51 protein-coding genes and 1 tRNA gene are annotated in these 50238 nt (G+C 74.0%); 32 read left to right on the forward strand and 20 right to left on the reverse strand.

What is annotated here, in order from left to right; all coding sequences use genetic code 11:
- Positions 1-877: HAMP domain-containing protein (locus tag ABD823_RS25165; RefSeq protein WP_344863667.1), on the reverse strand; the 877-nt coding region annotated here is incomplete at its 3' end.
- Between the two features lie 121 nt (positions 878-998).
- Between ABD823_RS25165 and ABD823_RS25170 the strand changes: the two genes are divergently transcribed.
- Entirely contained in the window at positions 999-2540 is a 1542-nt protein-coding gene (locus tag ABD823_RS25170) for a PP2C family protein-serine/threonine phosphatase (RefSeq protein ID WP_344863669.1), read from the forward strand.
- A 70-nt stretch (positions 2541-2610) separates the two neighbouring features.
- Here the strand turns inward: ABD823_RS25170 and ABD823_RS25175 are convergent, their stop codons facing one another.
- The gene (locus tag ABD823_RS25175) at positions 2611-4377 is read right to left on the reverse strand and encodes a S9 family peptidase (RefSeq protein ID WP_344863671.1); all 1767 of its coding nucleotides are present in this window, start codon (positions 4375-4377) and stop codon (positions 2611-2613) included.
- A gap of 164 nt (positions 4378-4541) precedes the next feature.
- Entirely contained in the window at positions 4542-5498 is a 957-nt protein-coding gene (locus tag ABD823_RS25180) for a putative RNA methyltransferase (protein ID WP_344863673.1), read from the reverse strand.
- A 180-nt stretch (positions 5499-5678) separates the two neighbouring features.
- Here ABD823_RS25180 and ABD823_RS25185 point away from each other — a divergent pair, with 180 nt between their 5' ends.
- The gene (locus ABD823_RS25185; RefSeq protein WP_344863675.1) at positions 5679-6137 is read left to right on the forward strand and encodes a hypothetical protein; all 459 of its coding nucleotides are present in this window, start codon (positions 5679-5681) and stop codon (positions 6135-6137) included.
- A 248-nt stretch (positions 6138-6385) separates the two neighbouring features.
- Complete coding sequence (locus tag ABD823_RS25190) at positions 6386-7129, forward strand: MBL fold metallo-hydrolase (protein ID WP_344863677.1); 744 nt, start codon at positions 6386-6388, stop codon at positions 7127-7129.
- A 101-nt stretch (positions 7130-7230) separates the two neighbouring features.
- Here the strand turns inward: ABD823_RS25190 and ABD823_RS25195 are convergent, their stop codons facing one another.
- Positions 7231-8448, reverse strand: a complete 1218-nt coding sequence (locus ABD823_RS25195) for an MFS transporter (protein WP_344863679.1) — start codon at positions 8446-8448, stop codon at positions 7231-7233.
- A 324-nt stretch (positions 8449-8772) separates the two neighbouring features.
- On the opposite strand from ABD823_RS25195, the gene ABD823_RS25200 reads away from it, so the two are divergent.
- Positions 8773-9543, forward strand: a complete 771-nt coding sequence (locus ABD823_RS25200; RefSeq protein WP_344863681.1) for a DUF4287 domain-containing protein — start codon at positions 8773-8775, stop codon at positions 9541-9543.
- A 114-nt stretch (positions 9544-9657) separates the two neighbouring features.
- Here ABD823_RS25200 and ABD823_RS25205 read toward each other — a convergent pair whose 3' ends face one another.
- The gene (locus tag ABD823_RS25205) at positions 9658-10224 is read right to left on the reverse strand and encodes a helix-turn-helix domain-containing protein (RefSeq protein WP_344863683.1); all 567 of its coding nucleotides are present in this window, start codon (positions 10222-10224) and stop codon (positions 9658-9660) included.
- Between the two features lie 141 nt (positions 10225-10365).
- Here ABD823_RS25205 and ABD823_RS25210 point away from each other — a divergent pair, with 141 nt between their 5' ends.
- Positions 10366-11700 (forward strand): benzoate/H(+) symporter BenE family transporter, encoded by a 1335-nt coding sequence (locus tag ABD823_RS25210; RefSeq protein ID WP_344863685.1) that lies wholly within the window; start codon positions 10366-10368, stop codon positions 11698-11700.
- Here the strand turns inward: ABD823_RS25210 and ABD823_RS25215 are convergent.
- The gene (locus ABD823_RS25215) at positions 11687-13987 is read right to left on the reverse strand and encodes an MMPL family transporter (RefSeq protein WP_344863687.1); all 2301 of its coding nucleotides are present in this window, start codon (positions 13985-13987) and stop codon (positions 11687-11689) included. The genes ABD823_RS25210 and ABD823_RS25215 overlap by 14 nt on opposite strands.
- A gap of 340 nt (positions 13988-14327) precedes the next feature.
- Positions 14328-14807, reverse strand: a complete 480-nt coding sequence (locus ABD823_RS25220) for a hypothetical protein (RefSeq protein WP_344863689.1) — start codon at positions 14805-14807, stop codon at positions 14328-14330.
- A 121-nt stretch (positions 14808-14928) separates the two neighbouring features.
- Here ABD823_RS25220 and ABD823_RS25225 point away from each other — a divergent pair, with 121 nt between their 5' ends.
- The 3 genes from ABD823_RS25225 (at position 14929) to ABD823_RS25235 (ending at position 17811) form a co-directional block, all read left to right on the forward strand.
- Positions 14929-15972 carry an NAD(P)-binding domain-containing protein gene (locus ABD823_RS25225; protein WP_425566657.1) on the forward strand — a complete coding sequence of 348 codons (1044 nt, stop codon included), beginning with the start codon at positions 14929-14931 and terminating at the stop codon, positions 15970-15972.
- Between the two features lie 40 nt (positions 15973-16012).
- Entirely contained in the window at positions 16013-16981 is a 969-nt protein-coding gene (locus tag ABD823_RS25230; protein WP_344863691.1) for a magnesium transporter CorA family protein, read from the forward strand.
- A 95-nt stretch (positions 16982-17076) separates the two neighbouring features.
- Positions 17077-17811: an HNH endonuclease family protein gene (locus ABD823_RS25235; protein WP_344863693.1), complete on the forward strand. Its 735-nt coding sequence runs from the start codon at positions 17077-17079 to the stop codon at positions 17809-17811.
- 70 nt (positions 17812-17881) lie between these two features.
- Here ABD823_RS25235 and ABD823_RS25240 read toward each other — a convergent pair whose 3' ends face one another.
- Entirely contained in the window at positions 17882-18775 is an 894-nt protein-coding gene (locus tag ABD823_RS25240; RefSeq protein ID WP_344863695.1) for a DUF4429 domain-containing protein, read from the reverse strand.
- 111 nt (positions 18776-18886) lie between these two features.
- Between ABD823_RS25240 and ABD823_RS25245 the strand changes: the two genes are divergently transcribed.
- The 7 genes from ABD823_RS25245 to ABD823_RS25275 all read left to right on the forward strand — a co-directional run bounded on the left by ABD823_RS25245 (position 18887) and on the right by ABD823_RS25275 (position 24635).
- Positions 18887-19693 carry a hypothetical protein gene (locus ABD823_RS25245; RefSeq protein ID WP_344863697.1) on the forward strand — a complete coding sequence of 269 codons (807 nt, stop codon included), beginning with the start codon at positions 18887-18889 and terminating at the stop codon, positions 19691-19693.
- Positions 19694-19822: 129 nt separating this feature from the next.
- Complete coding sequence (locus tag ABD823_RS25250) at positions 19823-21031, forward strand: PucR family transcriptional regulator (protein WP_344863699.1); 1209 nt, start codon at positions 19823-19825, stop codon at positions 21029-21031.
- 127 nt (positions 21032-21158) lie between these two features.
- Positions 21159-22028 carry an RNA polymerase sigma factor SigJ gene (sigJ, locus tag ABD823_RS25255; protein WP_344863701.1) on the forward strand — a complete coding sequence of 290 codons (870 nt, stop codon included), beginning with the start codon at positions 21159-21161 and terminating at the stop codon, positions 22026-22028.
- Positions 22025-22483, forward strand: coding sequence for a carboxymuconolactone decarboxylase family protein (locus ABD823_RS25260; RefSeq protein WP_344863703.1), 459 nt, complete (start codon positions 22025-22027; stop codon positions 22481-22483). The genes sigJ and ABD823_RS25260 overlap by 4 nt, the downstream gene beginning before the upstream one ends.
- A 174-nt stretch (positions 22484-22657) precedes the next feature.
- A complete protein-coding gene (locus ABD823_RS25265) occupies positions 22658-23365 on the forward strand; it encodes a VOC family protein (protein WP_344863705.1) in 708 nt (235 codons plus the stop codon).
- Positions 23366-23591: 226 nt separating this feature from the next.
- Positions 23592-23999: a DUF2267 domain-containing protein gene (locus ABD823_RS25270; protein WP_344863706.1), complete on the forward strand. Its 408-nt coding sequence runs from the start codon at positions 23592-23594 to the stop codon at positions 23997-23999.
- A gap of 51 nt (positions 24000-24050) precedes the next feature.
- Positions 24051-24635 (forward strand): DUF6789 family protein, encoded by a 585-nt coding sequence (locus tag ABD823_RS25275; RefSeq protein WP_344863707.1) that lies wholly within the window; start codon positions 24051-24053, stop codon positions 24633-24635.
- On the opposite strand, the gene ABD823_RS25280 is transcribed toward ABD823_RS25275, so the two are convergent.
- Entirely contained in the window at positions 24619-25212 is a 594-nt protein-coding gene (locus ABD823_RS25280) for a class I SAM-dependent methyltransferase (protein ID WP_344863709.1), read from the reverse strand. The two genes, ABD823_RS25275 and ABD823_RS25280, sit on opposite strands and share 17 nt — an antisense overlap.
- Positions 25213-25269: 57 nt before the next feature.
- On the opposite strand from ABD823_RS25280, the gene ABD823_RS25285 reads away from it, so the two are divergent.
- From ABD823_RS25285 to ABD823_RS25315, 7 genes are all read left to right on the forward strand, one after another.
- On the forward strand, positions 25270-25734 hold the full coding sequence (locus ABD823_RS25285) for a MarR family winged helix-turn-helix transcriptional regulator (protein ID WP_344863711.1): 465 nt from the start codon (positions 25270-25272) through the stop codon (positions 25732-25734).
- A gap of 120 nt (positions 25735-25854) precedes the next feature.
- Positions 25855-26286, forward strand: a complete 432-nt coding sequence (locus ABD823_RS25290) for a hypothetical protein (protein WP_344863712.1) — start codon at positions 25855-25857, stop codon at positions 26284-26286.
- Positions 26283-27821: a multicopper oxidase family protein gene (locus tag ABD823_RS25295; protein WP_344863714.1), complete on the forward strand. Its 1539-nt coding sequence runs from the start codon at positions 26283-26285 to the stop codon at positions 27819-27821. The genes ABD823_RS25290 and ABD823_RS25295 overlap by 4 nt, the downstream gene beginning before the upstream one ends.
- 121 nt (positions 27822-27942) lie before the next feature.
- Complete coding sequence (locus ABD823_RS25300) at positions 27943-29268, forward strand: MBL fold metallo-hydrolase (RefSeq protein WP_344863716.1); 1326 nt, start codon at positions 27943-27945, stop codon at positions 29266-29268.
- A 186-nt stretch (positions 29269-29454) separates the two neighbouring features.
- Positions 29455-30981 carry a BTAD domain-containing putative transcriptional regulator gene (locus ABD823_RS25305; protein WP_344863717.1) on the forward strand — a complete coding sequence of 509 codons (1527 nt, stop codon included), beginning with the start codon at positions 29455-29457 and terminating at the stop codon, positions 30979-30981.
- 187 nt (positions 30982-31168) lie between these two features.
- On the forward strand, positions 31169-31618 hold the full coding sequence (locus ABD823_RS25310; RefSeq protein ID WP_344863719.1) for a hypothetical protein: 450 nt from the start codon (positions 31169-31171) through the stop codon (positions 31616-31618).
- A 90-nt stretch (positions 31619-31708) separates the two neighbouring features.
- The gene (locus ABD823_RS25315) at positions 31709-32233 is read left to right on the forward strand and encodes a hypothetical protein (protein ID WP_344863721.1); all 525 of its coding nucleotides are present in this window, start codon (positions 31709-31711) and stop codon (positions 32231-32233) included.
- Positions 32234-32445: 212 nt separating this feature from the next.
- Here ABD823_RS25315 and ABD823_RS25320 read toward each other — a convergent pair.
- Both ABD823_RS25320 and ABD823_RS25325 read right to left on the reverse strand, forming a co-directional pair.
- Positions 32446-32519: transfer RNA gene (locus ABD823_RS25320), tRNA-Pro, on the reverse strand.
- 32 nt (positions 32520-32551) lie between these two features.
- Positions 32552-33475, reverse strand: a complete 924-nt coding sequence (locus ABD823_RS25325) for a metallophosphoesterase (protein ID WP_344863723.1) — start codon at positions 33473-33475, stop codon at positions 32552-32554.
- A 91-nt stretch (positions 33476-33566) separates the two neighbouring features.
- Between ABD823_RS25325 and ABD823_RS25330 the strand changes: the two genes are divergently transcribed.
- Positions 33567-34022 (forward strand): GatB/YqeY domain-containing protein, encoded by a 456-nt coding sequence (locus ABD823_RS25330; RefSeq protein WP_344863724.1) that lies wholly within the window; start codon positions 33567-33569, stop codon positions 34020-34022.
- Positions 34023-34120: 98 nt separating this feature from the next.
- Here ABD823_RS25330 and ABD823_RS25335 read toward each other — a convergent pair whose 3' ends face one another.
- Entirely contained in the window at positions 34121-36271 is a 2151-nt protein-coding gene (locus ABD823_RS25335; protein WP_344863758.1) for a transglycosylase domain-containing protein, read from the reverse strand.
- A 344-nt stretch (positions 36272-36615) separates the two neighbouring features.
- Between ABD823_RS25335 and ABD823_RS25340 the strand changes: the two genes are divergently transcribed.
- On the forward strand, positions 36616-36912 hold the full coding sequence (locus tag ABD823_RS25340; RefSeq protein ID WP_344863725.1) for a WhiB family transcriptional regulator: 297 nt from the start codon (positions 36616-36618) through the stop codon (positions 36910-36912).
- A gap of 169 nt (positions 36913-37081) precedes the next feature.
- Here the strand turns inward: ABD823_RS25340 and bagB are convergent, their stop codons facing one another.
- Both bagB and bagA read right to left on the reverse strand, forming a co-directional pair.
- On the reverse strand, positions 37082-38245 hold the full coding sequence (gene bagB / locus ABD823_RS25345; RefSeq protein WP_344863726.1) for an ATPase BagB: 1164 nt from the start codon (positions 38243-38245) through the stop codon (positions 37082-37084).
- Positions 38242-39246: an ATPase BagA gene (gene bagA, locus ABD823_RS25350; protein WP_344863727.1), complete on the reverse strand. Its 1005-nt coding sequence runs from the start codon at positions 39244-39246 to the stop codon at positions 38242-38244. Before bagA ends, bagB begins: the two co-directional genes overlap by 4 nt.
- 201 nt (positions 39247-39447) lie before the next feature.
- On the opposite strand from bagA, the gene sp36 reads away from it, so the two are divergent.
- The 4 genes from sp36 (at position 39448) to ABD823_RS25370 (ending at position 41906) form a co-directional block, all read left to right on the forward strand.
- On the forward strand, positions 39448-39603 hold the full coding sequence (gene sp36 / locus ABD823_RS25355) for a Sp36 family protein (protein ID WP_141703503.1): 156 nt from the start codon (positions 39448-39450) through the stop codon (positions 39601-39603).
- Positions 39604-39606: 3 nt separating this feature from the next.
- Positions 39607-40065 carry a RidA family protein gene (locus ABD823_RS25360; RefSeq protein ID WP_344863730.1) on the forward strand — a complete coding sequence of 153 codons (459 nt, stop codon included), beginning with the start codon at positions 39607-39609 and terminating at the stop codon, positions 40063-40065.
- Between the two features lie 72 nt (positions 40066-40137).
- A complete protein-coding gene (locus ABD823_RS25365) occupies positions 40138-40965 on the forward strand; it encodes an NUDIX hydrolase (RefSeq protein WP_344863732.1) in 828 nt (275 codons plus the stop codon).
- Between the two features lie 149 nt (positions 40966-41114).
- Positions 41115-41906: an MBL fold metallo-hydrolase gene (locus ABD823_RS25370; RefSeq protein ID WP_344863734.1), complete on the forward strand. Its 792-nt coding sequence runs from the start codon at positions 41115-41117 to the stop codon at positions 41904-41906.
- Between the two features lie 98 nt (positions 41907-42004).
- Here the strand turns inward: ABD823_RS25370 and ABD823_RS25375 are convergent, their stop codons facing one another.
- On the reverse strand, positions 42005-42616 hold the full coding sequence (locus tag ABD823_RS25375; protein WP_344863736.1) for a TetR/AcrR family transcriptional regulator: 612 nt from the start codon (positions 42614-42616) through the stop codon (positions 42005-42007).
- Positions 42617-42726: 110 nt separating this feature from the next.
- Between ABD823_RS25375 and ABD823_RS25380 the strand changes: the two genes are divergently transcribed.
- A complete protein-coding gene (locus tag ABD823_RS25380) occupies positions 42727-43542 on the forward strand; it encodes an SDR family NAD(P)-dependent oxidoreductase (RefSeq protein WP_344863738.1) in 816 nt (271 codons plus the stop codon).
- A gap of 186 nt (positions 43543-43728) precedes the next feature.
- Here ABD823_RS25380 and ABD823_RS25385 read toward each other — a convergent pair whose 3' ends face one another.
- Positions 43729-44409, reverse strand: a complete 681-nt coding sequence (locus ABD823_RS25385; RefSeq protein WP_344863740.1) for a Crp/Fnr family transcriptional regulator — start codon at positions 44407-44409, stop codon at positions 43729-43731.
- 294 nt (positions 44410-44703) lie between these two features.
- Here ABD823_RS25385 and nth point away from each other — a divergent pair, with 294 nt between their 5' ends.
- Together nth and ABD823_RS25395 are read left to right on the forward strand one after the other, a co-directional pair.
- Positions 44704-45360 carry an endonuclease III gene (gene nth / locus ABD823_RS25390; RefSeq protein WP_344863742.1) on the forward strand — a complete coding sequence of 219 codons (657 nt, stop codon included), beginning with the start codon at positions 44704-44706 and terminating at the stop codon, positions 45358-45360.
- 71 nt (positions 45361-45431) lie between these two features.
- The gene (locus ABD823_RS25395; RefSeq protein WP_344863744.1) at positions 45432-46076 is read left to right on the forward strand and encodes an NUDIX hydrolase; all 645 of its coding nucleotides are present in this window, start codon (positions 45432-45434) and stop codon (positions 46074-46076) included.
- Between the two features lie 31 nt (positions 46077-46107).
- On the opposite strand, the gene ABD823_RS25400 is transcribed toward ABD823_RS25395, so the two are convergent.
- Positions 46108-46623 carry a HEAT repeat domain-containing protein gene (locus ABD823_RS25400; protein WP_344863746.1) on the reverse strand — a complete coding sequence of 172 codons (516 nt, stop codon included), beginning with the start codon at positions 46621-46623 and terminating at the stop codon, positions 46108-46110.
- A gap of 74 nt (positions 46624-46697) precedes the next feature.
- On the opposite strand from ABD823_RS25400, the gene ABD823_RS25405 reads away from it, so the two are divergent.
- Positions 46698-47897, forward strand: a complete 1200-nt coding sequence (locus tag ABD823_RS25405) for a MarP family serine protease (RefSeq protein ID WP_344863748.1) — start codon at positions 46698-46700, stop codon at positions 47895-47897.
- Between the two features lie 86 nt (positions 47898-47983).
- On the opposite strand, the gene ABD823_RS25410 is transcribed toward ABD823_RS25405, so the two are convergent.
- The 3 genes from ABD823_RS25410 to ABD823_RS25420 are packed head-to-tail and all read right to left on the reverse strand — an operon-like array spanning position 47984 to position 49895.
- Positions 47984-48523, reverse strand: a complete 540-nt coding sequence (locus ABD823_RS25410) for a DUF309 domain-containing protein (protein WP_344863750.1) — start codon at positions 48521-48523, stop codon at positions 47984-47986.
- Complete coding sequence (locus ABD823_RS25415; RefSeq protein WP_344863752.1) at positions 48520-49443, reverse strand: alpha/beta fold hydrolase; 924 nt, start codon at positions 49441-49443, stop codon at positions 48520-48522. The genes ABD823_RS25410 and ABD823_RS25415 overlap by 4 nt, the downstream gene beginning before the upstream one ends.
- Complete coding sequence (locus ABD823_RS25420) at positions 49440-49895, reverse strand: phage holin family protein (protein ID WP_344863754.1); 456 nt, start codon at positions 49893-49895, stop codon at positions 49440-49442. The genes ABD823_RS25415 and ABD823_RS25420 overlap by 4 nt, the downstream gene beginning before the upstream one ends.
- Positions 49896-50238: the final 343 nt, after the last annotated feature.

Raw genomic sequence — 50238 nt, forward strand, 5'->3', positions numbered from 1 at the left:
TGTTGGCCATCAGGTTGACGTTGTCGGTGAGGTCCTTCCAGACGCCGGAGACGCCGCGCACCTGCGCCTGGCCGCCGAGCTGGCCCTCGGTGCCGACCTCGCGGGCGACGCGGGTGACCTCGTCGGCGAACATCGACAGCTGGTCGACCATGGTGTTCACGGTGTTCTTCAGTTCGAGCATCTCACCGACCGCGTCGACGGTGACCTTGCGGCTCAGGTCGCCCTTCGCGACCGCGGTGGTGACCAGCGCGATGTCGCGGACCTGCGCGGAGACCCGGGTGGACATGGCGTTCACGGCCTCGGTCAGGTCGCGCCAGCTGCCCGACATGCCGATCACCTGGGCCTGGCCGCCCAGCCGTCCCTCGGTGCCGACCTCGCGGGCGACGCGGGTGACCTCGGAGGTGAACATCGACAGCTGGTCCACCATGCCGTTGATGGCCTTGCCGAGGCGGCGCACCTCGCCCTGGGGCCCCTGGTCGAGGTCGATCCGGCCGGTCAGGTCGCCCTTGGCCACCGCGTCGATCACGTCGGCCGCGTCACTGACCGGCCCGAGCAGGGCGTCGATCAGCTCGTTCACCGAGTGCACGCTCTCGGCCCACGCGCCGACGCCGGGGCCGGGGGTGAGCCGCTCGCCGAAGCGGCCGTCCTCGACCACCTCGCGGCGGACCCTCATCAGCTCGTTGGCCAGATGCTCGCGGCGGTCGGCGACCTCGTTGAGCAGCAGGCGGATCTCGCTCAGGACGCCGGTGGGCGCGTGCGGCACGCGACGGCGGAAGTCGCCGTCGCGCCAGGCGAACAGCGTCTCGAGGAACGGCTGCAGGTCGGACTCGCTGTAGCGTCGCTCCTCGGCGTCGGGCACCGTGTCGGCCGTCGTCATCGCGGACCTCCTTGACTCCCGAAGGGGCGGCCCCGGGTAGTCCCAGTCTGTCACGATGCGCAACCCCCGGTCGTGCCTTCGTTTTACCCGTGCCGGTGCGGACTGTGGTAATCAGGGAACGATGACCACCGCTCCCCGAGCACTGCTCGCCGCGACGTTCACCCCGGGCGAGACCGCCGTGCCCGCGGTCAGACGGTTCACCCGCGAGGTGATGACCGCCTGGGCCGCCGCCCCCGTCCTCCCCGCGGCCGAGCGGCTCTCCGCCGAGCTCGCCGGCCAGGCCGCCGACGCGCCGTTCGAGGTCGTCTGGAGCCACCTGGGGTACGGCGTGCGGGTCGAGGTGCGGCAGAAGGACGCCTCCGCAGCGCCCCCGCGGGCGCCGCAGGCGCCGGTGGAGGAGTGGGGGGTCACCTTCGGCGCGGAGCACCGCGTGCACTGGGCCTGGCTGGCGCTGCCCGGCGCCTCCGGCGAGCGGGTCCCCGAGTGGGTCGAGGAGGAGCCCGCGGGCCGGGGCCCGATCTGGCTGCGCTTCCTGGCCGACGCCAGCGACCTGCTCGCCGGCACGCTCGACCCGGACATGGTGCCCGCGATCATCGCGCAGGTCGCGGTGCCCCGGCTGGCGGCCTGGTGCGCGGTCTACATCTGGAACGACGACGGCACGCCGCAGCGCCCGGCCTACCTGTGGCACGCCGACGAGGGGCGCATCGACGAGCTGCGCGAGATGCTCGCCGGCAGCCCCGTCCCCGCCGACGGCGGCACGGTGCAGCTGGGCGACTCCCACGTGTTCGTGATCCCGCTGCTGGCGCGGGGCCGGTCGCTCGGCGCGATGTGCCTGGGGCGCCCTGAGCGCTTCTCCGACGAGGTCATGCAGTACGCCGAGGACATCGCCCGCCGGGCGGCCCTCGCCCTGGACAACGCGCTGCTCTACGCCCAGCAGGCCGCGGCCAACCGGGCGCTGCAGCGCAGCCTGCTCCCGCCCGACGACCCGGGGGAGATCCCCGGGCTCGACCACGCCGTGGTCTACGAGCCCGCGGGGGAGACCAACGAGGTCGGCGGCGACTTCTACGACCTGTTCGCGACGGGGAACGGCACCTGGCGCTTCGCGGTGGGAGACGTCTGCGGGACCGGTCCGGAGGCCGCGGCGGTCACCGGCCTGGCCCGCCACACCCTGCGCCTGCTCGCCCGGGAGGGGTACGGCGTGGCCGCGGTGCTGGGCCGCCTCAACCAGGCGATCCTGGAGGAGGGCGAGCGGGCCCGGTTCCTCACCCTGCTCCACGGGGAGATCACGCCCGTGGAGACCGGCCTGGAGCTGCGGCTGGTCTCCGCCGGCCACCCGGAGGCGCTGCGGCTCAAGCCGAGCGGCGAGGTCGAGACGGTGGTGACCTCCCAGTCGCTGCTGGGCGTCTTCCCCGAGGTGGCCTTCGAGGCCGAGACGGTCCATCTCGATCCCGGCGACGTGCTGCTCGCGGTGACCGACGGGGTGACCGAGCGGCGCCGGGGCGACCGGCTGCTCGACGACGACGGCGGGCTGGCCGGGCTGTTCGCCGAGTGCGTGGACCTGTCGGCGGGGGCGGTGGCGGCGCGGATCCGCCGGGCGGTGCAGGAGTTCGCCCCCGAGCCGAGCGCGGACGACATGGCGATCGTCGTCCTGCGCGCCCGCTGAGCCGTCGCCTCCCGCCGACCGGTTCCGCGCCCGACCGGTCCCGCGCGCCCGGCGCCGTGCGTCCGGCGGCTCAGGAACCGGTCTTCAGGTGCCTGCGGACGAAGTCGAGCTGGACGGCCATCTGGGCGATGCGCTCGGAGACGACCAGCGGGCCGCGGCCGGCGCCGTACCGGTGGACCTCGTGCGGGTGCCCGCGCCCGGCGAGCCGGGCGACGTAGGCCTCGACCTGGCGGACCGGGCAGCGCGGGTCGTTCTCCCCGGCCAGGATCAGCACCGGCGCCTCGACCCGGTCGACGTAGGTGATCGGCGAGCAGTGCGCGTAGCGCTCCGGCCACTCGTCCGGCGGGCCGCCGAGCAGCGCCCGGTGGTAGGCCCGCAGGGACTCCGGCTCGTCCTCGTAGGCCGCCGCGTGGTCGGCGATCGGGGCGGCCGCGATGCCCGCCGCCCAGGACTTCGGCTCGGTGCCCAGGCCGAGCAGCGTCAGGTAGCCGCCCCAGGCGGATCCGGCCAGCACCAGCCGCTCCGGGTCGGCCAGGCCGCGGGCCACCATCGCCTCGCGCACGGCCGCCACGTCGGCCAGCTCGATGTGGCCGACCTCGCCGGCCAACGCGTCGCGCCAGGCGGAGCCGTACCCGGTGGAGCCCCGGTAGTTGACGCGCACGACCGCGAAACCGAAGTCCACCCAGGCCGCCACCTGGGGCAGGAAGGAGTCGTCGTCCTGCGCGGCGGGACCGCCGTGCAGCAGGAAGACGGCCGGGTACGGGCCGGCGCCGCGCTCGGGCCGGGAGACCAGGGCGTGGACGCGCCCGCCGGGCCCGTCCACGTCGACGTCCTCGACCGGGACGGACGGGGGCGAGGAGGGCCCGCCGTGGCCCAGCACCACGTGGCCGCGGCTGGAGCGGATCACCGGCGGGTGGGCGCCGCTGGACCAGGAGTACTCCACCGTGCCGTCGGGGCGGGGCGCGGCGGCGTCGATCAGGCCGTGCTCGGTCTCGATCGGGCTGAGCACGCCTCCGGCCAGGTCGTAGCGGTACAGGTGGGTGCGGCCGCGGTGGGTCCGCACGATCAGCAGGGAGCGGCCGTCGGCGTACCAGTCGGCGGTGATCTCGCCGGGATCGGGCAGCCAGATCTCCCGCTGCTCGCCGCTGACCGGGTCCCAGACCAGCGGCTCGCGGCGGCCCCGGCGCTCGTGCAGGGCGAGCAGCCGCCGATCGCCGGGGACGGGGGAGAAACGCAGGCCGGTGACGCCCTTGCCGGGACCGTCGTACAGCTCGCCGACCACCGCGCCGGACTGCCGGAGCACCCGCAGCGCGGGGTGCCGGGCGTCGCCGTGCTCGCTGTGGCCGATCGCGGCCAAGGAGGCGTCCGCGGAGACCGCGACCGCGCAGGCGGCCTCGGGATGGGTGTAGAGCACCCGCGCGGGGCCGCCGGGCCGCAGGAGGTGGACGGTGAACCCCTCGCCGGGCCGGGCCATGCCGATCAGCGCGTCGCCCGTCGCGGCCAGGGCGATCCCGACGGGGTGGCCGGGGGCGAGGTCGACGGGCTCGTCGGGGCCGCCGGTGAAGGGCTGGCGCATCCAGCGGCCCCACTCGTCGCCGCCGGGGTCGTCGAACCACCAGATCCACCGCCCGGTGGGGTCGATCGTGCCGTGCGAGGTGCCCGTGGGGCGCGAGGTCACCTGGCGGGTGACGCCCTCGGCGCGGTCCCAGGCGTAGACCTCCCAGGCGCCGGAGGCGTTGCTCCGGTAGACGGCGCGGGAGGGGGCCTGCCGCGCCCAGACGGGCAGCGTGACACGGGGCGCCCGGAACCTGGCCTGCCAGCGTTCCTCCGCCTTCATACGGCGCGTCCCTCCATCAGGGGCATCGGCTCCACGCACGCGAGCGCGGGCTCGCCGGGTTGCCGTCCAGTATGTCGCCTCCGACGCTGGTTTGCTTAAAAAATGTGTGCAATTTCGGACTAAATGTCACTTCAGTAACATGTGCGGCAAAGCTGGGCGTCAAGTCATTCTCTTGATCTTAAGTATGGTTTGAAGGTAGAAATACGGAAAGAAGCGGTCACTTCACTTGTCTCAGGGAGCTCCGCGATTCTTCTCCGCATGGCCTCGGAATCCACGTGCCATGCGCTCGGCCCCATTCCCACGACGGCCTCGACCGCGTCCCGCCTCAGCGCCATGGCGAACTCGTGCGTGGACCGCCCCGTCTCGGAGAAGTGGCCCCCCAGGCTCTCGGCCGTCCGGCGTTCTTTCGAGTCGTCCACCGAGAGCAGGCCCAGCCGCTCCACCAGCGGGTGCAGGTGCCGCGAGGTGGGCGTCACCACGACGAGCGCGCCGCCGTCGCGCAGGATCCGGGCGAACTCCGGCCCGTTGCGCGGGGCGAAGACGTTGACGAGCACGTCCACCGCGCCGCTCGCGACCGGCAGCGGCCGCCACACGTCGGCCACCACCGCGCCCAGCCGGGGGTGCGCCCGCGCGGCCCGCCTGACCGCGTGCTTGGAGACGTCCAGCGCGATCCCGGCCGCGCCCGGGAGCCGGTCCAGCACCCGGGCCAGGTAGTGCCCGGTCCCCGCGCCCGCGTCCGCGACGACGGCCCTCCCCGCGCCGCTCCGGCCGCTCCCCTCGGCCCGCTCTCCGGCCGCGGGTCCGTTCTCTCCGCCGCCCCGGCTCCCCTCCCCGCGACTGCCGTCCGCCGCCATCGCCGTACGGCAGGCGGCGGAGACCGTCTCCGCGACCGCCTCGGCGAGCGGGTCGAAGTGGCCCGCGCCCAGGAACGCCTCCCGGGCCGCCACCATCTGGGGGCTGTCGGCCGTGCCCGGCGCGCGCGAGCCGGTCAGCAGGCTGACGTATCCCTGCCGGGCGACGTCGAACGTGTGCCCGGCCGGGCAGCGCAGCGCCCGCTCCCCGAGCGCCAGCCGGTCCGCGCAGACCGGGCAGACGAGGAACTCCACGATGTCGGCCAGCATCCCCCCATCATCCCGCCTCCGGCGGCGCGGCCGGTTCCGGGCGAGGGGTCTGCGGGGCGGGCTTGGCCGTGATCGGGACCGTGACGCCGCCGAGCGGTTCCCGGTCATGGCCTATCCGGCGAAGAAGTGACAAGCGGCATGCAAGGATCTCTCAAGTCGCTACCGGTACGAATGGTGTCCATGAGGAAGAGAACTGTCATCGGTGGCGGACTGCTCGCGCTCGTGCTCGCGGGAGGGCTGACGGGGACGGCGCAGGCCGCCGCCGACCGCGTCCACCACTGGGGTCCCGTGCAGTCCGAGGGCGGCCACGGCGGCCACGCCAAGGCCGACGTCTGGCTGGACGACTTCGACTCCGAGCGGTTCGTCGTCTCCGGCAAGCTCTACGACCGCGACCGGCACGCCGGCCACTGCGCCTACATCCGGGTGAAGTTCCACTACGTCAGCGGCGGATACGGCTGGTCGCAGGGGCGCTACACCTGCTCCTCGAAGGGCGCGGCCTTCACGTTCTCCTCGGACGGCGAGGTCCACCGGGCCGACGCCAAGGTCTGCGTCCTGGACCGCACGCGCAGCAAGATCCGGCTCCGCAACTGCCACACCGACGCCATGAAGGCCTCCGTCGTCGCCGACTGGCCGCGGTAGACACCGCGCTCCCCGGACGGCGGTCCCCGGGGACCGCGACCGCTCCGCTGCCGCGGCTCCGGCGGCCTCGGGAGGCGCGGCCGTGACGGAACCGTCGCCGCGCCCCGCTAGAGCGGTCCGTACGGCGCGGCTGAGACGGGGCGGCGGGAACGACGGCCGTCCCCTCACGGTGTCCGTGGCCGGTTTTGTTCCGGCGTGCGTCCGCTGCCACGCTGGCACCGTAGCCCCGGACCGGAGGAGGAGAACGCATGCCGCACGAGCCCATGACCGTCGCGGGGGTCGAGGTGTTCCCGCTCTGCGACGCGGTCGGCCCGATGGGGGAGTCGATCCGGCGGCCGCTGCCGGAGATGTTCCCCGGCGGCTGCCACCACGACGGGGAGTGGGTCCTGCACTTCCACTGCTACCTGCTGCGCGACGCGGCGGGCCGTACCGTGCTGGTGGACACCGGGATCGGGCCCGAGGACGCGCCGGCGGCGAGCTGGGCCCCGGTGCCGGGGAGGCTGGCGGCCGAGCTGGCCCGGGTGGGGACCGCGCCCGAGGAGGTGGACGCGGTGGTCATCACGCACCTGCACAGCGACCACGCGGGCGGGGCCGTGATCGGCGGGGCGCCGGTCTTCCCGAACGCCGACCACGTGCTCCAGCGGGCCGAGGTCGGCGCGGCCTCCGAGGCGGTCCTCGACCGCGTCGTCCGCCCGCTGGGCGACCGGCTCCGGGTGGTCGACGGGGACGCGGACCTGTTCTCCGGCATCCGGGTGCTGCACGCCCCCGGCCACACCCCGGGCCACCAGATCGTCCGGGTGGGCGACCTGGCGCTCACCGGCGACCTGGTGCTGCACCCCGCCCAGCTCGCCGAGCCGAAGGTGCCCTACCTCTACGACGACGATCCCGAGCTGGCCGTGCGGACCCGCGTCGAGGTGCTGGACCGGGTCAGGGCCGAGGGCGGGACGATCGCCACCGCGCACTTCGCCGAGCCGTTCACGCCGCTGACCTGACGCGGGACTCCGCGCCGGACGCGCGGGACGTGCCCGCCGCGGTCGCCGTGCCCGCCGCGGCCCGCACCGGGCGGGCCGCACGGACGCGCCGGGGCGGCGGGTCAGGACGGCTGGGCGGCGAGCGCGCGGCGGGCGATCGTCCGGTAGCGCAGCACCTGCACCGTCCCGAGCAGCCAGAACGGATACTGGACGGCGAACGCCCAGCGGAAGGACTCGGTGCCGGTCTCGCCGTGCAGGTCGAGGGCGACGCCGATGAGGGCGATCACCGACATGGAGGCGACGAAGCCGCCGCCGTTCACGATGCCGGTCGCCGCGCCGATCCGGGCGACCGGGTTGAAGGTCCGGGCGTAGTCGAAGCCGATCATCGAACCGGGGCCGTTGGCCGCCAGGACCACCACGAGCACGACGAGCAGCCAGAGCGGGGCCCGGCCCGGCCAGGCGAGCACCGCGGTCCACGCCCCGGCGGTGGTGCCGATCACGGCGAGGACCAGCCGTGAGCGGTGGAACGGGAAGCGCCCGGCGAGGTAGCCGAGCACCGGCCCGCAGACCATGCCGCACAGCGTCAGCGTGGACAGCAGCACGCCCGCCGTGGACGGGTCCAGGCCCTGCCCCTGGACGAGGAACGGATAGCCCCACAGCAGCAGGAACGCGGCGCTGGAGCACTGGGTGGCCGCGTGGGTCCACATGCCGAGGCGGGTGCCCGGCTCGGCCCAGGCGGCCCGCAGGCCCGGCGGCGTCCCGGCCGCCCGCTCCGGGCGGGTGTCGCGCAGGACGGTCAGGAGCAGGAAGGCGGCCACCGCGCCGAGCCCGGCCGCGGCCAGGAAGGTCGGGGTCCAGCCGTAGGCGTGCAGGGAGTGGATGAGCGGGACCGCGGAGGCGAGCGCGCCGAGCTGCCCGATGATCCCGGTGAGCTGGACCAGCAGCGGGTTGCGGCGGGCGGAGAAGTGGAGGTTCACCAGGCGGATCACGCTGATGAACGTCATGGCGTCGCCGCATCCGATCAGCGCCCGGCCCGCGACGCCGGGGACCAGGCCGGAGGAGAAGGCGAAGACGAGCTCACCGCAGGCCATCACCATCGCTCCGGCGACCAGCATGCGTTTGGAGCCGAACCGGTCGACCAGGACGCCGACGGGCACCTGCATGCCCGCGTAGACCAGCAGCTGGAGCATGGCGAGCAGGGAGAGGCCGGATGCCCCGACGCCCAGCCGGGCGGCGGCCTCGATGCTCGCGACGCCGAGGGACTGGCGGTGGAAGACGGCGATGACGTAGGCGAGAAGACCTGTGACCCAGAAGATCAGTGCTTTGGGTGGGGGTCGCATGAGCTGAATATTACTTTTGTCTATTTTTGGAATGTCCTTGGGGTCCGCCGGACCTCCCCCGACCGGGCACGGTGGTCCCGCCCCGCCCCGCCCCGGCCCGCACGGGACCGGACGCCGGTACGGCATGGGCGCGGGCGTCGCGGGCGGGTAGTCTGGACGGTGGCGCCGTCCCGCGCCCGACCTCCTTCCCGGTGCTCACGCCACCGGCCCCGCGGAGGTAGAGGGGACCCTGGTGTTCTCGGGACGCCGGTTGTGCATGCCCTGGATCCGGCGGGGCGGCGGGAGCGTGGGTCCCGGCGCGGCGCCGTGCGCAGGGAGCACGAGATGACCAGCAACAAGTCCTTCAAGGGCCGCGTCCGCGCCCGGATGGCCAAGACCGGCGAGAGCTACACCGCCGCCCGCCGCCACCTCGTCCCCGGGGTCCCCGGGGTCCCCGGGGTCCCCGGTGGCGATGCCGGTGACGTCCCCGCGGCTCCGGACGCCGGGGAGCTCACGCCCTCCGCCCAGGAGGCCGCCGTGGGCGGAGAGGCCGCCGGTGAGCCCGTGGCCTCCCCCCACGAGGCGACGGTCTCCGACGACGCGATGGCGGCCCGGACCGGCCGCTCGCGCGACGACTGGTTCGCGCTGCTGGACGCCTGGGGCGCCGCCGGGTGCCCGCACGGGGAGATCGCCCGCTGGCTGGCGGAGGAGCACGGGGTGGCGGGCTGGTGGGCGCAGAGCGTCACCGTCGCCTACGAGCAGGCGCGCGGCCTGCGGGTCCCCGGCCAGCGGCGCGGCGGTGACTTCTCGGTCGGCGCGAGCAAGACCATCGCCGTCCCCGCGGAGCGGGTCACCGAGGCGTTCACCGACGACGGCCTGCGCGCCGGCTGGCTGCCGGATGCGCCGTTCGAGGTCAGGACCGCGCGTCCGGGCAGGTCCGTCACGGCCGACTGGGAGGGGCGGGCCGCCGTCTCGGTGCACCTGGCCGCACTGGACCCGGGCAGGACGCGGGTCTCCCTCCAGCACGGCAAGCTCCCCGACGCCGCCTCGGCCGCCGCGATGAAGGCCTACTGGCGGGAGCGCGTGGCCGTGCTCAAGCGGATCCTCGAAGCCTGAGCCCGCCGGGCCGCCCGGGGCGGGCGCGGTCCGGAGGGCAGGCGCCCGGGTGCCGGCGGCGCGGTGCGCGGGCCTTCCCGGCGGCATCCCGGCGCGTCGCCCCGCCGGGGCCCCTCACCGGCGCGGGTAGCGGATCAGGAGGCCGGCGTGCACGTCCTGGTCGCCGAGGGCGGTGTAGGTGTGCGGGACGTCGGAGCGCCAGGAGATGTGCTCCCCGGGTCCGGCGAGCAGGGGCGCGTCGGCCGGTCCGGCGCGCAGCACCCCGCTGAACACCGTGAGGTGCTCGGTGACGCCCTCGTGGTGGGCGGGGGAGGTCTGCGCCGACCCTGCGGGGACGACGAGGCGGTAGAGCTCGAAGGTGGCGGCCTCCTCCTCGAAGACCTGGAGCAGCACGCCCTGGACGGCGGTGCCGCGCACGACCGGTCCCGTCCCGACGGCGGCGGCCAACGGGACGCCGAGCTGGGCGGTCACCGCCCAGAGGGTCTCCAGGGTCGGGTTGCGCGTGCCGTTCTCCAGGCCGGAGAGCGTGGCCTTGCCGACCCCGGCGCGCCGGGCGAGCTCCGAGAGGGAGATGCCGCGTTCCTGACGTAATCTGCGGATTCGCTGCCCGACATGGGATGTGTCGGGCTCTGCGGGTGGACGGGGGCTTTGTGCGCCGGGCTCCATAGGGATATCGTCCATCACGACGGCCGTTCCGTTTACGGAACGCCCGGGCGCTGCGAGGCGGCCGGGGACGGGCCGTGAGGGGGCGTCCGGCCGGCCGGACGCCTCCGGGGAGAGCCGGGCCGCGCGCGGACGTGCCGCGGGGGATGTGAGGGACCGATGGACCGCCTGTTGCAACCCGTGCTGGCCGGTGTGGTGACCGCCCTGGTCGGCTTCGCCAGTTCCTTCGCCGTCGTCCTGGCCGGGCTCCGGGCGGTGGGCGCCGACTCCGGGCAGGCGGCGTCCGGGCTGCTCGCGCTCTGCGTGGCCGTCGGCGCCACGGCCGTCTGGCTGAGCCTGCGGACGCGGATGCCGGTCAGCGTCGCCTGGTCCACGCCGGGCGCGGCGCTGCTGGCCTCCACCGGCGCCGTCGAGGGCGGCTTCCCCGCGGCGGTGGGCGCGTTCGTCGTCTGCGGGCTCCTCATCGCCGTCGCCGGGTTCCTCCCCCTGCTCGGCCGCTGGATCGCGGCCATCCCCGCGCCGGTCGCGGGCGCGATGCTGGCCGGGGTCCTGCTGGACCTGTGCGTCGCACCGGTACGGGCGCTCGTCGAGGTCCCGGCGATGGCCGTGCCGGTCGTGCTGGTCTGGGCGCTGCTGAGCCGCCTCGCGCGCGTGTGGGCGGTGCCGGGGGCCCTGCTGGCCGCGGTCGCGGCCATCGCGCTGACCGGTCCCGGGCCGGGGGCGCTGGACGCGCGCCCGGTGGTCGAGCTGACCGCGCCGTCCTGGAGCGTCTCGGCGGTGGTCGGCATCGCGCTCCCGCTCTTCCTGGTCACCATGGCCGCGCAGAACGTGCCGGGCATGGCGGTCCTCGCCGGGTACGGCTACCGCCCCCCGCTGGGCGGCGTCCTGGCCGGGACCGGACTGGCGAGCGTCCTGGCGGCCCCGCTGGGCGGGCACGCGGTGAACCTGGCCGCGATCACCGCAGCCCTGGCCGCCGGGCCCGACGCCGGACCGGATCCCGCCCGGCGGTGGATCGCCTCCGTCACCGCGGGGATCTCGATGATCGTCCTGGGCCTCGGAGCGGGCCTGGCGACGGCCCTGGTCCTGCTCTCCCCGCCGGTGCTCGTCGAGGCCGTCGCCGGCCTCGCCCTGCTCGGCGCGCTCGCCTCGGCGATCACCTCGGCCGTCGCCGATCCCGAACGGGTGCAGGCCGCGGCGGTCACGTTCGTGGTCACCGCCTCGGGGGTGACGCTGCTCGGGGTCGGCGCGGCCTTCTGGGGGCTCGTGGCGGGCGGGCTGATGACCCTGCTGCACCGGCGGCGGGCGCCGCGGACCGCGCCCGGCGGGACGGCCGGTGACGCCGCGCCGGGGGATGCCGTGTCCGAGGAGGCACCCGGGCGGGCCGCGCCCGGCGGGACGGCCGGCGGGCCCGTGCCCGCTGGGGCCTCTCCCGGAGGGGAGCCCACGGGCACGGGACGGGAGTCCGCGACCGGTGAGGGTCTCAGCCGGCGGTGACCGGGACGCGCTCCCCGGGCAGGGCGTCCGGCTCGTCCGGCCCGCCGTCCCGGCCGGAGCCGCCGGGCTCCTCCGCCTCGTCGGCCCCGCCGGGCTCGTGGTCCAGCACGGGCAGCCAGCCCAGCCGGCGCGGCAGGTACCAGTTGGCGTCGCCGAACAGCTTCATCGTCGCCGGCAGCAGCACCGCGCGCACGACCGTGGCGTCGACCAGCACGGCCACGGCCAGGCCGATGCCCATCTCCTTGAAGGACAGCAGCGACATCGTGCCGAAGACGGCGAACACGCCGACCATGATGAACGCCGCGCTGCTCACCACCCCGGCGGTCGTCCTGATCCCGTAGGTGATCGCCTGCTCGGTGGGCATGCCCCGGTCGAACGCCTCGCGGATCCGGCTCAGGATGAACACGTGGTAGTCCATCGACAGGCCGAACAGGATCACGAACAGGAAGAGCGGGAGCCAGCTCACGATCGAGCCGGTCGAGGTGAAGTTCAGCAGCTCCTCGCCCCAGCCGTACTGGAAGACCACGACCAGCACGCCGTACGCCGCGGCCACCGAGAGCAGGTTCAGCACGATCGCCGTCACCGCCACGACCAGCGACCGGAACGACACCAGCAGCAGCACGAACGCCAGCAGCAGCACGAAGCCGAAGACCAGCGGGACGGTCCGGCCGAGCTGGGCGTTGAAGTCCATCACCGCGGCCACGCTGCCGTAGACGTGGGCCTCGCCGACCCGTCCGAGGGTCTGCGGCACGACCTTTTCGCGGAGCGTGCGCACCGCCCGCTCGGAGGCCTCGTCGGAGGGGCCCGCGCCCACCAGGCCGAAGGAGACGACGGCCACGGTCCTGTCCGGGTTGACGGCGACGCCGAAGGGTCCCACCGCCTCGCCGGTGGCCAGGGCCCGCTCCTCGAAGCGCCCGATCTCCTCCCGCACGGGGGCCGCGGTCACGTCGTCCGCCGTGACGACGACGGTGGCGGGGGCCTTGTCGGCGGGGAAGGCGGCCTCGATCCGGCGGAACGTGTCGACCACCGGGTAGTCGCCCTGCAGGTCCGCCAGCCCGGCCTGACCGGTGCGCAGGTCGAACGCCGGGACCGCCATGCCGATCAGCAGGCCTCCGGCGAGCAGCACGGAGACGAACGGACGGCGCAGCACCGCGGCGAGGATCGCGTTCCAGACGCGGCCGCCGCCCTCGCGCCCGCCGAGCCTGCGCCGCCAGGTGCGGCCGGTGAGCCTGCGGACCGCGCCGTGCACCACCCGGGCCTCGATCTTGTCGCCGATCAGGGAGAGGATCGCGGGCAGCGCGGTCATCGAGCCGACCACGGCGGTCAGCACCACCAGGATCGTGCCCTGGGCGAACCCGATGAAGATGCCGTTGCCGGTCAGGAACATGCCCGACATGGCGACGATCACGGTGATGCCGGAGATGAGCACCGCCCGGCCCGACGTCGCGGCGGCGATCTCCAGCGCCCGCTCCCGGCCGCGCCCGGCGGCCCGCTCCTCGCGCTCCCGGCGGATGTAGAAGAGGCTGTAGTCCACGCCGACGGCCAGGCCGATCAGCAGCATCAGGTTGGTCGTGGCCGAGTCGACGTGGAGCAGCTGGCTGGTCAGCGCGAGCAGGCCGACCGCGCCGAGATAGGCGGTGAACGCCACGACCAGCGGGACCACCGCGGCCAGCAACGCCCCGAAGGCGGCCAGCAGGATGCCGAAGGTCAGCGGGACGGACAGCAACTCGGCCCGGGTCAGGTCGTCGGCGAGCGCGTCACCGACCATCAGGTCGGAGCTCGCCTCACCGGCCTGGTCGATCCGGAACTCCGGATGGGCGCGCTGGACCTGCGCCACGGCGTCGATCACGGGCCGCACCCGCTCACCCGCCGTCGCGCCCTCGCCCTTCATGTCGAACACCACCAGCGCCGACCGCCCGTCGGCGCTGACCGGCGCGGGCGCCTCCTCGCTGTACGGCGTGCGCACGTTCTCCACCCGGCCGGTGGCGAGCACCGCCCTGCCGACCTCCTCGGCGACCCGCCGGAAGTCGGCCGGGGCCTTCCCGTCCCGGGTCTGGATCAGCACGCTCTCCGCGGCGACGTCGGGGAACCCGGCCGCCTCCAGCACCGTCGCGGCCTCGCGCGCCTCCCCGTTCTCGCCCTCCCAGGACCGCATCTTCTCCGTGCCGACGGCGTTGCCCACCAGGGTGGCCGTCACCACGAAGGCGATCCAGATCGACAGCGCGGCCCAGCGGTGGCGCGCGCTCCATCCCCCTATGGACGCGGCCATGTTCCTTCGGCGTGCCATGGTTTCCCCTCGTTCGATCCCTACAGTGATCGAACCTAGGAGCGGCGCAGGTCAGGGGCATCGGCCGCGGATGCCGTCTTCGGGTCGTCCCCCGTGGGGAGGAGGACGGGGCGGGTCCGACCTGAGGGCTAGGGGACGACTCCGGTGCGAGGTCAGGGGGATCTCAGGGTTTCCCAGCAGACGGACGCGCCGGTACGGGGCGCGGAGCCGTACCGGCGCGTCCATCGGGAGCGGGCGCGGAGCGCCCGCGGCGGCGTGCCGCGGGCCGGTGCCCTCCGGCAGGCGGACCGGAGGGCACCGGCCGGTCTCGGCGGCGCCGCGGGACCGGGGACCGCCTGCCTCAGCGGCGGTGCGAGGTGCGCTCGTGGCGGCCGGCCACCAACTGGTCGGCCGAGCGGTCGGACTGGCGGGGCACCTCGGGCCTGGGGTGGGGCATCGTGGGCTCGTCCCGGTCGGCGACGCCGTCGCGGTCGCGGTCGGCGGCCGAGTGCACGTCCCGGTCCGCGGGCGGGGCGGCGGGAGTCCGCTCGAGCTTGCGCTCCAGCTCGCGCTTCTCCTCCTCCAGCTGCGCGACGCGGTCACGCGCCGCGAGCCGGGAGTCGCGCAGCCGCCGGCGACGGGCGGCGGCGCGGCGGAAGCCGGCGAGCAGGAGTGCCAGGCCGAGCAGGAAGACCGCTCCGGTGACGACGCCGGCGAAGAAGAACTCCAGCTGCGAGAGCTGGAACGTGCGATCGAAGACCGTGAACGACGCGGTGGCGGAGGACGTCGCGGCCTCGTCCCAGGAGACGGCGACCACGGCCGCACCCGCGAGTACGATCAAGAGAAGTCCCAGCACTACCATCGTGACCTCATCTCGGCTGCGGATGTCGTGGGATCTCTGCTGCCCCCGCCCCACCGGATTATTCGCCGCCATACCGGTGTTTTGCCGATACGTGGTGGACATCGACGCCGTGGTGATCGGGGCCGGGCAGGCCGGCCTCTCCAGCTCCTACTTCCTGACCAGGGCCGGGATCGGGCACGTGGTGCTCGACCGCTCCCCGCGCCCCGGCGGCGCCTGGCAGTTCCGCTGGCCGTCCCTGACCCTCGGCGCCGCGCACCGCGTGCACGACCTCCCCGGCCTCCCGCTGGGCGTCGCGGACGCGACCCGGCCGTCGTCGGAGGTCGTCTCCGAGTACTTCGCCGCCTACGAGCGGGCGTTCGCCCTGCCGGTCCGGCGACCGGTGGAGGTGCGCGCGGTCCGCGAGGGCGCCGGCGGGCGGCTGCTGGTCGAGACGGCGGAGGGGGACTGGTCCGCGCGGGCGCTGGTCAACGCCACCGGCACCTGGGAGCGGCCCTTCTGGCCCCGCTACCCCGGGCAGGAGACGTTCCGCGGCCGGCAGCTGCACACCGCCGGCTACCGGAGCGCGGAGGAGTTCGCCGGCCTGCGGGTCGTGGTCGTCGGGGCGGGCGCCTCGGCGATCCAGCTGCTGATGGAGATCGCCGGGACGGCCGCGGAGACCGTCTGGGTCAGCCGCAGGCCCCCGATCTTCCGGGAGGGCCCGTTCGACCAGGAGGCCGGCCGGGCGGCCGTGGCGCGGGTGGACGCCCGTGTGCGCGCCGGACTGGTGCCGGGCAGCGTGGTCGGGGCGACCGGCTACCCGCTGACGCCGCAGGTCCGGGCCGCCCTCGCGGCCGGGATCCTGAACCGGCTCCCGATGTTCCGGCGGATCGCGCCGGACGGGGTCGTCTGGGAGGACGGCCGGTCCGCCCGGGCGGACGTGATCCTGTGGGCCACCGGGTTCCGGCCGGTCGTCGGCCACCTGGCCCCGCTCCGGCTGCGCGAGCCCGGCGGCGGCATCCGGGTCGAGGACACCGTGGCGGTCCGCGACCCCCGCGTCACGCTCGTCGGCTACGGGCCCTCGGCCAGCACCGTCGGGGCCAACCGCGCCGGCCGTACCGCCGCGCGGCACATCGGCGCGCTCCTCGCCGCGCCGCTGGCGGCGTGAGCGGGCGGGCCCGCGCACGCCGCCTGGCTAGGCTGACGGGGTGGACCGCACCCGGCTTTACCGCGACGGCGTCCTGGTGGGGGAGGACCTCCCGATCGCCGAGGCGGTGGCCCGCGCCGCCGAACCGGGCGCCGTCGTCTGGTTCGACCTGTGCTCCCCCGCCGGCGAAGACATGGCCCTGGTCGGCCGGGAGCTCGGCCTGCACGAGCTGGCGGTCGAGGACGCCGGAACGGACCGGCAGCGCCCCAAACTGGACGTCTACGACACCCACCTGTTCATCACCGCCTACGCGGCCGTGCTCGCCGGCCGGAGGCTGGACCTCGTCGAGCTCTCGGTCTTCGTGACGGAGAACGCCCTGGTGACGGTGCGGGAGAGCCCGGCGTTCGACATCGAGGGCGTGGTCAGGCGCTGGGACGCCGGCGCCCGGATGGCCCGGTACGGCGTGGCGCACCTGCTGCACGGCCTGCTCGACCACGTCGTGGACGGCTACTTCGGCGTGCTGCAGCCGCTGGACGAGCAGATCGAGGCGCTGGAGGAGGAGCTCTTCGAGGACGGGGCGGCCGACCGGCGCGGGCAGTACCGCCGGACCTTCGACGTGCACCGCAACCTGGTCAGGTTCCGGCGGGTGGCCACGCCGATGCGGGAGGTCGTCGGCGGCCTGCTCCGCCGGGGCGCGGACGTGGTCCCCGCCGGGCTGGTCCCGTACTACCAGGACGTCTACGACCACACCCTGCACGTCATCGAGTGGACCGACTCCCTGCGCGAGCTGGTGGGCAACGTGCGCGAGGCGCACCAGAACCAGCAGGACATCAGGCTCAACGAGGTCATGAAGAAGGTCACGAGCTGGGCCGCGGTCATCGCGGTGCCCACCCTGATCACCGGTTTCTACGGCCAGAACGTGCCCTACCCCGGCTCCGGCGAGCCGTCCGGTTTCTGGATCTCGACCGTCCTGATCGTCGCGGGCACCTTCCTGCTCTACCGCGTCTTCAGAGGCCGCGGCTGGCTCTGACCGGTTCCGGCCGTCCGGGCGGGGTCCGTGTCGACCAAGCCCGGGGCGGGAATCAGTGAAATCGCGGTCGGCGGACGGTCTTTCGGAGGCGGTGGGTGAGCACGCGGGGAGCGGTCACCGCGGTCCTGGTCGCGGCGGTGGCGTTCGCGGCGACGACGCGGCAGGACACCGGGGCGGTGACGGGGCCCGCGGGCACGCGCGCGGTGCGGGCCGCGCCGCTGGACAACCCCCGCGGTCTCAAGCCCGGGCTGGCCCCGGTCGCCGCCCGGGACAGGTCGGAGGCGGTGAGGCTGATCAAGCGGCTCAGGGTCGCCCCCATGGGGTCGAAGGCCGGCTACTCGCGGGCCCGGTTCGGGGAGAACTGGGCCGACACCGCCACGGGCGTGCCGTACGCGCGCAACGGCTGCCGCACCCGCGACGACCTGCTCGCCCGCGACGGCGAGAAGGTGCGCTACCGCGCGGGCTCGCGGTGCGTGGTGGTCGCGCTGGAGCTGCGCGACCCCTACACCGGCAGGACCATCCGCTGGAGCAAGCGGCGGGCGGACGACATCCAGGTCGACCACGTCGTCCCGCTGTCCTACGAGTGGCGGATGGGCGCCTCGCGCTGGTCCGCGGCCAAGCGGGAGCGGATCGCCAACGACCCGCTCAACCTGCTGCCCGTGTACGGCAGGGCCAACGAGGACAAGGGCGGCTCGGGCCCGGCCTCCTGGCTCCCGCCCCGCCGCGAGGTCCGCTGCGCCTACGTGGTGCGGTTCGCCCAGGTCGCCCTGGCGTACGGCCTGCCGGTGACGCGGGCCGACAAGGCCGTCATGCTGGCCCAGTGCCGCTGAGCGCCCGCCGCGGACACCCCGGGACGGGGACGCGAGGGCCGCGCCCGGGACGGGGCGCGGCGGGGCGGGGTCAGAAGCGCCGGAGGATCGCCTGCTTGGCGAGGGCGAACTCCTCGTCGGTGAGCACGCCGTCGCGGTGCAGGCCGCCGAGCTCGCGCAGGCGGCGCAGGAGCGCGTCGTGGTCGTCCGGGCCGTCGCCGGTCCCGCCGGCGCCCGCGGAGGCCGGGGCGGCCGGTTCGAGGGCGGGCGGGGCGCCGGAGGCCGACGGGTGCGGGAGCCGGGCGGTGACGGCCGCCACGAGCATCGCGACCGTCCGGGTCTCCTTCTCCAGGCCCCACAGCACCAGGCAGTGCGGGTCGTGCTTGGGCGGGAGCCGGTGCGCCACGCCCCTGACCTGGAACCGGACGTATCCGTTCTCCAGCCCGGCGGCCGGGATCCACTCCACGGCGGCCAGGTCCGCGATCGTGATGCGCTGCGGTCCGGCGGACCTCTTGGCCGACTCGACCGACCAGTTCCACTCCAGGCTGATCGTCTCGCCGTCGAACGTCGCGGTCCCGTCGCCTCCCGCCGCCGTCAGCGGCACGCTGGGGCCCGGCATGAGATAGCGGGAGGCCGGGCCGTCCGGGACCTGTTCGATGACCAGCGCGTTGCGCACCTCGTCCACGAGATATCCGGCGACGCCGGTGCGGTCGGCGTCGACGGCCAGCTGGTAGGGGTCGGCCGCGTCCGAGATCCGGCCGCGGGCGGCCTGGGTGAACGGGTCGGCGCCCTCACGCAGGCGGAGCCGGAGCCGGCCGCCCTTCTTCCCGGGCTCGTAGGAGATCCCGGCCACGGCCTCCAGCGGGACGGCCACCTCGCCCAGCAGCTGCCGCAGCTTGTGCACGCCCCTGTCGCGGCCCGGCACGATCCGCAGGACCTCCCCGTCGAACGTCCACGTGCCGTCCTTGCCCATGACCTCCGCCATAGGTGGGATCCTACGCAGATCCGGACATGTCGCACCGGTACGGGGGGTGGAGCGGGCCGGTGAGCCATGCTGGGATCAAGGAGATCGCGGACGAGACGACCCGGAGGGGCGATGGCGGGCGGGTTCCGGAGAGTGGTCAAGGACGTCAGGGCGCGCCGGAACCTGGACGTCTACGCCGTCGCCGCCATCGCGCTGATCTTCGCCGTGCTCTCGGTGATCGACGACGTGCTGTCGGAGAACCTCAAGTGGACCGTGGCCCTGGCCGGGATCGGCCTGCTCGTCTACCGGGTCGCGGTCCCTCCCGAACCGGCGCAGCGCACCGACGACCTGCTGGGCGACCGCTCGGCCTTCGAACGGGTGCCGCTGCACGTCCGCTTCCGCCAGGCGCGCGACATCCGGATCCTCGCCCCCTCGGCCGTCAACCTGCTCTCGCCGCAGACCTGCGAGCTGCTGCGGAGCACCGTGCTGGCCCGTCCCGACGGCACGCTCCGGGTGGTGGTCCTCGACCCCGCCGAGACGGCGGCCGTCGAGATCGCCGCGGCCCAGCTCGACGACTCCGTCGACCTGCCCGTGCAGCGGCTGCCCGACGCGGTCCGCACCACCCTCGGCCACCTGCGGGCCATGGGCCGCTGGCAGGTCAAGGGCGGCTTCGAGGCGCGGCTGCTGCCGTACAGTCCCGGGTTCAGCCTCGTCGCGCTGGATCCGGACACCGCGCACGGCAAGGTGATCGTCGAGACGCACGGGTTCCGCAACACCTCGACCGCCTCCCGCATGCACCTGGAGCTCACCAGCGAGAACAGCCCCCACTGGTACGCCTACTGGCTCCAGCAGTTCGAGCACGCCTGGCAGAGCGGTTCGCGCCTCGACCCCGGCCCCGGTCCCGGCGCGCGGCGCGACCCCGGTCCCGGCGCGCGGTGAGGGCCGCTCCGGGCGGGTACGGCGGGCGGAAGTTGTCACGGAGGTGAGCGGTTCCGCGGGGCGGAATGTGCGCCGGTGCCAGGAGACTCCTATTTAACGCCGGAGTAACGTCCGACGTCAGGAGGCACCGTGACCGCTGTCCATGACGCCGAACGGCCGCCGGCCGACATCCCCCGCGAGTTCGCGGAGGTGTTCCGTCCTTACCTGGACGACCTGGCCGACGAGATGATCGAGGAGATCCGGGCGAGCGTGCCGGAGTACTCCCGGCCGAGCGGCACCTACGCGCGCACCGTGCGGCGGGCCGTGGAGGAGGCGCTCGCCGGGTTCGTGAACCGGGTCGGGGACCGGCGGGTGAGCCGCACCCGGCTGCTGGAGGTCTACCGGAGCATCGGCGGCGGGGAGGCGGGCGAGGGCCGCCCGCTGGACTCGCTCCAGTCCGCGCTGCGCATCTGCGCCCGGGTCGCCTGGCGGCGGCTGGCCGCCGAGTCCGAGCGGCTGGACCTCTCCCGCCAGCACATGTGCGACATCGGGGAGGCGATCCTGGTCTACCTGGACGAGATCGCCGCCGCCGCGGCCGAGGGGTACGCGGAGGCGCAGGCCAGAGCGGCCGGGGAGCTCGAACTGCGCCGCCGCAGGCTGCTCGGCCTGCTCATCGCCGACCCGCCGCCCGACGCCAGGGCCGTGGACGACCTGTCCCGCTCGGTGGGCTGGACCCCGCCGCGGACCGTGGCCTGCGTCGCGCTGGCCCCGCGCCGGCCGGGGGATCTGCCGCGGCCCGCGCTCCCGCCCGACGTGCTCGCCGACCTCGACCGGTCCGACCCGTGCCTGGTCGTGCCGGACCCGGACGGGCCGGGGCGGCAGGCGCTGCTGCACCCGCTGCTCCCCGGCTGGATCGTGGCCGCCGGGCCCGCGGTCCGGGTGGGGGAGGGCGCGGTCTCGCTGCGGCTGGCCGTACGCGCGCTGGACCTGGCGCGCCGGGGCGTGCTCGGCTCCGACACGGTGATCAGGGTGTCCGAGCACGTGTCGACGCTCATGATCTTCCGGGACGAGGCGCTGATCCGGCTCATGGAGCGCACCCGGCTCGCGCCGCTGCGCGGGCTGCGGCCCGGACGGCGCGACCGGCTCGCCGAGACGCTGCTGGCCTGGCTGCAGAGCGGCTACAACGCCAACGAGGCCGCGGCCCGGCTGCACATCCACCCGCAGACCGTGCGCTACCGGCTCCGCCAGGCCGTCGAGCTCTTCGCCGACCAGCTGAAGGATCCGGACGGCAGGTTCGAGCTGGAGGCCGCGCTGCGGGCCTGGGCGCTGCGCACGGGCATGCGCGGCGACCGCCTGTGAGGCCGGAGCGCTCCCGGGCGCGTCCCCGGTGCCGCCGCCGGCGGTGCGGGTGCGAGCATCGGAGCCGCACCGGACGGGAGGCGGGCATCACATGTCACACGATCGGGGGCCGTCTCGTCCTCAGGGCGTGAACGACGATCTCGACGAGCTCGCGGCCGAGTTCCACGCGATCCGGCCCCGGCTGGCCGGGGTGGCCTACGGGCTGCTCGGCAGCGTGGACGAGGCCGACGACGTGGTGCAGGACGCGTGGTTGCGCCTGGTCCGGGCCGACCGGACCGGCATCGACGACGTCACCGGCTGGCTGGTGGTCACGGTCTCCCGGCTCGCCCTGGACGTGCTCCGCTCGGCGCGGGTGCGCCGGGAGGAGTACGTGGGGCCGTGGCTGCCCGAACCCGTGGTGACGGACGGCGACCCGGCCGAGCGGGTGACGCTGGCCGAGTCGATGAGCCTGGCCATGCTGGTGGTGCTGGAGTCGCTCAGTCCCGCCGAGCGCACCGTGTTCGTCCTGCACGACGTGTTCGGCCTGCGGTTCACCGAGGTGGCCGAGGTGGTGGGGCGCACTCCCGCCGCCTGCCGCCAGCTCGCCGCCCGGGCCCGCAGGCACGTGTCGGCCCGCGCGCCCAGGTTCGACGTGGACGCCGCCGAGCACCGCAAGGTGGTCGAGGCGTTCTCCGAGGCGACGGAGGGCCGGGACCTGGACGCCCTGCTGGCGCTGCTCGATCCGGAGGTGGTCCTGCGCAGCGACGGCGGCGGGATCGTGCGGGCGGCCCGGCGGCCGATCTTCGGCGCGGCCAAGGTGGCGCGCTTCCTCCTCGGGGTGGCCGAGCGCTTCGGGGACGGCTGGCGCGCGCGGCCGTCCACGGTCAACGGCCTGCCGGGTCTGCTGCGGTTCCGGGGGAACGAACTCGTGGGGGTGATGGGGCTGGCCACGGCCGGCGGCCGGATCACCGAGATCGACATCGTGATGAATCCCGAGAAGCTGAGGAGAGTGAAGTGAAGGCACGGATGAACGTCGAGGAGCTGGCGCCGGAGGCGTACCGGGCGATGCTGCGCCTGGAGAAGTTCCTGCACTCCAGCACGGTGCCGCCCAGCACGCTGGAACTGGTGAAGCTGCGCGCCAGCCAGATCAACGGCTGCGGGTTCTGCGTGGACATGCACAGCCACGAGGCCAAGAAGGCCGGGGAGAGCGACGAGCGGCTGTTCGCGGTGGCGGCCTGGCGGGAGGCGCCGTACTTCACCGACGCCGAGCGGGCGGCGCTGGCCCTGACCGAGGAGGCCACCCGGCTGGCCGACCGGGGGGAGGCCGTGCCCGACGCGGTGTGGGAGGAGGCGGCCCGGCACTACGACGAGGAGACGCTGGCCGCGCTGGTGGTGGCGATCGCCACGATCAACGCGTGGAACCGGATCGGCGTGGCCACCCGCAAGGTGGCGGGCTCGTACCGCCAGGCCTGACGGCCGCCGCCGGAACGGGGGCCCGCGCCGGGACGCCCGCCCGGGAGCGGGTCACCGTTCCGGACGCCCGGGAGCGGGTCTCCGCTTCCGGGGGCGCCCGCCCCGGAGCGGGCACCCGTACGGCCGGGCGGAACGCCCGCCGGACGGCGGTCGTTTTCTGCGATCATGTCGGGCATGACCGAGGACGTGAAGGACGTGGGCGGCCGGTTGAGCAGGCAGGAGGTCTCCGACGCCGTCGGCGATCTGGGCTGGCGGTACGTCCTGGGCGCCCTGCAGACGTCGGTGCCGGTGCCCACGCTGCGCTGGGCGGTCGACATCGCCGACCGCGTGGTGGAGGCGGCCGGGGACGACGCCGACGGCAGCCTCCGGATGGACGCGCGCCGGGACCGGCTGGTGCTCACCTTGCAGTCGTCCGCGGGGACGGTGACCGCGGCCGAGGTGGAGCTGGCCCGGCGGGTCTTCACGGCCGTGCGGCGGCTCGGCCTCTGGCCCGATCCCGGCGTCGCCGATCCGGGGACGCGCGCGGTCCAGCGTCTGGAGATCGCGATCGACGCGCTGGACATCCCCCGGATCCGCCCCTTCTGGAAGGCGGTGCTGGGCTACGCCGACGAGGCCGGGGCCTCGGGCCCGGAGGATCCGCTCGTCGACCCGCTCGACCAGGGACCGGCGATCTGGTTCCAGCAGATGGACGCGGCCCGGCCGCAGCGCAACCGCATCCACCTCGACGTGTCCGTCCCGCACGACGAGGCCCCGCACCGGATCCGGGCCGCACTGGCCGCCGGCGGCGTGCTGGTCTCGGACGCCCACGCCCCCTCCTTCTGGGTGCTGGCGGACGCGGAGGGCAACGAGGCGTGCGTGACGACCTGGCAGGGCAGGGACTGATCTCCACCGGCCTCCTGCGGGCCGTCTTCCCGTGGCCTCCTGCGGGCACTCCCCCCGCGGGCCTCCCGTCGGCGCCGCGCCGTCCGGCAGGGTGGCCGCGAGGCGCCCGCGGGGCCGGTCGGGGCCGGGAGTCGTTCCGTTAAATGCGGATATATAGAACAAAACGGACACATGGCTCGTGGGGTGCCAGCCCCGATCCACCGGAACGCCGGGAGGAGAAGCAAGCATGCAGCACGACGAGTTCATCGGACAGGTACAGGCGCGCGCCCGCCTGGCCGGCCGGGCCGAGGCCGAGCGGGCCACCCGTGCGACCCTGGAGACGCTCGGCGAGCGCGTCTCCGAAGGGCTCGCGGACCACCTCGCCGCCCAGCTCCCCCACGAGATCGGGGAGAACCTGCGGCGGACCGAGGTCTACGGCGGACTCGGAGCCGGGGAGCGGTTCGGGCGGGACGAGTTCGTCCACCGCATCGCGGACAAGGCCGGCGTCAAGGAACCCCAGGCGGCCTACATCGCGCGGGTCGTCATGGAGGTCACCAGCGAGGCGACGCAGGGCGGGATCATGAACAAGGTCTGCGAGAGCCTCCCGTCGGACGTGCGCGAGCTCGTCACGGCGGGCAGCCGGGGCTCCGCCTGACCCGGCGCGGCGGGGTTTCCCGCGCCGCGCCGGGGGCAGGCGCCTGCCGTGATGCGCAACCTGCTGAGAGGGACCGCCGGAGGCGTGCTCGCCACCGCGGTGATGAGCGTGGTGATGGTCGCCGGAGAGCGCGCCGGGCTGATGGGCGACCAGCCGCCCAAACGCATCGTCCGCGCCGCGCTGCCGGGACACCGGCGCCGGCCCAAGCCGGGCGAGGGCGTGCTCGGCGCGGTCGCCCACTTCGGCTTCGGCGCCGCCGCGGGTGCGCTGTACGGCGTGCTGGCCCGGGGGCGGCGGGTCTCCCCGCCGCTCGGCGTCGCCTACGCGCTGGGGATCTGGGTCGGCAGCTACGCGGGCTGGGTGCCGCGGCTGGGCATCCTGCCCTCCATCCCGCACGACCGGCCGGGGCGCCCCGCGGTGATGGGGACCGCCCACGTGGTGTACGGCGCCGCCCTCGCCCTCGCGGTCAACCGGATGAACCGCGGGGGCGGGGCGGACGGTCCCGGAGCACGGGCCGGTACGGCGGCGGCGCCGGCCGGCACGTCCGCCGGACGGGACACCGGAGGGAGCGCGGGGAAGGCCGCGGCGGAGACCTCGGGCGGGGCCTCCGGGGAGGCCGTCACGCGGGCCGGATGACGAGGCGGCCGATGAGCCCGGACGCCAGGCGGCCGGTGCGCACGGCCTCCCGGCGCGTGAGACGGCCGGGGAACACCGGTCCGGCGGCCGTCTCGGCCCGCCGGAGCGCCACCCGGAAGTCGTAGATCCAGACCTGCCCGCCGGGGCGCAGGATCCTGCTCAGCTCGCGCATGCCCGCCGCCGGGTCGGGCCAGTGGTGCTGACTCATGGTGGAGACGACGAGGTCGACGCTGCCGTCGGGGTGGGGCAGGTCGGCGACGTCGCCGACGGTGAACTCCACCCGGCCCGCCGTTCCGGCCCGTGCGGCGTTCCGCCGGGCCCGGTCGATCATGCCGGGGGACAGGTCGAGGCCCTCGATCCTCAGGTCGGGGCGGGCCGCGGCGATCGCCAGGGGGACCCGGCCGGGTCCCGTGCCCACGTCGAGGACCCGGGAGCCCTCGGGGAGCGGGGCGGAGGCGACGTCGGCCGCGACCCGCCGGTAGAGGGGGCGGAAGCCGAGGCTCACCAGCCGGTCGTAGAGACCGCCGTGGTGGAAGAGGCCGAACAGGGTCGCATGGGCGTGGTCGGCGGCGCGCACGGCACCCTCCTATAGTTGTCCAATACAACTGTCTGTCGCCGATCATAGGACCAATAGTTGCACCACACAACTCAGCGGACCGCCTTCCCCGACGACGGCCTGAGCCGCCTCCTCCAGCTCCTCGTCCGCACCGGCCGGCTGCTCGAACCGCGCGAGTACGGCGGGCTCCGGGTCTCCCCGTCGGAGGTGTTCGCCCTCGGGGAGCTGGCCGACGCCGGCACGCTCTCCCAGCAGGAGCTGGCCGCCCGGCTGGGCCTGGAGAAGAGCACCGTGAGCCGGCTCGCCGCGGGCATGGAGCGCCGGGGATGGCTCTCCCGGGACCGGGACCCGGCCAACCGCCGCCTCTACCGGCTCCGCCTCACCGGCGACGGCCTGGCCGCCGCGCACCAGGTGGGCGCCGACCTGCGCGCCGTCCACGCCGGGCTGTTCGCGGGGCTCACCGAGACCGAACGGGAGGGCCTGGCGCTCGGCCTGGCCGGCCTGGCCCGCGTCCTCGCCGGCCACGTCCCGCACGGCCGGTGAGCGCCCTCGCGAGGCTCCGCCGTACTCCCGGGGAAGTACGGGGGGACACCCCGGGGAGTACGGCGGGGTGCCGTCCCCGGGCTGACGACCACGCGGCGGCGGCGCGGCAGCATGCCGCCCATGAGCATCTCAACCGATCCGGTCGAGGCCCGCCCGCGGGCCCGCCGCACCCCTCCGCCGCGCTGGATCCTCTGGTCGCTGCGCGCCACCGCCACCCTGCACCTGCTCGGCGTGCTCGTGCAGGCCGTGCTGGCCGGGATGTTCGTCACCGGCGACGTGGACATGCTCACCTGGCACCGTGACAACGGCGGGTTCACCTACGGCATGCTGTTCTTCCAGGTCGTCGCCGCGATCCTGCTGTGGCGTCCGGGCCGGGGCCCGGCATGGCCCGCCCTGGCCACCGGCGCGCTCGCCGCTCCGGAGACACTCCAGGTCATGCTGGGGCAGGAGCGCGTCCTCATCGGGCACTTCCCGATCGGCGTGCTCGACTTCGGCGCCTCGGCCGTGCTCGCCTGGTGGGCCTGGACCGGCCTGCGGACGGAGGGCGCGTGACCTCGCGCCTCTCCCGCCGGGGCTTCCTCGGGCTGCTCGGCGGTACCGGTCTCGCGGCCGCCGGGTGCGGCGCCCTCGCGGCCGAGGCCGCGGGCGAGGGCCTGCGCAGCGCGCTGCCGCTGCCCCGGCCGTTCACCGTGCCGCTGCCCGTGCCCGCGACGGCGCGCCCGGTGCGGCCCGGCCACTACGAGGTGGTCCAGCGCGCCGCCGAGGTGGAGATCATCCCGGGGACGACGACCGAGGTGTGGGGCTACGACGGCACGTTCCCCGGGCCGACCTTCGACCTGCGCCGCGGGGAGCGCACCGTCATCCGGGTCCGCAACGAGTTGCCCGTGCCCACCTCGACGCACCTGCACGGCGGCGTCACCCCGCCGGACTCCGACGGCTACCCCACCGACCTGGTGGTGGCGGCCGGCCGCGGGTTCCGCCCGCCAGCCGGAGGGCACTCCTCCCACCACGACCTGACGCGGTGGACCTTCCACTCCGGGGCCAAGGACTACGTCTACCCGCTGGACCAGCGGGCCGCCACGCTCTGGTACCACGACCACCGGATGGACTTCACCGCGCCGCAGGTGTGGCGGGGCCTGGCGGGCTTCCTGCTGGTCCGCGACGACGAGGACGACGCCCTGCCCCTGCCGAAGGGCGAGCGCGACCTGCCGCTGATGATCTGCGACCGGGCCTTCGAGGAGGACGGCTCGTTCCGTTACCCCGCGGTGGACGGCACCCTGCTGCTGAGGGCGGGAGTGGAGGACGCCTGCATGGAGGGGGTCGAGGGCGACGTGATCCTGGTCAACGGGGCGCCCTGGCCGGTGCTGGAGGTGGACGCGGCCCGCTACCGGCTGCGGCTGCTCAACGCCTCAGGCGCCCGCCGCTACCGGCTGGCGCTGACTCCCGGCGGCCGGTTCGTCCAGGTCGGCAGCGACCTGGGGCTGCTCGCCGCGCCGGTGGCGCACGACACGATCACGATGGCGCCCGCCGAGCGCTTCGACGTGGTCGTGGACTTCTCCGCCCACCCCGTCGGCACCGAGGTGACCCTGGTCAACACGCTGGGCACCGGACCGGCGCGCGACGTCATGCGTTTCCGCGTCACGCGCAGGGCGCGCGACGACAGCAGGGTTCCGCAGCGGCTGGGCGACGTCGAGCCCCTCGACCGGTCGGCGGCCGTCGCGACGCGCGTCTTCGACTTCCGCCGCACCGGGCAGGGCGGCGGCGGGTCCTGGACGATCAACGGGCGGCCGTACCGCCCCGGGGTGCCGCTGGCCAGGCCGCGCCTGGGCACCACCGAGGTCTGGCGGTTCACCAGCGACTTCCACCACCCCGTCCACGTGCACCTGGGTCGCTTCCAGGTGCTCTCCCGCAACGGCAGGCCGCCGGCCCCGACCGACGCGGGCTGGAAGGACACCGTGGACGTGCGCCCCTACGAGGTCGTGGACGTCCTGGTCCGCTTCGAGGGGTACCGGGGCCGCTACATGATCCACTGCCACATCCTCGAACACGAGGACATGGCGATGATGGCCGACTTCGACGTGGTCTGACCGGAGACGGCGGTCCCGGCGGGTGCGCCGCCGCAGGCCTTCTCCGCCCTCCGCCGGGTAGGAGGCCCTGAGGGGACCCGGTTCGGGAGAGGCCCCGCCTGCGACGATCGGGGGTGAGGACATGGAGGTCGTGCCGTTCCGCACCCCGGGGCTGGGCGACCAGAGCTACCTGCTGACCCACCGGGGCATGGGCGTGCTCGTCGACCCGCAGCGCGACATCGACCGGTTCCTGCGGGCCGCCGCCGAGCGCCGGGTGGAGCCGCGGTTCGTGCTGGAGACCCACCTGCACAACGACTACGTCTCCGGGGCCCGGCAGGCCGCGCTGAGCACCGGCGCCGAGCTGGTGCTGCCCGCCGCCGCGGCCCCCGCCTACCCCTGCACGCCCGCCTTCCACCTGGAGGACATCCACGGCGGGCGCGGCCTGGTCATCCGCCCCATCCACACGCCCGGCCACACCCCCGAGCACACCGGCTACCTCGTGCTGGCCGACGGGGAGCCCGCCGCGCTCTTCTCCGGCGGCAGCCTGCTGGTCGCCTCGGCCGGCCGTACCGACCTGCTGGGCCCCGAGCGGGCCCGCACCCTGGCCCGGCTCCAGTACGGCTCGCTGCGCCGGCTGGCCGCCCTGCCGCCGGAGACGCCCGTGTTCCCCACCCACGGCGCGGGCTCGTTCTGCGCCTCCACCGGGACCGACCGCCGCACCTCCACCATCGGCGCCGAACTCGCCGGGAACCCGCTGCTGGCCGTCGGCGACGCCGAGCGCTTCGCCGACGAGCTGCTCGCCGACCCGCTACCCGTCCCGGCGTTCTACCGGCACATGGGGCGGGCGAACATCCTCGGCGCACCGCCCGTGCCCTGCCTGCGCGTTCCCGAGCTGACCGTCGCAGGGCTGCCCGGGGAGGCGACGGTGGTCGACGTCCGCCCCCGGCGCGTCCAGGCCGAGGGCGCCCTGCCCGGCTCGGTCGGGATCGAGCTCGGCGACGACTTCGGCCTCTGGGCGGGGTGGCTCCTGCCGTACGGGGCGCCGCTGGTGCTCGCGGCCGAGCCCGGCCAGGACGTCACCGAGGCGGTCGTCCAGCTCGCCCGGATCGGCGCCGACACCGTCCGCGGCGTCGTCCGCGACCTCGGCCCGGCGGCCGTCCAGACGTTCACGCCGGTGGACCTGCCCACCTTCCTGGAGCGCCTCGCCCTGCCCGGTGCGCAGGTGCTCGACGTGCGCACGCCCGCCGAGCGCCGGGCCGTACGGCTGGACGGGGCCGTGGAGAGGTTCCTGCCCGACCTGGTGAGCGAGGGCGTCCCCGGCGAGCTGGACCCCTCCCGGCCGGTGCTGACCGCCTGCGCCTCCGGACGGCGGGCCGCCATCGCGGCGACCCTGCTGGCCGGAGCCGGTCACCGGCCGGTCGTGCTGGACGGCGCCGGCATCCCTGACGTGGTCGCCGCCCGGCGATGACCGGGTGGCACCCGAGGCCGGTCAGCCCGTAGTGCGGCCCATCACGGCCGCCGCCCTTCGCGGGGCTTCAACGGGTCGTCGGGAGCAGCCGGGGCCGGCCCGGCACAGGGAGGGAGCGGGACGGACATCCGCCCCATTCCTGCTCTTCTCCGAAAGTTCGTGTCGATACGTGGCAAACTGCCCGGCGTGGAGTTCCTCATGCTCGGCCCGCTCGAGATCGCGCACGGTGGGCGATCCGTCTCCCCGACCGCGGCCAAGGACAGGGCCTTCCTCGGTGAACTGCTCGCCCACCCCGGCCAACTGGTCTCCGGCGAGCACCTGGCCGCCGCCCTCTGGCCGGATCGCCTGCCCGCCGATCCGGCGAACGCCGTCCAGGTCCGCGCCTCCCGGCTGCGCGGGACGCTGCGTTCCATCGCCCCCGCCGAGGTGGCCGGGAAGGTCCTGGTCAGCCGGTCGGGAGGATACGAGCTGAACCTGGAGAACGCCGAGACGGACGTCTCCCGCTTCGAGGCCGCCGTCGCGCTCGGCGACCTGTCCGGGATACGGCGGGGACTCGCGCTGTGGCGGGGCGCGCCGCTGTCCGACGTGCCGCCGACCCCCTGCGTCGAGATCCAGGCGGCGAGGCTGGAGGAACTCCGGCTCTCGACGGTGGAGTCCCACGTGGACCTGTGCATCGCGCAGGAGGACATCCCGGCCAGCCTGGTCGCGGACCTGGTGGACGAGGCGGCGCGAAACCCGCTCCGCGAGTCCCTGCAGTACAGGCTGATCCGGCTCCTGCACCTGACCGGCAGGTCCGCCGAGGCCCTGACGGCCTACGAGCGGCTCCGGAACCTCCTGGCCGACGAGCTCGGAACGGACCCGCGCCCCGAACTGCGCCGCCTCCACCTCCAGATCATCGGAGAGGAGGCTCCGGACGGCATGGTCCCCGCTCCGGTGCGGGTGCGGCCCTCCCGCCGCCCGGAAGACGGCGCCGCGGACCGTGCGGCGGACTCCGCCCCGGATCTCGCCCCGGACCCTGTGGAGGCTCCCCCGGCGGGTTCCGCGGCGGACCCCGTGGTGGATCCTCCGGCGGATCCCGTGGCGGACCCCGCGATGGGAGGGCGCGGCGGCCGCGCCGAGGAGCCGGGACGGACCCCGCCCGGCGGAGCCGTGCGGCGGGGGCGCCGGAGGACGTGGGCCGCCGCGGTCGGCGCCGGCTGCGTGCTCGGACTCGCCGGACTGGAGATCGGAGGATACGGCCTCCTGCGGGAACCGGACCCGCCCGGCGCCTCCTCCCCCTCCTCGCCGCCCGCTCCCTCCTCACCGTCCCCGGCCTCCCCGGCGTCCCCGGCGACCGCCGCCGGCCTCCAGCGGCCCATCCCCGGTGACAGCTCGCGGCTCGACGCCGACGTCACCTACCCGGACGGGAGCACGGTCAAGGCGGGCCGGCGCTTCCTGAAGACCTGGAAGCTCACCAACACGGGATCGGTCGCCTGGCACGATCGGCGGCTGGCCCGCCAGCCGCTCCAGCCGGGAGAAGACGGGTGCGACTCACCGGAGACGGTGCGGATCCCGGACACCGAGCCGGGCGGCACGGTGCTCGTGAGCGTGCGCGTGCAGGCGCGGTCGACGCCGGGACGGTGCAAGGTCTACTGGAAGATGGTCGACGCGCAGGGTGTGCCCTTCATGCCCCACCTGTCGGGGATCTTCTTCGACGTGACCGTCGTCCCCTAGCGCCATGGCCCCGACCTGATATTTCACCGGTCCGCCAAGGGGTGCAGCGGTCGTGCAGGCACGTTCTGACAGCGTGTTCAGGAGGAGTACAGGGTTCCGGTCCAGGCTGTCTCGTGTCCCACCCCGCCCGTCCTGGACGGCGGGGCCGCGGACACGAGTCCCTGCATCCGACCGGAAAGTGCACACGATGAGGAGAACGTTCGCTCAGGCCGCCGCCGCAGGCGCCCTGGCGCTGCCCATGCTGGCCGGCTTCGGCGGGCCGGCACACGCCGAGACCAACCCCAGCTGCTCCCGCGTGACGCAGATCGGATCGACCGCCCACATCACCTCCGGCGGCAAGACGTTCGCCTCGGTGAAGCAGTTCAAGGGCTGCAACAAGAACTGGGCCTACATCTACGTCTGGGGTTCCTGGCGCAGCAGCCACAAGTCGTGGAACGCCTGCGCCTCCGTCACCACGCGCTCCGGCTCCGGCAGGACGACGGTGGAGGGCCCCCGCTGCAAGAGCGGCCGGTTCACCGAGCTGTGGTCGTACGGCACGGCCACGCTCTCGAAGTGCACCCGGGCGCTCGGCTGGATCGGGCACGGGCCGTTCCCCGGCTCCGGCGCCCGGAAGGCCTCGACGAGCGAGCGCTGCTGACCCCGGTGGCCTCTCCGGGACGCCGGGCGGGACCACCCGGGGGCGGTCCCGCCCGGCGCCTCTCACGGACCCACCACGAGGAGATGGACGATGAACGGAAGAGTGAAGATGAGTATGCGCAGGCGCGCCGCCGTGGTCGCGGCGGCGGCACTGGTCACGTCCGGGATCGCCACGGCCGTCCCGGCCTCGGCCTCGGCCTCGGCGGGAGGCTACGGCTGCAGCGGTTCGCTCGTGGGCAGCTGGCCGGTGCCGTCGAGGGACACCCTCACCGGCAAGAAGTACTACGTCACCGACGTCAAGCTCTACTACAACGCGAAGACGGGGTGGAACTGCGCCGTCTACGTCAAGCGCAAGGGGAGTCCCCGCTACGGCCGCCCCACCCCGATGTTGCTCACGATGTACAACCAGCGGTGGACCGAGGACCGCATGAAGAACAACTACGACTCCGACAGCGGCGACTTCAAGTACTACGCCGGCCCGGTCAAGGTCTACGGCAAGAACATGTGCGTGAGCATCAGCGTGCTCTACTCGGACGGGGAGGTGACCCGGTTCAACAAGAAGGACAAGGTGCACTTCAACACCCGGCACCACCTGACCGGCCTGGCCTGCCGCTGACCCGCGCTCCGGGGCGGGACGCCGCCCCGCGGGACCGCGCCTCCGGATCGCCTCCGGAGGCGCGGTCCCGCAGCCGGTCCCCGGAGGCACGGAGGCCCGGAGGCACGGAGGCCCGGAGGCGCGGTCCCGCAGCGGGTCACGCGGGAACGGTCACCCGGAAAACCGAGAGGGCCGCTTCCGATCCTCGGAAGCGGCCCTCTCGGCCTTCTCTGTCGGGGTGGCGGGATTTGAACCCACGACCTCTTCGTCCCGAACGAAGCGCGCTGCCAAGCTGCGCTACACCCCGGTGCACGCCGTCTTGCTCGTGCTTGAGAGAGTCTAGCGGACTTCGTGGGTGCTTGTGACACCTCGGCGGCGCGGCACGAGCGTCAGCAGCGACGCCTCGGGGAAACAGGCGAAGCGGACCGGGGAGTACGGGCTGGTGCCCAGGCCCGCGGAGACGTGGAGGTAGGCGGAGTCGTGCCGGCTCAGACCCTTCACCCGGGCCCGGTCGATGCCGCAGTTGGTGACCAGCGCGCCGTAGAACGGGATGCAGATCTGGCCGCCGTGGGTGTGGCCGGCGAGCAGCAGCTGGTAGCCGTCGGCGGCGAAGCGGGTCAGGTTGCGCGGCTCCGGCGAGTGCATCACACCCAGGCGGAGGTCGGCGTCCGCGGGGGCGGGGCCGGCGATCGCGTCGTAGCGGTCGCGGTCGATGTGGGAGTCGTGGATGCCCCCCACCGCCACGTCGAGGTCGCCGGCCTTGATGCGGGCGGTGGTGTTGTTCATGTCCAGCCAGCCCGCGGCGGCCATCCCGGCGCCCAGCTCCTCCCACGGCAGATCGGGCACACGCCGGTCGTTGTCGCCCTTGGAGGGGCGCATCAGGTAGCGGGCGGGGTTCTTGGGCCGCGGGGAGTACAGGTCGTTGGAGCCGTACACGAACAGGCCGGGACGGCCCAGCAGCGGTTCGAGCGCGTGCAGGAGCGCGGGGACCGCGTCGGGGTGGGCGATGGAGTCGCCGGTGTTGACCACCAGGTCGGGCCGGAGGTCGCCCAGCGAGCGGACCCACTCGATGAGCAGCCGCCGGCGGGGGGTGAGGTGCAGGTCGGACAGGTGGAGGACGCGCACGGGGCGCTGCCCCGGCTCCAGCACGGGCACGTCGAAACGGCGCAGGCGGAACGCGTTGCGCTCGACGACCGAGGCGTAGGCGAGACCGGCCACACCGGCGCCGAGCAGGGACAGGGGTACCGCGGCTGCTTTCCTCACCCCTCCATCATGCCCGAGCCGTACCGGGAATCCGGCCCGCCGGGGGAAACCCGGAATACAACAGGGCTGGTGAGGCGGGAAGATGGATCGCATGAGCGCATTGAAGGAAAAGCTGAAGGCCGATCTGACGGCCTCCATGAAGAGCAAGGACGAGGTCCGCACCCGGACGATCCGTATGGCCCTGGCGGCCGTGAACGTCGAGGAGGTCTCGGGCAAGACCGCGCGTGAGCTGAGCGACGACGAGATCATCAAGGTGCTGACCAAGGAGGCCAAGAAGCGCCGCGAGGCGGCCGAGGCCTTCGCGGGGGCCGGCCGTACGGAGCAGGCGCAGGCCGAGTTGGACGAGCAGGCCGTCCTGGAGGAGTATCTCCCGGCCCAGCTCTCCGACGAGGAGCTCGCCGCCCTCGTGGACGAGGCCATCGCCGAGAGCGGCGCCTCGGGGCCGCAGGCGATGGGGCAGGTCATGAAGATCGTCAACCCCAAGGTCGCCGGGCGCGCCGAGGGCGGCAGGGTGGCCCAGGCCGTACGGGCCCGCCTGGCGGGCTGAGCGGCCCGCCGAGCCCCCGCCGGGAAAGCCCCGCCGTTCTCGCCGGGGCCGCCGGCGAGCCCCGCCGAGCCCCGCTGGGGGCTCGGCGGGGCGCCCGGTCAGGGGACGATCGGGGCGCCGCCGTTCGCGTCGCCCCAGCCGTCCGGAGGCGTGGCGACGTCGAAGGCGCCGTCGTCGTTGCCGCCGCCGCCGTTGTCGCCGTCCACCTCGACGGGCTTCTTCTTGGGCGGCGGGGCGCACCGGCCCGCCGAGCAGCCGCCGAAGCGCTCCATGTTCACCGGGGTGAACGGGGTCGCCTCCACGCCCTTCAGCGCGCCGATCATGGATTCCTTCCAGATCGGCCCGGAGATCGACGCGCCGTACACGTAGGAGTAGTAGCGCCCGCCGATGGTCACGCCGATCAGGTCGTGCTTGAAGGCGCCGCGCGGGTCGCCGATGCTGACCGCCGAGGCCAGGTCGGGGGTGTAGCCGGCGAACCAGGCCGCGGTGTAGGCGTCGGTGGTGCCGGTCTTGCCCGCCGCGGGACGGCCGATGCCGCCGACGCCGCTCATCGTGCCCTTGGTGAAGACACCGGACATGATGTGGCTGGCCGCGTCGGCGACCTCCTCGTCCAGCACCTGCTTGCACTTGGGCTTGTAGGAGGTGGCCTTGTTGTTGCGGTCGCGGATCTCGGTGATGGCCATCGGCTTGCAGTAGGCGCCGCGCGCGCCGATCGTCGCGTAGGCGGCGGCGACCGTCACCGGGTCCATCTCGTTGATGCCGAGGGTGAAGGTCTCGTACTCCTTCAGCGGCTGGCCGTCGGCGCGCTTGATGCCGAGCTTCTGGGCCGTCTTGACGGTCTCGCAGAGCCCGACCACCTCCTCCAGCTTCATGAAGAAGGTGTTCACCGAGCCGAGGGTGCCGGTGGTCAGGGTCTTGAAGCCGCCGCCGCCCTCACTGGAGTTGTGGACCGTGTGGCTCGGCTCGCCGACCCGGTTGCCCTTGCAGTCGCGGAAGGCGGCGTTGCTCGGGGCGTTGTAGCCGGAGCCGGTGCTGAAGCCGTCGTTGAGCTTCATGCCCTGGCTCAGGGCGGTGAGCAGGGTGAAGGGCTTGAACGTGGAACCCGCCTGGAAGCCCGTGCCGCCGCCGTGCGCGACGTCGGCCACGAGGTTGTAGCTGATCTCGTTCTTCTTCTTGTTCTGCCCGAACTTGCGGCTGGCCGCCATCGCCTTGATGGCGCCGGTGCCCGGGACGACCATCGCCTGCGCGGCGACCGGCTTGTCGGTGGTCTTGACGTACTTCCTGATCGCCTTCTCGGAGGCCTTCTGGGCCTGCGGGTCGAGCGTCGTCTTGATCGTCAGCCCGCCGCGCTGGAGGAACTTCTTGCGGGCCTCGGGGGTCTTGCCGAACTCCTCGTTGTTGAGGATCTCGTGCTGGACGTAGAGGCAGAAGTAGGGGTAGTCGCTCTGGTCGCAGCCGCCGGGGACCGGGACGTCCTTGTAGCCGAGCTTCTTGGCCTTGGCCTCCTCGGCCTCCTCCTTGGTGATCTTCCCGAGCTCCTGCATGCGGTTCAGCACGACGTTGCGCCGCTCCAGCAGCCGCTGGCGGTGGGCCTTGCCGAGGTTGGGGTCGGTCACGCTGGGGTTCTGCACGGCGCCCGCCAGCGTGGCGGCCTCCCACAGGGTCAGCTCGGAGGCGGGCTTGTCGAAGAAGCGCTTGGCGGCGGCCTGGATGCCGTACGCGCCCGCGCCGAAGTAGGAGATGTTGAGGTAGCGCTCCAGGATCTCCGACTTGGTGTACTTCTCCTCGATCGCCAGCGCGTAGCGCAGCTCCTTGAGCTTGCGGGCGAGGGTGGGCGCGACCGCGGCCTCCTGCTCCTCCTTGGTCTCGGCGCTGTTGACCAGCACGAGCTTGACGTACTGCTGGGTGATGGAGGAACCGCCCTGCACGACGCCGCCGCCGGAGAAGTTCTTGATGGCGGCGCGGGCCGTGCCCTCGACGTCGATCGCGCCGTGCTCGTAGAACCGGTAGTCCTCGATCGCGACGATCGCGGTCTTCATGACGTCGGCGATCTGGTCGAGCTTCACCGACTCGCGGTTCTCGTAGTAGAACTGCGCGAACTCTTTGCCGTTCGCGTCGAGAAGCCTGGTGACCTCGGGCAGCGGGGGCTCCTTGAGCTCCTCCGGCTGCAGGTGCAACCCCTCGATCGCGGACTTCGCGGTCACGCCGGCGCCGCCCATCGCCGGGAGCGCGACGGCTGCGACCAACACCCCAGCGGCCGCGCCCGCGGCCACGAGCCGCAACACGTTCCCCGCTGCCGACTTCTGATCTTTGCCTAGAGCTTGCACAGCACCAAGAGTACGTCGACCCGGGGGCCGAGAAGGCAACAGAAGGCCGATCAAGCTTGGCCTTCCCTTGATCCGCGGAGAGGTAACTAGTCATTCCCGGCCACATGGCCGCCGATGACCATGCAGGAATTTGGTCCCGCCGGGGTCTGTCCGCCCGAACGTCTGATTGCGTACGTTCTCTTTCTGCGGCAACTGAATACGGAAGCCCGACGACCGCGCCCGTCGGCTCCAAGTCACGACTGACCACCTAAGGGGAGTGGGGTCGAATGTGGATCACGGATTGGACGTCCAGCGCGGCCTGCAAGGGTGCGGATCCTGACGCGCTGTTCGTCCAGGGTGCTGCTCAGAACCGAGCAAAGCTCATCTGCCGAGGATGCCCGGTCCGGACCGAGTGTCTCGCCGACGCGCTGGACAACCGCATCGAGTTCGGGGTGTGGGGCGGAATGACCGAGAGAGAGCGCCGGGCGCTGCTGCGCCGGCGCCCCGATGTCGACTCCTGGCGGGACCTCCTGGAGATGGCCAAGGAGGAGTACGAGCGGACCAACGAGCTGATCGCCGGCTGAGCCCGCGAGACGCCCCGGCACGATCCGGCGGCACGATTCGACCCGTACGGCCGGCGCCGCCCGCCGGCCGTACGCATGTGGGGACCCCTCGCCTCCGGCGTCGCCGTGGGCGAGGAATACCCCGCGGGCCGTACGTGTGCGCGGTCCCCGGCCGCGGCCGCGGCCGCGGTCAGGCCGCGGGACGCTCCCTCTCCGCCAGGAGGGCGCCCACCTCGCGCAGACCCTCCAGGTCGTGCACGTCGGTGGGCATCGCGGGGACCTGGGTCACCGGGACCGTGGGGTGGGCGGAGAAGAAGTGCTCCTGCTCGCGGTGCTCGCGGACGGCCAGCTGCATCCGGTCGGCGTGCAGCCGCAGCACCGCGGAGGTCAGCTCGTGCTCGCCCCGCGCCTCCAGGTCCTCGGCCGCCGCGCAACTGCGGGCGGCCGAGAGCCCGGACGCGGGCGAGCGGTGCACCCGGTTGACCACGAGCCCAGCCAGGGGCATGCCCTCCTCGGCCAGCCGCTCCACGAAGTACGAGGCCTCGCGCATGGCGTCCCGCTCGGGCGCGGCGACGACCACGAAGGCGGTCCCCGGGGCCTGCAGCAGCCGGTAGGTCTGCTCGGCCCGGGCGCGGAACCCGCCGAAGACGGCGTCCAGGGCGGAGACGAACGTCTGCAGGTCCTTGATCAGCTGTGCGCCCAGCAGCTTGTTCAGGGCCCCGGCGACGAACCCGAAGCCGGCGTTGAACAGCTTGAAGGCGCTGCGCCCGCCCGCCTTGGCCGGGGCCATCAGCAGGCGGATGAACCGCCCGTCGAGGAAGCGGCCGAGCCGCTCCGGAGCGTCCAGGAAGTCCAGGGCGGACCGGGACGGCGGGGTGTCCACGACGATCAGGTCCCACTCGCCGGTCCGGCGGAGCTGGCCGAGCTTCTCCATCGCCATGTACTCCTGCGTCCCGGCGAAGCTGGACGACAGGGACTGGTAGAAGGGGTTCGACAGGATCTGCCGGGCCCGCTCGGGGTCGGCGTGCGCCTCGATGATCTCGTCGAAGGTCCGCTTCATGTCGAGCATCATGGCGTGCAGCTCGCCCGGTCCCTCGACGCCCGCGACGGGCCGGGGCGTGTTGTCGAGCTCGGTCAGCCCCATCGACTGTGCCAGCCGCCGCGCCGGGTCCACGGTGAGGACCACGGCGCTGCGCCCGCGCTCGGCGGCGCGCAGGCCGATGGCCGCCGCGGTGGTGGTCTTGCCCACGCCGCCGGAGCCGCAGCACACGATGATCCTGGTGTTCCGGTCGTCGATGATCGCGTCGAGGTCGAGCTCCGGCGGGGGCCGGTGACCTCCGGGCCGCTCTGTCATGCCGCTCCCTGGGTGCGGATCGATTCGGCCAACTCGTACAGCCCGGCGAGGTCGATCCCGTCCGGGAGCAGCGGCAGCTCGTAGCGCGGCCGGCCGGAGGCGTCGAGCGAGGCCCGCTCCTGCCGCTCCAGCTCGGTGCGGCGGGCGTACTCGACGATCTCCTCGGTGAGGGCCGCGGCCACGGTCGCGGCGTCGGCGGTGCCGTCGGCGAGCCCGGCGGCCTTGAGGCCCAGTGCCAGCTCGGCCGGGTCGAAGCGCCCGGCGGCGGCCGCCGCGACGGCCTCCTCGGGCAGCCGCGAGGTCCTGACCATGTTGGTGAAGACGCCGCCGGGCGGCAGCCCCGCCGCGTGGAGCTCGGCGAGTCCGTCGAGGGTCTCCTGGACCGGCATCTCCTCCAGGAGCGTGACGAAGTGCACGGCGGTCTCGGGCGAGGCGACCACGTTGTTCACCAGGTCGGCGTGGTTCTTGATCGGGCCCATCCTGGCCAGCCCGGAGACCTCGCTGGTGACGTTGAGGAAGCGGACGATCCGGCCGGTCGGCGGCGCGTCCAGCACCACCGCGTCGTAGACCCGCCTGCCGTTCTTGTCCTTGCGCCGGACGGCCTCGGTGGTCTTGCCGGTGACGAGCACGTCGCGGAAGCCGGGGGCGATGGTGGTGGCGAAGTCGACGACGCCCAGCTTGGTCAGCGCCCGCCCGGCCCGGCGCATGCCGTAGAACATCTCGAGGTAGTCGAGCATGGCCTCTTCGGGGTCGACGGCCAGTGCGTAGACGTCGCCGCCGTCCGGGGCGACGGCGACCTTCCGCTCCTCGTACGGCAGCGGCGGCAGGTCGAAGATCTGCGCGATCCCCTGTCGCCCCTCGACCTCGACGAGCAGGACCTTGCGGCCGCCCGCGGCGAGCGCGAGGGCGAGTGCGGCGGCGACCGTCGTCTTGCCGGTGCCGCCCTTCCCGGTGACGACGTGAAGCCGTACTCCATCCCAGTCGGTGTCGCGCGCATTCACAGTTCGAAGGCTACCCAACGGTCACTTGCGGACTCGCGCCGGAGCCGGTTTGGGATGCGCTTCACATGGGTCAAAAGCCCTTCACGCGGGCACCCGCCCGGCCGTCACCCGCCCGCCCGGCCGCGCCATGCCGTCACCCGCCCCCGCGGCCGCATGATGCCGGGCCCGCCGGGCGGCGGCCGCCTCGCTAATGTGTCTCGCATGACGAAATGGGAGTACTCGACGGTGCCGCTGCTGGTCCACGCGACCAAGCAGATCCTCGACAACTGGGGCCAGGACGGCTGGGAGCTCGTCCAGGTCGTGCCGGGGCCGAACCCCGAGCAGCTGGTCGCCTACCTCAAGCGCCCGAAGGAGTAACCGGTGACCCCTGAGGAGAAGCTGGCCGGGCTCGGCCTGGTGCTGCCCGAGGTCGTGCCGCCGCTGGCGGCCTACGTCCCGGCCGTCCGGTCGGGGAACCACGTCTACACCTCGGGCCAGCTCCCGATGGTGGACGGCAAGCTCGCGGCGACCGGCAAGGTCGGGGCCGAGGTGAGCGCGGAGGAGGCCTACGCGCTGGCCAGGACCTGCGCGCTCAACGCGCTGGCGGCGGTCGCGTCGGTGGCCGGCGGGCTGGCGAACGTGGTGCGGATCGTGAAGGTCGTCGGCTACGTCGCCAGCGCTCCGGACTTCACCGGGCACCCGCAGGTGGTCAACGGCGCCAGCGAGCTGCTCGCCGAGGTGCTGGGCGAGGCCGGCAAGCACGCCCGCAGCGCGGTGGGCGTCGCGGTCCTCCCGCTGGACGCGCCGGTCGAGGTCGAAGTGGTCGCCGAAGTCCGCTGACGATTGTCCGGGGCGGGACCTTTGCCACATGATGAACCGAAACCGAGTGATGTTCGGGGAAAGGGCGCAGGCATGGGTGGGATTCCGCTTCCCGGCGAGCTCGGCGAGCGAGCGCGTGACATCCTGGCCGGGCGGGCGGCCCCCGTCCCGGCCCGGGACGCCGCGACCGTGGTCCTCCTCCGCGGGGGCGTCGAGGTCTACCTGCTCCGGCGGAAGGCGAGCATGGCCTTCGCGGCCGGCGCCTACGTCTTCCCCGGCGGCTCGGTGGACCCCCGCGACACCGACCGGGCGATCGCCTGGGCCGGGCCCTCGCCCGCGCGCTGGGGCGAGGTCTTCCGCGCCGACGAGAACACCGCGCGGGGGCTGGTCTGCGCGGCCGTGCGGGAGACCTTCGAGGAGTCGGGCGTGCTGCTCGCCGGCGCGTCGCCGGAGTCCGTGGTGGACGACACCACCGGCGAGGACTGGGAGGCCGACCGGCTCGCGCTGATCGACCGGACCCTGTCCTTCGCCGACTTCCTCGGCAGGCGCGGCCTGGTCCTCCGCTCCGACCTGCTCCGCCCCTGGGCGCACTGGATCACGCCGGAGGTGGAGAGCAGGCGCTTCGACACCCGGTTCTTCGTCGCGGCCCTCCCGCCCGGCCAGCGCACCCGCGACGTCGGCGGCGAGGCCGACCAGGTCGCCTGGGTACGGCCCGGCGACGCGGTGGAGCGGGCGGCCCGGGGGGAGATCTTCCTGATGCCGCCGACCCATCGCACGCTGATCGAGCTGTCCGCCTACGAGAAGGTCGAGGACGTGCTGGCGGCCGAGCGGGAGATCGTCACCTTCATGCCGCGGGTCGCGGAGGTGGACGGCGAGGTGCGGCTCGTGCTCGGCGACGACCACCGGTTCGGCGCCGCGTGAGCGGGTGGAGCGGCGGGTACGGCGCGGCCGCGGGCTCCGGGCCGCCGGGCCGTCGGGTGAGGAGGTCGCATGGGTGAGCGGAACGAGCGGATCAGGAGGTGCGCGGCGTCCGTGAACGCGGGCGCCGGGCCGCCGGGCGAGGAGATCGCATGAGCGGCCTGCGGATCCCGCTGGAGGGGCCGGACGGGGCGGGGACGGCGCACGCGCTCAACCTGCTGGCCCCCAACCCGTCCCCCATGACCCTGGACGGCACGAACACCTGGGTGATCGGCCGCGGCGAGGAGGTGCTGGTCGTCGACCCGGGGCCGGACGACCCGGGACACCTGGCCCGGGTGGCCGGCCACCTGCGGGAGCGCAGGGTGGCCGCGATCCTGCTCACCCACGGGCACCACGACCACAGCGGCGGCGCGCGCACCTTCGCCGGGCTGGTCGGCGCCCCGGTGCGGGCGCTGGACCCCCGGCACCGGCTCGGTGACGAGGGGCTGGAGGACGGCGACGTGCTGCGCGCCGGCGACCTGGAGCTGCACGTGGTGGCCACGCCCGGCCACTCGTTCGACTCGCTCTGCTTCTGGCTGCCGGAGGACGGGGCGGTGCTGACCGGCGACACCGTGCTCGGCCGGGGCACCACCGTGATCGCCCCCGACGGCCACCTGGCCGAGTATCTCCGCTCCCTGGACCGGCTCCGCGCCGTCGTCGAGCGGGTCGGCGCCCAGGCGCTGCTGCCCGGCCACGGGCCGGTGCTGCCGGACCCGGTCGGCGCGCTGGACGGCTACATCGCCCACCGCAGGCGGCGGCTGGACCAGATCCGCCGGGCGTACGAGGGCGGGGCCGTCACGCCCCGGCGGATCGTGGAGGCCGTCTACGCGGACGTGGACCGCTCGCTCTGGCCCGCGGCCGAGATGTCCGTCCGGGCCCAGTTGGACTATCTCGGCCTGGCCTGAGGGACCCCGGCCGGGGCGTCCTGCCGTTCGCCACCGGCCGGCACGCCGCTCAGCACGGAACGGGCCGCGAGCGCACCGAATCGGCCGAGCCTCGCCGTTCACGGACGACCGGGCGGCGCCGGCCGCATGGCCTTGAGGAAGACCTCGACGAGGGCGTCGGCGTACTCGGGGGTGAGCGGACCGGAGCGGAGCAGCCAGCGCTGGTAGAGGGGCGCGTACAGCACCTCGAGCGCCAGGTCGAGGTCGGCGTCCGCGGCGAGCTGCCCGGCCCGCTGCGCGCTGCGCAACCGGGCCTTCTTGGCCTCGTCCACCGGGCCGGCCAGCTTCTCGCGGTACTGGGCGGCCAGCGCGGGATCGTTGATGATCTCGGTGTTGAGCGCGCGGATCGGCCCCTCGAACGCCGGATCGGCGAACTCGGCCACCGTCGCCCGCATCACCGTCTTGAGGTCGGCCTCCAGATCGCCGGTGTCGGGCAGCGCCATGTCCTGCTCGGGACCGGCCTCGCTGAGCGCGAGGAAGGAGTCGAGGACGACGGCGCCCTTGGAGGGCCACCAGCGGTAGATGGTCTGCTTGCCCACGCCGGCCCGGGCCGCGATGGCCTCGATGGTCAGCTTGGCGTACCCCACCTCGGAGACCAGTTCGCGGGCCGCGGTGAGGATGGCCTGCCGGGAGCGCTCGCTGCGGCGCGCGGGATCGGGCTGCTTCACCATGGCCCGGATCGTACCACGTGATGAGACGAGACGTTCCGTGTTGACACTATGGCGATACAAGACGTATCGTCTTGCCACATCACGAGAACCCATCGGAAAAAGGAGGCTCAGTGAGCCGAGTGTGGTTCATCACCGGGGCGTCGCGCGGTCTGGGCCGGGCGTTCACGGAAGCGGCTCTGCGCGCGGGGGACCGCGTCATCGGGGCCGCCCGGAACGTCGAACCGCTCGCCGACCTCGCCCGGAGACATCCGGACGGGCTGGTGCGGCTGCCGCTCGACGTGACCGACCGGGCCGCCGTGTTCGAGGGCGTGGAACGGGCCACGGCGGCCTTCGGCAGGCTGGACATCGTGGTCAACAACGCCGGCGCCATGCTGCTGGGCATGGTGGAGGAGGCGACGGAGGAGCAGATCAGAGCCCACTTCGACGTCAACCTGTTCGGCGCGCTCTGGGTCACCCAGGCCGTGCTCCCGCAGCTGCGCGCCCAGGGCGGCGGTCGCATCCTGCAGGTGACGACGATGGGCACCGGCGGCGGCTTCCCGATGGTCGGCCTGTACGCGGCCGGCAAATCGGCACTCGACTCGGTCTCCGAGGCCGTGGCGATGGAGGCCGAGCAGTTCGGCGTCAAGGTCACCATCGTCCAGATGGGCGGCTACGACACCGGCCTGTTCACCACGGGCACCACGATGACGACACCCGCCCCGCCCTACCAGCGGCTGCGCGACCGGCTGATCGAGATGTGGGGTGACGACGCAGGCCCCGCCCCGGACACGGCCGCGCCCGTGATCATGGAGCTGGTCGGCCTGCCGGAACCGCCGCGGCGGCTCGTCATCGGCGGCGCGTCCTACGACATGGTCCAGGCCGGCCTCGAAGCTCGGATGGCGGACTACCGCGCCTGGGAGAACCTCAGCCGCAAGGCGCCCGGATGACGTCCACGCGGGACCGTCGCCGTGGTCCTGAGGGCGTCGTGCACCTCCGGCCGGCACCGTGACCGCGCCCTCTGCCGGGGAGGGCGCCCGCCTCCGGCGGGCGGGGCGACGGCGCGGTCGGCGTGGACCCCACCACGGCCCGCGCCCGCCACCGCGTCGCCGGGACGGTCCCGGAAGGTCCAGGTCCTAGCGGGAGCGGTTGTGCAGGCGCTCCATGTCCATGATGACCACGGCCTTGGCCTCGATGCGCAGCCAGCCGCGCTGGGCGAAGTCGGCCAGGGCCTTGTTCACCGTCTCGCGCGAGGCGCCGACGAGCTGGGCCAGCTCCTCCTGGGTGAGGTCGTGGTGGACCCGGACACCGTCGTCGACCTTCCGGCCGAAGCGGTCGGCGAGGTCGAGCAGCGCCTTGGCGACCCGGCCGGGCACGTCGGTGAAGACCAGGTCGGCCAGCACGTCGTTGGTACGGCGGAGCCGCTGGGCCAGGGCGCGCAGCAGGTGCAGGGCGACCTCGGGGCGGCCGGTCAGCCAGGGGCGCAGGTCGTCGTGGCCGAGCCCGGCCAGGCGGACGTCGGTCAGCGCGATGGCGGAGGCCGTACGGGGGCGGGGGTCGAACAGCGAGAGCTCGCCGAACATCTCGCCCGGGCCGAGCACGCTGAGCAGGTTCTCCCGGCCGTCGGGCGCGGTCCTGGACAGCTTGATCTTGCCTTCGAGGACGACGTAGAGCCGGTCACCCGTCTCGTTCTCGTTGAAGAGGGTCTGCCCCTTGGACAGCTGGACCTCGGTGACGCTCGTGCGCAGGGCGGCGGCGCCCTCGCGGTCGAGAGCGGAGAACAGAGGGGCCTTGGCCAGCACGTCGTCGGTGTTCACGGTGCCTCCTTGTTGAGGGTTCACGCATCGTCCTCGGGCTTGCCGCGCTCGCGTGGTGCCGCCGGCGAACGCCCCGTCCCTTGCTCTCGTGTCCGCACGTCGTCCTCTGGCTCTGCGCTGGTGGGTGTCGTCGCGCGGGCGCCTCGGCGCCGGTCCTCGGCGTCCGCAACAGCCATTGTGACTCATTCCATCGCGAGGTCCGGCGGGGGCCCGGGGGCATAGGCTGTCGCCGTGCCCCGTCAAGACCGTCCGGCAGGTGAATCCAGACTCGCCCTGGTCCGTCGCGCCCGGCGGATGGACCGCATCCTGGCGGAGACCTATCCCGACGCGCACTGCGAGCTCGACTTCGGTGATCCGCTGGAGCTGCTGGTCGCCACGATCCTGTCCGCGCAGTGCACCGACAAGCGCGTCAACATGGTCACCCCCACGCTCTTCGCGAAGTACCGGACGGCGGAGGACTACGCAGGGGCGGACCGGGCCGAGCTGGAGGAGATCATCCGGTCCACCGGGTTCTTCCGGGCCAAGGCCGCGAGCATCATCGGCATGGCGCAGGCGCTGTGCGCGCGGCACGGCGGAGAGGTCCCCGGCAGGCTGGAGGACCTCGTGGCCCTGCCCGGCGTCGGGCGCAAGACCGCCAACGTGGTCCTGGGGAACGCCTACGGCGTGCCCGGGATCACCGTGGACACCCACTTCCAGCGGCTGGTGCGCCGGTTCGGCTGGACCGAGGAGACCGATCCGGTCAAGATCGAACACGTCGTGGCCGGGCTCATCCCGAAGCGCGACTGGACGATGGCGTCGCACCGCCTGATCTGGCACGGCCGCCGCATCTGCCACGCCCGCAGGCCCGCCTGCGGCGCGTGCCCGCTGGCGGCCCTGTGCCCGTCGTACGGCACCGGCCCCACGGACCCGGAGCAGGCCGCCGGGCTGGTGCGTCCCGGCCCGTTCTCGTAGGCGGGCCCCGCCGGGAAGCGTGGGAGGAGATCTTGCGTTGCACAGGGGTGCAGAGGACCGGAGGTGCGGTGGTGGAAGTACCCGAGTGGCTGGAGACGCTCGCCGGACGGGCGGCGGAGATTCCGGTCCCCGCGGAGCTGCGCCCGCCCCGGTCCGGCGGGCGGCGGGCCGCGGTGCTGCTGCTGTTCGGCGAGGGGCCGCTCGGCCCGGACGTGCTGCTGATCCAGCGCAGCTCGAACGGCCGGCGGCATCCGGGGCAGCCCGCCTTCCCCGGCGGCGGGATCGACCCCGGTGACGGCGGCCCGGTCGGCGCGGCGCTGCGGGAGGCCGAGGAGGAAACCGGTCTCGACCCGGCGGGCGTCCACGTGGTCGGCGTCATGCCCGAGCTGTTCGTCTCGCACAGCGACAACCGGGTGACCCCGGTGGTCGGCTGGTGGCACACCCCCTCCGCCGTGCACGCGGCCTCGCCCGACGAGGTGGAGGCGGTGGAGCGGGTCCCGGTCGCCGAGCTGGTCGATCCGGCCAACCGGCTCCTGCTGCGCCATCCACGCGGCTACATCGGCCCGGCGTTCCGGGTGCGCGGCCTGCTGGTCTGGGGGTTCACCGCGGGCGTGCTCGACCGGGTGCTGGCCGTCTCGGACTTCGACCGGCCCTGGGACCGCTCACGGGTCGAGGACCTCCCCCAGGAGGTGCTGGACCTCGTCTCCCGGAGCTGAGCGGGCGCGCCGGACGCCGTGCGGGCGGGCGCTACCGGGCGCCCAGCAGCGTCATGCCCAGGCACGCCCAGTCGGCGACGTCCTCGTCGGAGTCGGAGGTCAGGCGGCGCAGCGCCGCCAGGCCGGCCGGGTCGGGCGGGCTGCCGACGATGTTCGGCAGCGCGTAGGCCGCGCCGTACCGGACGCCCGCGTCGGGGTGCCCGGCCAGCTCGATCACCGAGGGCAGCGCGCGGCGGTCGCGCATGTGCCCGAAGGCGATCAGCACCGAGTAGAGCACCATCGGGTCGTCCTCGGAGGCGGCGAGGAAGCGCAGGACCGGGAGACTCCGGTCGACGAAGCCCAGCCGTCCCAGGATGTCGACGCCGAGCATGCGCTCGTCCTTGCTCTCTCCCCCGCACAGCCTGCGGGCCGCGGTGAAGGTCTCCAGATCGCCCCGTTCCTGCAGAAGTGCGATCGCCTGCCAGCGGATCGCGCCGTCATGGTCCGGATCCCCCAGTGCCGTCTCGATCAGCGACGCGACGGACACCGGCCCCCCGATCGTTGCCATGCAGGCCACGATAACGACAACGGAGCTCGGAGAAGGGCTACGCGCGCCAGGCGGAGGCTGGATACCGTAAAGGGGTGAGCGGTGATCTCCTGGACCTCATCCTGATCGCCCTGATGGTGGCTTTCGCGGTGTCGGGATACCGGCAGGGGTTCATCATCGGGGCCATGAGCTTCGTCGGGTTCGTCGGCGGGCTCGTCCTGGGCGTCTTCATCGCCCCCCCGATCGCCGGCGCCGTGGTCGACGGAGACACCGAGCAGGCCCTGCTGGCCATCGTGATCCTCTTCCTGTCGGCCGTCATCGGCCAGTTCGCCTCCTCGACGATCGGCGCGGTGATCCGCAGCCACGTCACCTGGGAGCCCGCCAAGGTCGTCGACGCGGTCGGCGGCACGTTCGCCAGCGCCCTGGCGGTGCTCATCGGCACCTGGTTCATCGGCAGCGTGGTGGCGTTCTCCCCGTTCCCGGTGATCAGCGAGCAGGTGCACAAGTCACTGCTGCTGAGCACCGTCGACGAGGCGATGCCGCAGGCGGCCAAGGACATCCAGGACCCGATCAAGGACCTCATCGACCAGTCGGGCTTCTCGAAGGTGTTCGACGGCATCGGGGGCGGCGTCTTCGTCGAGGTGCCCCCGCCCGACGAGGAGGTGTGGAAGGGCAACCCGCGGCTGCAGCGGGCCCGCCGGAGCATCGTCAAGGTGCAGGGCGTCGCCACGAGCTGCCGCAAGCACATCGAGGGCACCGGCTTCGTCTACGCCCAGAACAAGATCATGACCAACGCCCACGTGGTCGCCGGGGTCGACCAGGACCTGCAGGTCGTCGACCACCGCGGCGACTCCCACCCGGCCCGGGTCGTGCTCTACAACCCCGACCGGGACATCGCGGTCCTGTACGTCCCCGGCATCGACCTGCCGATCCTGCGCTTCTACGGCGGCGAGGTGGACAAGGGCGACGACGCGATCGTCGCGGGCTTCCCGCACGGGCAGGGCTTCACGCCCAACGAGGCCCGCATCCGGGTGCGGCAGCAGGCCAAGGGCACCGACATCTACGAGCGCAACACCGTCGTCCGCGACGTGTACGCGATCCGCGGCCTGGTCCGCCAGGGCAACTCCGGAGGGCCGCTGCTCACGCCCGACGGCCGCGTCTACGGCGTCGTCTTCGCCGCCGCGCTCGACCAGCAGGAGACCGGCTACGTCCTGACCGCCGCCGAGGTGGCGCCGGACGCCGAGGACGGCGCGAGGCTGTTCAACCGGGTCAGCACCCAGGAGTGCGACCACTGACCGGAGCGCCGGCCCCGGGACCTCTGCGGACCGGGGAGCGCCCTGCGGCGGGCGGAGCCGGTGGCCCGGCCCCGCCCGCCGGCGTCTCAGCGCCCGGTGCCGGTGCCCGAGGGTCCGCTTCCGGCACCCCCGGCGCCGGTGCCCGCGGACCCGTTCCCCTCGGCCCGGGACCCGGCCGGGAACAGGGACCTGATCCTGGCGATCGCCTCCACCGGGTCCGGCTCCTCCGCCCCCGCCAGGTCGCGGGCGGTCCCGGCCAGCGCCGGGTACGGCACGCCGTACCCGGCGATCCGGTCGGCGCCGCGGGCGAGCAGCGCGGCGGCCCCGCGCCGGTTGCCCCGCTGGAGGTGGGTCAGACCGACGCAGATCTGCGCCAGCCCCTGCCACAGGTCGCGCTCGCCCGCGGGGCCGGTCTTCCAGCGGGCCTCCAGCACCTCGTGGGCGTGGAAGGGCCTGCCCTCCCCGAGCAGGCGGCGGGCCTCGGCGAGCGCCTCGGCGGCGTCCGGCGCGTAGTCGTCCGGGACACGCGCCACGCCCTCGGCCCCGCGCGGCAGCGGGCGCCCGAACGCGTCGCGGGGCCGCTGGTTGCGGGCCCGGCCCTCGGGGTCGCGGTCGCGGGGGGTCACCGGTCCGGCTCCGGGTCGGCCAGCCAGCCGAGCAGCTCGGCGTCGAACTCCTCGGGCCGCTCCTCGTGCGGGAAGTGCCCGGACCCCTCGATCAGCCGCCACCGGTAGGGGGCGGTCACGTAGCGGCCGGAGCCCTGGGCGGTGCGCGGCAGCATACGCCGGTCGAGCGCGCCGTGCAGCTGCAGCGTGGGCGTCTCGATCCGGGCCCGCATGGCGCGGGCGTAGCGCAGCCCGTCCGGGCGCAGCTGCGAGCGGGCGAACCAGCGGTGGTACTCCAGCGCGCAGTGGGCGACGTTGAGGATGCCGAAGGCGTCCCGGTAGGTCCTGGACGTCTCCTCGTCCGGCCAGGCGGGTCCGGACCACTCCCGGAGCATCCTGCCGACCAGGGCGGCGGAGTCCGTGGTCAGGCGGTGCTCCGGCAGGAACGGCAACTGGAAGCCGAGCGCGTGGCCGCTGGCCCGCATCTGGCCGAAGGGGTCGGAGCGGAGCGCGGAGCGGAGCCGGAGCGGGTGCGGGGCCCCCACCGCGACCAGCCTCCGGACGGCCTTCGGTTCGAGCGCGGCCATCGTCCAGGCCATGAGGCCGCCCCAGCCGTGGCCCACGACGACCGCGCTGGTCTCGCCCAGCGCGCGGATCAACCCGGTCGCGTCGGCGGCCAGGGCCGGCAGGTCGTAACCGCGCGGCGGCTTGTCGCTCGCGCCGTACCCGCGCAGGTCCACGGCGACGGCGCGGTAGCCCGCGGCGGGCAGGGAGACGAGCTGGTGGCGCCAGCTCCACCAGAACAGGGGGAAGCCGTGCAGCAGCAGCACCAGGGGGCCCTCGCCGGCCTCCACGGCGTGGAAGCGGGTGCCGCGGGCGTGCACGGAGCGGTGGGTCCAGGGGCCCTCGATGAGGACCGCGGATTCGTCGGGGCGGTTCACCGGTCGGGTTTCCCGGGCTCGCGGGGGGCGTCGGCCGGCCCGGCGGCGGGGGCGGGCTCACTCTCCCCGCTCTTGATGGTCTTGAGCGAGTGGAGGGTCCGCTTCATCCCGGTCAGGCCCTTGAGCCGGCGGATGCCGACGAAGACCAGCAGGCCCGCGACGACCAGGTAGAAGAGGGTGACGACCCCGAAGGCCCAGCCCTCCGCCCAGTCGAACAGGCCCACCAGGGCGTAGGCGATGGCGAAGGAGGCGAGGATCAGGCACAGGTGGGCGATGAACGCGGCGGCGGCGAACAGCCCCGTCGCGAGACCGACGCGCTTGGCGTCGAACCTGAGCTCGGCCTTGGCCAGTTCGATCTCGGCTCGGACCAGGGTGGAGATGTGGCTGCTGGCCGCGGCGACCAGCGCGCCCAGGGACTCCTCCTGCGGCTCCGTGGCCGGGTTCTGCGTCATGAACGATCTCCTATCGAGCGCCGATGCCAACATCATCCTGCGCGTTGAGGTGTTTGCGCACGCGCGCCCCGGGTGCGACCGCGGCCGGCGACGAGGCGGCCGGGCCCGCCGTGGACACGCCAGCGGTCACCGCGCCCACCCCGTCCGGATCGTCGCCGGAGGCCGGAGCGCCGATCGGCGGCGGCGCGGGGGCCGGTGCCGGCGGGTGCAGGCACCGCGGTCCCGTCCCCGCCGGCGCGGCTCACCGGAGAGTCTGGCCAATCCGAGCCGTGCGGGCGTCCACGCCCCGCCGAAGACGCCGAGGAAGTTTCCGGCGCCCGGTGCGGTCACCGGACCGGGCGCC

It is taken from the genome of Planomonospora alba (genome assembly GCF_039534085.1).
GTDB lineage: Bacteria > Actinomycetota > Actinomycetes > Streptosporangiales > Streptosporangiaceae > Planomonospora_B > Planomonospora_B alba.

Coding starts and splice junctions, on each gene's coding strand:
- ABD823_RS25170 (WP_344863669.1), top strand. CDS start 999: ATGACCACCGCTCCCCGAGCACTGCTCGCCGCGACGTTCACCCCGGGC.
- ABD823_RS25175 (WP_344863671.1), bottom strand. CDS start 4,377: ATGAAGGCGGAGGAACGCTGGCAGGCCAGGTTCCGGGCGCCCCGTGTC.
- ABD823_RS25180 (WP_344863673.1), bottom strand. CDS start 5,498: ATGCTGGCCGACATCGTGGAGTTCCTCGTCTGCCCGGTCTGCGCGGAC.
- ABD823_RS25185 (WP_344863675.1), top strand. CDS start 5,679: ATGAGGAAGAGAACTGTCATCGGTGGCGGACTGCTCGCGCTCGTGCTC.
- ABD823_RS25190 (WP_344863677.1), top strand. CDS start 6,386: ATGCCGCACGAGCCCATGACCGTCGCGGGGGTCGAGGTGTTCCCGCTC.
- ABD823_RS25195 (WP_344863679.1), bottom strand. CDS start 8,448: ATGCGACCCCCACCCAAAGCACTGATCTTCTGGGTCACAGGTCTTCTC.
- ABD823_RS25200 (WP_344863681.1), top strand. CDS start 8,773: ATGACCAGCAACAAGTCCTTCAAGGGCCGCGTCCGCGCCCGGATGGCC.
- ABD823_RS25205 (WP_344863683.1), bottom strand. CDS start 10,224: ATGGACGATATCCCTATGGAGCCCGGCGCACAAAGCCCCCGTCCACCC.
- ABD823_RS25210 (WP_344863685.1), top strand. CDS start 10,366: ATGGACCGCCTGTTGCAACCCGTGCTGGCCGGTGTGGTGACCGCCCTG.
- ABD823_RS25215 (WP_344863687.1), bottom strand. CDS start 13,987: ATGGCACGCCGAAGGAACATGGCCGCGTCCATAGGGGGATGGAGCGCG.
- ABD823_RS25240 (WP_344863695.1), bottom strand. CDS start 18,775: ATGGCGGAGGTCATGGGCAAGGACGGCACGTGGACGTTCGACGGGGAG.
- ABD823_RS25245 (WP_344863697.1), top strand. CDS start 18,887: ATGGCGGGCGGGTTCCGGAGAGTGGTCAAGGACGTCAGGGCGCGCCGG.
- ABD823_RS25265 (WP_344863705.1), top strand. CDS start 22,658: ATGACCGAGGACGTGAAGGACGTGGGCGGCCGGTTGAGCAGGCAGGAG.
- ABD823_RS25270 (WP_344863706.1), top strand. CDS start 23,592: ATGCAGCACGACGAGTTCATCGGACAGGTACAGGCGCGCGCCCGCCTG.
- ABD823_RS25275 (WP_344863707.1), top strand. CDS start 24,051: ATGCGCAACCTGCTGAGAGGGACCGCCGGAGGCGTGCTCGCCACCGCG.
- ABD823_RS25290 (WP_344863712.1), top strand. CDS start 25,855: ATGAGCATCTCAACCGATCCGGTCGAGGCCCGCCCGCGGGCCCGCCGC.
- ABD823_RS25300 (WP_344863716.1), top strand. CDS start 27,943: ATGGAGGTCGTGCCGTTCCGCACCCCGGGGCTGGGCGACCAGAGCTAC.
- ABD823_RS25310 (WP_344863719.1), top strand. CDS start 31,169: ATGAGGAGAACGTTCGCTCAGGCCGCCGCCGCAGGCGCCCTGGCGCTG.
- ABD823_RS25315 (WP_344863721.1), top strand. CDS start 31,709: ATGAACGGAAGAGTGAAGATGAGTATGCGCAGGCGCGCCGCCGTGGTC.
- ABD823_RS25330 (WP_344863724.1), top strand. CDS start 33,567: ATGAGCGCATTGAAGGAAAAGCTGAAGGCCGATCTGACGGCCTCCATG.
- ABD823_RS25340 (WP_344863725.1), top strand. CDS start 36,616: ATGTGGATCACGGATTGGACGTCCAGCGCGGCCTGCAAGGGTGCGGAT.
- bagB (WP_344863726.1), bottom strand. CDS start 38,245: ATGACAGAGCGGCCCGGAGGTCACCGGCCCCCGCCGGAGCTCGACCTC.
- sp36 (WP_141703503.1), top strand. CDS start 39,448: ATGACGAAATGGGAGTACTCGACGGTGCCGCTGCTGGTCCACGCGACC.
- ABD823_RS25365 (WP_344863732.1), top strand. CDS start 40,138: ATGGGTGGGATTCCGCTTCCCGGCGAGCTCGGCGAGCGAGCGCGTGAC.
- ABD823_RS25370 (WP_344863734.1), top strand. CDS start 41,115: ATGAGCGGCCTGCGGATCCCGCTGGAGGGGCCGGACGGGGCGGGGACG.
- ABD823_RS25375 (WP_344863736.1), bottom strand. CDS start 42,616: ATGGTGAAGCAGCCCGATCCCGCGCGCCGCAGCGAGCGCTCCCGGCAG.
- nth (WP_344863742.1), top strand. CDS start 44,704: ATGGACCGCATCCTGGCGGAGACCTATCCCGACGCGCACTGCGAGCTC.
- ABD823_RS25400 (WP_344863746.1), bottom strand. CDS start 46,623: ATGGCAACGATCGGGGGGCCGGTGTCCGTCGCGTCGCTGATCGAGACG.
- ABD823_RS25420 (WP_344863754.1), bottom strand. CDS start 49,895: ATGACGCAGAACCCGGCCACGGAGCCGCAGGAGGAGTCCCTGGGCGCG.